Annotated in this window: 51 protein-coding genes and 2 pseudogenes (1 of these 53 running past the window's edge); 23 read left to right on the forward strand and 30 right to left on the reverse strand. The window is 58.5% G+C overall.

All coding sequences use genetic code 11. The features are described 5' to 3' along the window. Nucleotides 1–179: 179 nt before the first annotated feature. A complete protein-coding gene (locus tag ROO76_23280; GenBank protein ID MDT8071091.1) occupies nucleotides 180–1,619 on the reverse strand; it encodes a DUF4382 domain-containing protein in 1,440 nt (479 codons plus the stop codon). Between the two features lie 566 nt (nucleotides 1,620–2,185). On the opposite strand from ROO76_23280, the gene ROO76_23285 reads away from it, so the two are divergent. Beyond that, entirely contained in the window at nucleotides 2,186–3,499 is a 1,314-nt protein-coding gene (locus ROO76_23285; protein MDT8071092.1) for a citrate synthase, read from the forward strand. 576 nt (nucleotides 3,500–4,075) lie between these two features. Here the strand turns inward: ROO76_23285 and ROO76_23290 are convergent. From ROO76_23290 to rpe, 6 genes are all read right to left on the reverse strand, one after another. Further along, a complete protein-coding gene (locus ROO76_23290) occupies nucleotides 4,076–4,486 on the reverse strand; it encodes a PilZ domain-containing protein (GenBank protein ID MDT8071093.1) in 411 nt (136 codons plus the stop codon). A 259-nt stretch (nucleotides 4,487–4,745) separates the two neighbouring features. Then, nucleotides 4,746–5,501: a metallophosphoesterase family protein gene (locus ROO76_23295; protein ID MDT8071094.1), complete on the reverse strand. Its 756-nt coding sequence runs from the start codon at nucleotides 5,499–5,501 to the stop codon at nucleotides 4,746–4,748. A gap of 112 nt (nucleotides 5,502–5,613) precedes the next feature. Further along, complete coding sequence (locus ROO76_23300; GenBank protein MDT8071095.1) at nucleotides 5,614–6,411, reverse strand: DUF2071 domain-containing protein; 798 nt, start codon at nucleotides 6,409–6,411, stop codon at nucleotides 5,614–5,616. A 101-nt stretch (nucleotides 6,412–6,512) separates the two neighbouring features. Then, the gene (locus tag ROO76_23305) at nucleotides 6,513–7,343 is read right to left on the reverse strand and encodes a hypothetical protein (GenBank protein MDT8071096.1); all 831 of its coding nucleotides are present in this window, start codon (nucleotides 7,341–7,343) and stop codon (nucleotides 6,513–6,515) included. A 243-nt stretch (nucleotides 7,344–7,586) separates the two neighbouring features. Then, a complete protein-coding gene (locus tag ROO76_23310; protein ID MDT8071097.1) occupies nucleotides 7,587–8,984 on the reverse strand; it encodes an outer membrane protein assembly factor BamD in 1,398 nt (465 codons plus the stop codon). Nucleotides 8,985–9,046: 62 nt separating this feature from the next. After that, nucleotides 9,047–9,721, reverse strand: coding sequence for a ribulose-phosphate 3-epimerase (gene rpe, locus ROO76_23315; GenBank protein MDT8071098.1), 675 nt, complete (start codon nucleotides 9,719–9,721; stop codon nucleotides 9,047–9,049). 201 nt (nucleotides 9,722–9,922) lie between these two features. On the opposite strand from rpe, the gene ROO76_23320 reads away from it, so the two are divergent. Further along, a complete protein-coding gene (locus ROO76_23320; GenBank protein MDT8071099.1) occupies nucleotides 9,923–10,297 on the forward strand; it encodes a hypothetical protein in 375 nt (124 codons plus the stop codon). A 201-nt stretch (nucleotides 10,298–10,498) separates the two neighbouring features. Continuing rightward, nucleotides 10,499–11,290 carry an ATP-binding cassette domain-containing protein gene (locus tag ROO76_23325; GenBank protein ID MDT8071100.1) on the forward strand — a complete coding sequence of 264 codons (792 nt, stop codon included), beginning with the start codon at nucleotides 10,499–10,501 and terminating at the stop codon, nucleotides 11,288–11,290. Between the two features lie 29 nt (nucleotides 11,291–11,319). On the opposite strand, the gene ROO76_23330 is transcribed toward ROO76_23325, so the two are convergent. The 9 genes from ROO76_23330 to ROO76_23370 form a co-directional block, all read right to left on the reverse strand. Next, nucleotides 11,320–11,616: a MoaD/ThiS family protein gene (locus ROO76_23330; protein MDT8071101.1), complete on the reverse strand. Its 297-nt coding sequence runs from the start codon at nucleotides 11,614–11,616 to the stop codon at nucleotides 11,320–11,322. After that, nucleotides 11,613–12,791, reverse strand: a complete 1,179-nt coding sequence (locus ROO76_23335; protein ID MDT8071102.1) for an exo-alpha-sialidase — start codon at nucleotides 12,789–12,791, stop codon at nucleotides 11,613–11,615. The genes ROO76_23330 and ROO76_23335 overlap by 4 nt, the downstream gene beginning before the upstream one ends. A gap of 86 nt (nucleotides 12,792–12,877) precedes the next feature. Beyond that, complete coding sequence (locus ROO76_23340; GenBank protein ID MDT8071103.1) at nucleotides 12,878–13,279, reverse strand: VOC family protein; 402 nt, start codon at nucleotides 13,277–13,279, stop codon at nucleotides 12,878–12,880. 63 nt (nucleotides 13,280–13,342) lie between these two features. Further along, the gene (locus ROO76_23345) at nucleotides 13,343–13,843 is read right to left on the reverse strand and encodes a helix-turn-helix domain-containing protein (GenBank protein MDT8071104.1); all 501 of its coding nucleotides are present in this window, start codon (nucleotides 13,841–13,843) and stop codon (nucleotides 13,343–13,345) included. A 108-nt stretch (nucleotides 13,844–13,951) separates the two neighbouring features. Beyond that, on the reverse strand, nucleotides 13,952–15,256 hold the full coding sequence (locus tag ROO76_23350) for a folylpolyglutamate synthase/dihydrofolate synthase family protein (GenBank protein MDT8071105.1): 1,305 nt from the start codon (nucleotides 15,254–15,256) through the stop codon (nucleotides 13,952–13,954). Between the two features lie 186 nt (nucleotides 15,257–15,442). Next, complete coding sequence (locus ROO76_23355; GenBank protein ID MDT8071106.1) at nucleotides 15,443–16,003, reverse strand: rubrerythrin family protein; 561 nt, start codon at nucleotides 16,001–16,003, stop codon at nucleotides 15,443–15,445. Nucleotides 16,004–16,155: 152 nt separating this feature from the next. Then, complete coding sequence (gene accD, locus ROO76_23360) at nucleotides 16,156–17,001, reverse strand: acetyl-CoA carboxylase, carboxyltransferase subunit beta (GenBank protein ID MDT8071107.1); 846 nt, start codon at nucleotides 16,999–17,001, stop codon at nucleotides 16,156–16,158. A 61-nt stretch (nucleotides 17,002–17,062) separates the two neighbouring features. Beyond that, nucleotides 17,063–17,599, reverse strand: a complete 537-nt coding sequence (cobO, locus tag ROO76_23365) for a cob(I)yrinic acid a,c-diamide adenosyltransferase (protein MDT8071108.1) — start codon at nucleotides 17,597–17,599, stop codon at nucleotides 17,063–17,065. A gap of 122 nt (nucleotides 17,600–17,721) precedes the next feature. Beyond that, nucleotides 17,722–18,162, reverse strand: a complete 441-nt coding sequence (locus tag ROO76_23370; GenBank protein ID MDT8071109.1) for a 23S rRNA (pseudouridine(1915)-N(3))-methyltransferase RlmH — start codon at nucleotides 18,160–18,162, stop codon at nucleotides 17,722–17,724. A gap of 53 nt (nucleotides 18,163–18,215) precedes the next feature. Between ROO76_23370 and ROO76_23375 the strand changes: the two genes are divergently transcribed. Both ROO76_23375 and ROO76_23380 read left to right on the forward strand, forming a co-directional pair. Beyond that, nucleotides 18,216–18,674, forward strand: coding sequence for a hypothetical protein (locus ROO76_23375; GenBank protein ID MDT8071110.1), 459 nt, complete (start codon nucleotides 18,216–18,218; stop codon nucleotides 18,672–18,674). 15 nt (nucleotides 18,675–18,689) lie between these two features. Continuing rightward, complete coding sequence (locus tag ROO76_23380; GenBank protein ID MDT8071111.1) at nucleotides 18,690–19,172, forward strand: hypothetical protein; 483 nt, start codon at nucleotides 18,690–18,692, stop codon at nucleotides 19,170–19,172. A gap of 7 nt (nucleotides 19,173–19,179) precedes the next feature. On the opposite strand, the gene ROO76_23385 is transcribed toward ROO76_23380, so the two are convergent. Beyond that, the gene (locus ROO76_23385) at nucleotides 19,180–19,314 is read right to left on the reverse strand and encodes a hypothetical protein (protein MDT8071112.1); all 135 of its coding nucleotides are present in this window, start codon (nucleotides 19,312–19,314) and stop codon (nucleotides 19,180–19,182) included. 267 nt (nucleotides 19,315–19,581) lie between these two features. Here ROO76_23385 and ROO76_23390 point away from each other — a divergent pair, with 267 nt between their 5' ends. Together ROO76_23390 and clpB are read left to right on the forward strand one after the other, a co-directional pair. Continuing rightward, the gene (locus ROO76_23390) at nucleotides 19,582–20,055 is read left to right on the forward strand and encodes an Hsp20/alpha crystallin family protein (protein ID MDT8071113.1); all 474 of its coding nucleotides are present in this window, start codon (nucleotides 19,582–19,584) and stop codon (nucleotides 20,053–20,055) included. A 149-nt stretch (nucleotides 20,056–20,204) separates the two neighbouring features. Then, entirely contained in the window at nucleotides 20,205–22,829 is a 2,625-nt protein-coding gene (clpB, locus tag ROO76_23395; GenBank protein MDT8071114.1) for an ATP-dependent chaperone ClpB, read from the forward strand. A gap of 86 nt (nucleotides 22,830–22,915) precedes the next feature. Here clpB and ROO76_23400 read toward each other — a convergent pair whose 3' ends face one another. After that, nucleotides 22,916–23,734 carry a hypothetical protein gene (locus tag ROO76_23400; protein MDT8071115.1) on the reverse strand — a complete coding sequence of 273 codons (819 nt, stop codon included), beginning with the start codon at nucleotides 23,732–23,734 and terminating at the stop codon, nucleotides 22,916–22,918. Nucleotides 23,735–23,756: 22 nt separating this feature from the next. Between ROO76_23400 and ROO76_23405 the strand changes: the two are divergent. After that, nucleotides 23,757–23,924, forward strand: a pseudogene (locus ROO76_23405) (DUF6496 domain-containing protein). A gap of 73 nt (nucleotides 23,925–23,997) precedes the next feature. On the opposite strand, the gene ROO76_23410 reads toward ROO76_23405, so the two are convergent. From ROO76_23410 to selA, 7 genes are all read right to left on the reverse strand, one after another. Continuing rightward, nucleotides 23,998–25,716, reverse strand: a complete 1,719-nt coding sequence (locus tag ROO76_23410; protein ID MDT8071116.1) for an ATP-dependent DNA ligase — start codon at nucleotides 25,714–25,716, stop codon at nucleotides 23,998–24,000. Nucleotides 25,717–25,919: 203 nt separating this feature from the next. After that, nucleotides 25,920–27,959 (reverse strand): M13 family metallopeptidase, encoded by a 2,040-nt coding sequence (locus tag ROO76_23415; protein MDT8071117.1) that lies wholly within the window; start codon nucleotides 27,957–27,959, stop codon nucleotides 25,920–25,922. 170 nt (nucleotides 27,960–28,129) lie between these two features. Beyond that, nucleotides 28,130–29,203 carry an MlaD family protein gene (locus ROO76_23420; GenBank protein ID MDT8071118.1) on the reverse strand — a complete coding sequence of 358 codons (1,074 nt, stop codon included), beginning with the start codon at nucleotides 29,201–29,203 and terminating at the stop codon, nucleotides 28,130–28,132. A gap of 52 nt (nucleotides 29,204–29,255) precedes the next feature. Further along, nucleotides 29,256–31,685, reverse strand: a complete 2,430-nt coding sequence (locus ROO76_23425; protein ID MDT8071119.1) for a hypothetical protein — start codon at nucleotides 31,683–31,685, stop codon at nucleotides 29,256–29,258. A gap of 7 nt (nucleotides 31,686–31,692) precedes the next feature. Further along, nucleotides 31,693–32,070, reverse strand: a complete 378-nt coding sequence (locus ROO76_23430; GenBank protein ID MDT8071120.1) for a holo-[acyl-carrier-protein] synthase — start codon at nucleotides 32,068–32,070, stop codon at nucleotides 31,693–31,695. 28 nt (nucleotides 32,071–32,098) lie between these two features. Next, nucleotides 32,099–32,629 carry a DUF488 domain-containing protein gene (locus tag ROO76_23435; GenBank protein MDT8071121.1) on the reverse strand — a complete coding sequence of 177 codons (531 nt, stop codon included), beginning with the start codon at nucleotides 32,627–32,629 and terminating at the stop codon, nucleotides 32,099–32,101. Then, the gene (gene selA, locus ROO76_23440; protein ID MDT8071122.1) at nucleotides 32,629–34,116 is read right to left on the reverse strand and encodes an L-seryl-tRNA(Sec) selenium transferase; all 1,488 of its coding nucleotides are present in this window, start codon (nucleotides 34,114–34,116) and stop codon (nucleotides 32,629–32,631) included. Before selA ends, ROO76_23435 begins: the two co-directional genes overlap by 1 nt. An 89-nt stretch (nucleotides 34,117–34,205) precedes the next feature. Between selA and ROO76_23445 the strand changes: the two genes are divergently transcribed. Next, nucleotides 34,206–35,792: an FAD-dependent thymidylate synthase gene (locus tag ROO76_23445; GenBank protein MDT8071123.1), complete on the forward strand. Its 1,587-nt coding sequence runs from the start codon at nucleotides 34,206–34,208 to the stop codon at nucleotides 35,790–35,792. Nucleotides 35,793–36,034: 242 nt separating this feature from the next. Beyond that, nucleotides 36,035–37,132, forward strand: coding sequence for a recombinase RecA (gene recA, locus ROO76_23450; protein MDT8071124.1), 1,098 nt, complete (start codon nucleotides 36,035–36,037; stop codon nucleotides 37,130–37,132). 127 nt (nucleotides 37,133–37,259) lie between these two features. Here the strand turns inward: recA and ROO76_23455 are convergent, their stop codons facing one another. Then, a complete protein-coding gene (locus ROO76_23455; GenBank protein MDT8071125.1) occupies nucleotides 37,260–37,616 on the reverse strand; it encodes an STAS domain-containing protein in 357 nt (118 codons plus the stop codon). Nucleotides 37,617–37,946: 330 nt separating this feature from the next. Between ROO76_23455 and ROO76_23460 the strand changes: the two are divergent. The 12 genes and pseudogenes from ROO76_23460 (at nucleotide 37,947) to ROO76_23515 (ending at nucleotide 53,514) form a co-directional block, all read left to right on the forward strand. After that, nucleotides 37,947–39,260, forward strand: a pseudogene (locus ROO76_23460) (alpha-amylase family glycosyl hydrolase). Between the two features lie 154 nt (nucleotides 39,261–39,414). Further along, on the forward strand, nucleotides 39,415–39,582 hold the full coding sequence (locus ROO76_23465) for a hypothetical protein (protein MDT8071126.1): 168 nt from the start codon (nucleotides 39,415–39,417) through the stop codon (nucleotides 39,580–39,582). 259 nt (nucleotides 39,583–39,841) lie between these two features. Next, nucleotides 39,842–41,869, forward strand: a complete 2,028-nt coding sequence (locus tag ROO76_23470; GenBank protein MDT8071127.1) for a response regulator — start codon at nucleotides 39,842–39,844, stop codon at nucleotides 41,867–41,869. Between the two features lie 165 nt (nucleotides 41,870–42,034). After that, complete coding sequence (locus ROO76_23475) at nucleotides 42,035–44,809, forward strand: valine--tRNA ligase (protein ID MDT8071128.1); 2,775 nt, start codon at nucleotides 42,035–42,037, stop codon at nucleotides 44,807–44,809. A 94-nt stretch (nucleotides 44,810–44,903) separates the two neighbouring features. Further along, a complete protein-coding gene (gene nadC, locus ROO76_23480; GenBank protein MDT8071129.1) occupies nucleotides 44,904–45,782 on the forward strand; it encodes a carboxylating nicotinate-nucleotide diphosphorylase in 879 nt (292 codons plus the stop codon). Between the two features lie 108 nt (nucleotides 45,783–45,890). Next, a complete protein-coding gene (locus ROO76_23485; protein MDT8071130.1) occupies nucleotides 45,891–46,451 on the forward strand; it encodes a YceI family protein in 561 nt (186 codons plus the stop codon). Between the two features lie 55 nt (nucleotides 46,452–46,506). After that, on the forward strand, nucleotides 46,507–47,556 hold the full coding sequence (locus ROO76_23490; GenBank protein ID MDT8071131.1) for a biotin--[acetyl-CoA-carboxylase] ligase: 1,050 nt from the start codon (nucleotides 46,507–46,509) through the stop codon (nucleotides 47,554–47,556). A 5-nt stretch (nucleotides 47,557–47,561) separates the two neighbouring features. Beyond that, entirely contained in the window at nucleotides 47,562–48,389 is an 828-nt protein-coding gene (locus ROO76_23495) for a type III pantothenate kinase (protein ID MDT8071132.1), read from the forward strand. Nucleotides 48,390–48,579: 190 nt separating this feature from the next. Further along, entirely contained in the window at nucleotides 48,580–49,167 is a 588-nt protein-coding gene (locus tag ROO76_23500; GenBank protein MDT8071133.1) for a hypothetical protein, read from the forward strand. Nucleotides 49,168–49,173: 6 nt separating this feature from the next. Next, entirely contained in the window at nucleotides 49,174–50,490 is a 1,317-nt protein-coding gene (gene rlmD, locus ROO76_23505) for a 23S rRNA (uracil(1939)-C(5))-methyltransferase RlmD (GenBank protein ID MDT8071134.1), read from the forward strand. A 91-nt stretch (nucleotides 50,491–50,581) separates the two neighbouring features. Continuing rightward, entirely contained in the window at nucleotides 50,582–50,875 is a 294-nt protein-coding gene (locus tag ROO76_23510) for a YciI family protein (protein ID MDT8071135.1), read from the forward strand. Then, nucleotides 50,875–53,514 (forward strand): ComEC/Rec2 family competence protein, encoded by a 2,640-nt coding sequence (locus ROO76_23515; GenBank protein ID MDT8071136.1) that lies wholly within the window; start codon nucleotides 50,875–50,877, stop codon nucleotides 53,512–53,514. Before ROO76_23510 ends, ROO76_23515 begins: the two co-directional genes overlap by 1 nt. Here the strand turns inward: ROO76_23515 and ROO76_23520 are convergent. Further along, a complete protein-coding gene (locus ROO76_23520) occupies nucleotides 53,486–53,764 on the reverse strand; it encodes a DUF2007 domain-containing protein (GenBank protein MDT8071137.1) in 279 nt (92 codons plus the stop codon). The genes ROO76_23515 and ROO76_23520 overlap by 29 nt on opposite strands. A 254-nt stretch (nucleotides 53,765–54,018) precedes the next feature. On the opposite strand from ROO76_23520, the gene ROO76_23525 reads away from it, so the two are divergent. Next, entirely contained in the window at nucleotides 54,019–54,291 is a 273-nt protein-coding gene (locus tag ROO76_23525) for a hypothetical protein (protein ID MDT8071138.1), read from the forward strand. Nucleotides 54,292–54,470: 179 nt separating this feature from the next. On the opposite strand, the gene tdh is transcribed toward ROO76_23525, so the two are convergent. The 3 genes from tdh to ROO76_23540 form a co-directional block, all read right to left on the reverse strand. Continuing rightward, nucleotides 54,471–55,523, reverse strand: a complete 1,053-nt coding sequence (gene tdh / locus ROO76_23530) for an L-threonine 3-dehydrogenase (GenBank protein MDT8071139.1) — start codon at nucleotides 55,521–55,523, stop codon at nucleotides 54,471–54,473. A gap of 148 nt (nucleotides 55,524–55,671) precedes the next feature. Further along, nucleotides 55,672–57,339: an adenylate/guanylate cyclase domain-containing protein gene (locus tag ROO76_23535; protein ID MDT8071140.1), complete on the reverse strand. Its 1,668-nt coding sequence runs from the start codon at nucleotides 57,337–57,339 to the stop codon at nucleotides 55,672–55,674. Between the two features lie 58 nt (nucleotides 57,340–57,397). Then, on the reverse strand, nucleotides 57,398–57,671 hold the 3' portion of the coding sequence (locus ROO76_23540; GenBank protein MDT8071141.1) for a PEGA domain-containing protein. The gene runs 1,931 nt beyond the window's last position; the window shows 274 of its 2,205 coding nt (coding positions 1,932–2,205); the start codon falls outside the window, past its right edge — the gene reads right to left on this strand; the stop codon is at nucleotides 57,398–57,400.

Consider the following 57,671-nt stretch of genomic DNA (forward strand, 5'->3'; position numbering starts at 1 on the left):
GAGCGCTTCGGCTTCAAAATCGGAGAGCAAGAGCGAGAGCAAGTCGGAGTCGAAGGGCGAGAGCAAGAGCGAGGCGAAGAAGAGCGAAAGCAAGAAGGATTGACTGGACGGCTGAAGCCGCGCCCCTTCCAAGAAGAAGCCCGCCGTTGCCGGCGGGCTTTCGAGTTGCAGGAGTAAGGCTATTGCACCAGCTGGCAGGCGGTGAAGTCCATGCTGGATGCGGTTGAGGTCGTTCCCGGGGTGACCGTCAGGTCGCCGCCACCTTGGGCGGTGCTGACCAGTACCTCGGAAGGTGTGCAATCCAGAGTGCTGCCCGAGGATGGCACATAAGCCGTGCCGCCGACGATGTACTTGATCGGGGTGGTCGTTGTGTCCTGGGTGTAGCTGTTACTCTGGGCTGCGCCGATGTTGGGCCACATAGCCGGAACGGCCATGGTGTAGGTAGCGCAATCCTTGTTTGAGCCGCAACTGCCGGTCGCGGTGGTAACCGAAGCGGTCGAGGACGATTGCTGCGCCAGTGGGATGATAACCTTCACGCTCGAGCCGCTCAGGGTCACCTGCTCCATGGCAAAGAGCGTGATGTCGGCAGGAGTGGCAGCGCTACCCGTGGTCGTTGTCACGGAGCCGGTAATAGAAGCGTCGGTTGTATTGGTCCCGGTCTGAGCGACCATTGGTATCTTCCCGAGTGCCATGCCGCGCTGTACGCCCGTGGTAATCGTGGCTGCATAGGCAGTGCCATCAGGTCCGACCATCACGGCTACGACGTCATAGGTCCCGTCGGGGGGAACCGGGCACAGAACGAAGTTGCCGGTCGTCGGATCTACCGAAGCCTGCATGATGACGCGATCAATTCCGTTCGCATCTTTCTGTTCGAGCGCAACGATTCCGGTCGCGCCAGCGACTGGATTCAAGGAGGCGCTGTCGACCAGCGTTCCACTGACCGGTGCCGACGTAAGCGACATTTCGCCGGCGTGAAGCACAGGCTTCAGGCGGTAATGTCCGCTGGACTGCACGATCACAGACGCACACGCGTCAAAGTCGATGTTGAGGTCCTTGGTCTCGCCGGCGGCAATTGTGAATTTACCGCCTGTAAGTTGACCCGAAGGAATCTTGATGCCGGTCTGGGTTTCGCTGGAGAGATCGAGCGGATGCTGTGATCCGTCGGAGTGCAAGATAACGCAGTTTGCGACATTGCCGCCGCAGGGATTATTGGCGCCGGGGTTCGGAGCGGTATTGGAGAGAATGACGCGAATCTGCTGGTAGCTTCCGGCCTGGAGATCGGTATTAGATCCCAGCGTCGCGAGGAAGCACTCGTTGTTGGCAATTCCAAGAAGATCGACCTGCTGTGGCGCGTTCTTAAGGTTCGGTGTCAGATCGACCCATCCAGCATCATTCGGACCGGCAGACGCGCTCTGATGAATCTGGACGTCCTGAATGGTAACGAAGACGCTATCGAAGGGACCTTTAGGGCTGGCACAGGTGGGCGGGTCGCTCAAAGAAACGCTGACCTTGCCCATGGTCGAACCGCCTGAGCTTCCGCCGGTACTGCAGGCGACGAAGGCTCCGATAACTGCAAAAACAACAATAAGAAGCAGGACTGATACAGTCCGGGTGTTCATTCCATTCCTCCAAGGGAGAGCACATTGTTGCAATGCAAATGAGGAGCCATTCAGCAACTCTGGTTTTCCGGAGCGAGGGTATCGGAAATCGTGCCGTAAGTTACTGGAATGACTATGCCGATTGTCATGCGTGGAGAGACGTCATGCAAGTCCTGAAGGTGGGGTGATGATCCTTTGGTTATCGGCAGAAGTTCACAGGATTGGGAAATTGTTTCCCGTTAATTGGGTGGTAAATATTGAACCGTTGTGTAGCCGGTCACGGCCGTAAGTGATTCCCCTCACAGCATAAAGTTATGCCCGCGAACGACAATCGCCGCGTACATGCGTGCAGGTTGAGCCGCCCGACTCGTCTTTTCTCCAACTTCATATCCCGGGCGGTTGGTGCCTTTCGCCTGTTGTGGTGTTCTCGTGGTGCGATCCCGCGTAATCGCAATTGGTAAGGTTGCATTTATATTAAAGGGGCGGGCCGCACCTATCGGGGCATTGGATACAATCGTGTGTTTGGGTAAGCACGGAATCATTGGTCCCGACAGTACTCATATCGCCTCTCAACCAGGAGGATAGTAATGAAAGAAGGAACCCTGACGGTCGTCGATAACCGGACGAACGTCACGTACACGCTTCCCATCCAGGACAATACGATTCGGGCCATCGATCTGCGGCAGATCAAGACTGACGCGGACGATTTTGGCCTGATGACCTATGACCCCGCATTCATGAATACGGCATCTTGCCGCAGTGCGATCACTTATATCGACGGTGACAAGGGTATCCTTCGCTACCGCGGGTACAACATCGAGGAACTCGCGGAGAAGTGCTCCTTCCTGGAAGTCGCGTACCTGCTCATCTTCGGCGAACTGCCGGATGAGAAGCAGAAGCAGGACTGGACCTACAACATCACCCACCACACCATGATCCATGAGAACACGCGGGCCTTCATCGAGCGCTTCCGCTATAACGCGCACCCGATGAACATCCTGTGTTCGACGGTCGCCGCCCTTAGCATCGTTTATCCGGACTCGCGCGATATCTTCGATCCGGAGAAGCGGATGCTGAACATCATGCGACTGATCGCCAAGATGCCGACGCTGGCGGCAGCCAGCTACCGGCATAGCACCGGCTTCCCGTACGTTTATCCCGACAATGACCTGAGCTACACCGAGAACTTCATGAACATGCTGTGGAAGATGGTGGAGCCCAAGTACGTTGCGAACCCGGTGCTGGCGCGGGCACTCGATGTGCTGTTTATTCTGCATGCGGACCACGAGCAAAACGCGAGCGCGAACGTGATGCGCGCCGTAGGCAGCGCTCAGACGGATCCGTTCCTCTGCACGGCAGCAGCGGCAGCGGCGCTGGCAGGACCACTGCACGGCGGCGCCAATGAAGCCGTACTGAAGATGCTCCAGGTGATCGGGAAGAAAGAGAACATTCCCGGCTTCGTCGAGTCGGTTAAGGCAGGCCATGGCAAACTGATGGGCTTCGGGCACCGCGTCTATAAGAACTATGATCCGCGCGCGAGAATAATCAAGCAGGTTGCGAATGAAGTTTTGGGCGTCACCGGCACGACGGCGAAGCTTGAAATGGCGCTGGAACTGGAGCGGATCGCTCTCAGCGACGAGTACTTTATCAAGCGCAAACTGTATCCGAACGTCGACTTCTACTCCGGGTTGATTTACGAAGCGATGGGGTTCAGGCCGGAGATGTTCACGGTACTGTTCGCGATTCCTCGCACCGCCGGCTGGCTGGCGCAGTGGCTCGAATTGATCACGGATCCGGAACAGAAGATTTCGCGTCCGCGACAGATATTCGTTGGGCACACGCTACGCAAGATCGGCGAATCAATGACGAAAGAGAACAAAGAGACAGTAGGCGCGCGGTAATTTCGTGGAGGTAAGAAGGGCGGCCGGATGCGGCCGCCCTTCTTTTTGCGCAAAGTGAAAACTCCTCGCCGGACTAGGCGAGGAGTTGCAAGCTTATGGGTCCCAAACTTAAAAGCGGGCTCTCGCCCGCGCGTAACTACTTTTTCTTCTTGGCGGTCTTCTTAGCAGCTTTCTTCTTTGCCGGCATGGATGCCTCCTAGAACCTTCTCCCTCGAAGGTTAGATTTGGGTCCCTAAATCGAACCGTCATACAACTGGTTGCCTAATAACGGTTCCTATCGCAAGATTTTGTGGCGACTCGATGTTGCTGTCAATACTTTTTTTCATTTCGGTGAATGAGCAACTGGAGTCCTCTTCGTTCTCGCGCGCTCTTTCAATTTCTTCATGGATGAGTTTGCGCGCCGACTCGTGTCGTGCAAAGCCGCATTATCAGCGGTTCCACAAGAATTCCACTCACTCGCGAACTCTCGGACTGAGCACAACGCAGTGACCGTTGAACTTTAATTCTGTACGCAAAAAAAAAATGCAAAAAAAAGGAGCCGCCCTGCTCGGGCGGCTTTGCAAGGAGGAGTAATGCTCAAGAGTAGGTTGCTTCGATGCGGCACGCTTCCGTGAGCAAACTGTGAAGCTCGGCCTCATCTCGTACCGTGAACTCGAATCCATAGCGGTGAGAAACGGAATTCCGTACGATTGCGGGAATGATTGTTTCCTGCTCGCTGCCCAGGGAGCGAAATGCCAGACAAACTTCTTCGCCGACTTCTAATTCCCCCCAGATGATGGCCGCTGTTCCCTCGCGGCTCAGATTGCGGCAGTAACCCTGAAAACGAGATCCGCTCTTCGTGACCGCGGCTACCAGAGTTTCAACTTCGCTACGCTGGCTGCGGCGCCGCTCTCTTACATAGGTGGATGTGAGTTCCGGTAGGACTGTTTCGTCGGTGCTGTTCGAGAACTGCTGTCGAACCCGGGCCCTGATGCTCAGAAAATTCATACTTCGGGGTCTCCCTCGGTACGACCGATCTTCCTTTCCAACACGAAGAGCGCCGACTGTGAAAATCGGCGCCCGTGACAGCTTCGGGGGAAGGCTGTAGTTGTCGCGGTATTGATGCTAAAAGGTGGCGGCGAGTGTCGACAATAGCCCGAACTATGCAGCAGCTCTACATCGTTAGTTGCAGTCCTGTGTGACCTACATCACATGTTGAAGTTCACGCGGTGCGAACTCCAGGTTTCGTTACTCGGGGACTTTATCTTCATCTTCCCTCTCGCAACCGGGTAGCGAGTCGCTCGGGTAATCCGGCGCTGACAATTCGGTGCTGCGCGGATTCGACGTCGTAGGGAACGCGATGAAAGGTGATGGACGAGTCGTCAGAATCGTACATGGCGAATGCCGCCCGCCAATCGGTATCGCGCGGCTGACCCACGGAACCTGGGTTCACGAGGTAACGGGCCTGCGGCTGCAACTCCAGCCGAAACGTGGCAACGTCCTTGCGATCGGTATAGACCGGCCGGAGGACCTGTACGACGCCGTTGCGCAACGCCACTGCACCCTGCAGATGCGTGTGGCCGAAGAAGGTCAGGTCTTCGGGGCTACGCTCCAGTGAATTCCGTGCCACCCCTTCGCTAAGGATGTATTCGTCTTCATCCAGCGGCGAACCGTGCGAGAAGATCACGCCCGGTATGCCTTCGTCCTTGATTGGCCCGACAGGCAGTTGCGCCACCCAGCGACGATTCTCCACGGTCAACTCATTCCGCGTCCACATTGCCGCGTAGCCAGCGACGGGATTGAAATCATTCACATCGCTCAGGCCTGCGCACGCACGATCGTGGTTACCACGAACGAGAAGACCTCCGAGTTCGCGAGAATGCTCCACCACGTCATTGGGACTCGCGCCATATCCGACCACATCTCCAAGATTCGCAATACGATCGTACGCCGGGAAGGCTGCTTTGCAGGCTTCCAGCGCTTCGAGGTTCGCATGGATGTCACTGATTACGAGAACGCGCATGAGGGGTACGGCGTTGGATTATATGCGTTGGAACGGAAAGCGTCATCCATCGCGTTTACAACGAAACATTTGGTGCGCAATGTCCGCCTCGTCAGCGGACGTGGCTTCGTGATTACAGTAGCCTCTCCGGCGGCCACACCAGCACTTTCAACCTGCGGCAAACCTGCGCAAGATCCGGTTTTGCCGGTAACTCCAAGTCCAACGGCTCGCACATGGTGTTCACTTCAATTTCGCATTCCGCCATCTGCAGCGGCCAAGGCAGATGGTGGATTTCGGCGCAATACAACTTCTTCCGATTCCAGGCGTAAAGGCAATATCGCTCGGCCAGGAACTCGGGCAGGCTCCCTGGTTTAGCGCGGCGCGCCGGACCGACCGCCCAGTATCGCACTCGAAACTCCGGCATGCCGTCCTTTGCTTTCGGTCCGTGGATTCGCTTGGAACGGTACGTGATCTCGTCCTTGCCTTCGATCTTCATCGACGCATGCCAGTACGGCAGACGAAAGAAGATCCGGGCACCCCACACTGCCGAGAGATTTCCGACATCCAGCGAAAAGAAATACACGCCCGGCCGCTCGCGGCCGCCCTTGTCGCGATAGGTGACATAGGTCCGGACGTTGAGTTCAGGGAACTGTGAGAAGCCGGGTACGGAGGGAACACCCGGGGGCCGCATGTTGCTGAGCCAGAACGGCGTCACCGAGATCCAGGCGGCGCCATTGTACAGGTGAAGGGTCAATACTTCGGGAACGAGCTTCCGGACCACTTCAGGATCGACGGCGTAGTGCGCGAACAGGAGGTCGTTCCAGGTCTGCGTCATGAGCCAGTGTCCGCTCGGCGGCGGCCATGGCCGGTGCGCCGTCGCATACAGAATGCTGTCGGCGCCCAGAAAACGTGTCTGAACTTCGCTGTCCACGTCGGAAACTTAGCTTATCGCAAGTGTCGGGGGAACGTATGCGCACGAAGATGGCGTTCCGTTTTCATCGGAACGCCTTGGAAACCTGAACTCAAGACCGCTCAGTAGATGTCCTGCATCAGGGATTTCGCCACATCCTGCATCATTGCGCTACTGGGCACAGGGGCCGGCTTCAGCATATATGCCCTGTGGAACACGCTAACGATCGCGCGGCCAATAATCCGGGCTTTTGTCGTGGAGCGCATTGCCACCGGAACCGTGAAACCGTTGATATCCTCGAAATCCTGCACGAAGTCGATCTTCCGGATAAAGAAGGACGGGGACTTGCTCACGGTACCTTCGGCGCGCCGAAGGCTACCAGTGTAGGCATCCACGAAGATCTTGCCCTTGAAGAGGTTGGGGCTCTTGTGCCGAGGCTTGAGCTGGAACACATGCATCAGGCGCCCGTTCAAGCGTTCGGTACCCTTGTAGGCGAATTTATAGTTGTTATCGTTGATTGCGCTCGCCGCGGGGTTGCCCTTCTGCACGTGGTCCACTTCCGACTGCAGGAAGCGCGTGATCACGTTCGTCTTTACGAAGGCATCACCGGTGTATTTCACGCTCTGAAAGCTCAGCTGCCGTGGCCGTGCGCTGTAACTGCGCACCAATTCGTACGCGCCCTTTTGCGACGTGTCCGGCAATACTGCTTCCACCACCATCTGGTCTGAGTATTCGGCGAGCTTGGAATCCTGCTCGGCCGCACGCTGTTCGTACATCTGCAGCGCCAGCTCCGGCGCCATCAATGGCATAGGCGGACCGGGCAGATCGATATCGGCGGGCCGGTCGTTGGAGACGAATGCGTTTCCCATAAACGCGTAAGGCCCACTGGGAACTTGCGCAAACGCACTAATCGTCGAAACAAAAAAGGCCGTATATAGGAGTGCTTTAAACATTTTGCAGTAGTTATAGATAGGAAAACCTTACCGCCTGAATCCTACTGATCTTAATAATGTAACTGATTGTACATGGCCTGAGAAGTTACAAAAAAGAAACAACCGATGCGTCTCTGGTTACCCCCGTAATGGGTATTGACGCGAACTGCGGCAATTGACGGATGTTTGGGATCTTGGAGATAACAGGCGGATTCCTTAGAATTTCAAAGAATCCGCGCAAATCCGCAGCCAGTTTTCGGTCGTCTAGAATGGGATAAGCTTTCGCAAGCCCTTTTTCTTCTTTGGCTTGGAAGAACTCACCTGCTGATCGTCCTTGTTGTCGGAGCTCTTCGCGTCCGCCGACGTGGTGTTGTCGCCCTGCTTGGTCGCAGCCGACGACTTCGGGTTCGAATCGCTGCTCGACGCAGTTGAGCCCGTATCGGCCTGGTTTAGCTGCGCCGGCATCTCTTTAGGAACGTCGCTGCTGTCCGTTGCCGGTGTCCCACCAGAATCGGAGCGTGGTACCGGCTGGCTCTCCGGAATTTTGCCGCCCGAGGGGAGCGTCTCCGCCGAGACCTTTCCGGTGCCGCCACTCGAAGGTTCGGTTATGATCGCGTTGGCTTCCTTGATCAGCTCGGGAGCCGACGTCTCTTTCGGGTCTACGAGTACCGGCTCGCCTGTGGTTGCGGCAGGCGCAAAGTCCGGGCCCTTGTGGAACGTCAGCATGATGCGACTCATGCGGCCCATCTCACCTCGGCTTGCTTCCAGCTTCTTGTTCCAGTCAATGGCTTCCTGAGTTGGCGTAGGTACCGCCAGGTCCAGCGCTTTCAATCGTGCCTTGGCATCTTCGGCCCGCGGCATGATCGGGTATTTCGTAATGATCTTCGAATACGCTTCGCCGGCGCCATCCGTATACATCTTGATCAGCTGGGCCTTCTTTTGTTCTGTGAAGGCCTTGTTGGTCTGCAATGTCCGGATCCGATCCAACTCCTGCTCATATGACTGGCCGAGCATGAACAGCGCATCGTCCGCCTTGCTGTATAGCGGATAGGTATCCGTGAGCGTCTTAAGTCGCGCAATTGCCGCCGGCCACGACTGCCGCAGGTAGTAGAACCGTCCGATGCGGTATTCGCGTTCCGCGAGGATCTCCTGCACTCGCAGCAGACGCTTTTTCGCCGTCTCAGCCAGTTTGCTATCCGGATATTGCAGCAGCATCTGCCGGTACTCGTCCTCCGCGCGTTTTGCGTGCGTGTAATCGCGATCCGGCTTCTCGATCTGCCTGTAGTGGATGTCGCCGATTTTCATCTGCGCTTCCGCCGCTTCCGGCATGTTCGGGAAGAAGGTGATGAAGTCGCGGTATTCGTTTTCCGCCTGCGCCAGGGCGGCTGAGCCACCCTCGGCATACCACGAGTCACCGATTGCCAGTTTGGCTCGCGCAATGTATTCGGAGTCGGGGTAGGTGTTGATCAGGGTCTGCAGGCTCAGACGGGCGACGTCGTACTTTCGATGCTGCATCGCGTCCATAGCGCGATCGAACAACACCTTGTCCGGCTGCTTGGAATTTACATTTGCCAGCGGGTTCTTAACGTTCTTATTCCTGCATCCGACTACCGCCAGCAGACAGGAAGCCAGCAAGAAAGCAATGACGAATCGACGAAACATCCCTACCACCTCGAGGGTCTTACAAAGTCTGATTGTTCTGCACTGGCTTGGGCTGCTCCGTGTTAGACCTTTTGCAGAGTAGCCTCATGCGCGATCCTCAGGAGATCGCGCACATTCGTGCCGATATTGCCATGGCCGAAGACGGCGTTTCCGGCCACCAGCAACTCCGCGCCCGCGCGAACTACATCGGCGACGGTGTCATGCGCTACCCCGCCATCCACCTCAATCCTGTAGTGGTGGCCATTGGCGTTGCGCATTGTGACCAGCTTGCGAATCTTCTCCAGTGAGCGCGGAATGAATTTTTGTCCGCCAAAACCCGGGTTGACCGACATTACCAGAACATAATCGACGATCCCGAGTATATCCCCCAGCGTATGTACTGGCGTCGCCGGGTTGATCACCACACCCGCCTTCGCTCCGAGGGTCCGGATGTACTCAAGCGTGCGATGCAGATGGACACAGGCTTCCTGATGCACACTGACCCAGTTCGCTCCCGCATCGATAAAGGCTGGAATGAAGTCGTCCGGCCGCTCGATCATCAGGTGAACATCCAGGGGCACATCGACAACCTTGCGGACCGACTTCACCACCGGCGGTCCGATCGTCAGGTTGGGGACAAAATGCCCATCCATTACGTCGAGATGCAGCACGGTGGCCCCCGCCGAAACAGCCTCGCGGACCTGTTCGCCCAAGCGCGCAAAATCGGCGGAAAGGATGGACGGAGCCAGTTCGATCAAAACCGAGCCTCTCGCAATAGTGACTGTGGAAATTCTAGCATTGTAGCCGTCGCCGCACCCTTCAATATGGACTTAATCCCAGAAAGTGGGATTACTGTCCTCACCGGAGCTCAGGTTCAACAGCGCAGGTGGAAGATCGAGGTTGTGGCCGAGAGTCTTCTCACCTCTACAACTCCCCACCCACACCGGCATCCAACAGAGGTGCTTCGCTTTCGCCCAATCATTTTGTTGTTGCTGGCATTCGCGGTCCCCGCGGCGGCTACGCCGAAGCGTCCAGACCTGAAGGAAATGCTGGCGCAACCGCAGGCGAAACCCGATCCTTATATCCCGGCCCGCGCGGGCTGGGACGGTCCCGAGCAGAACCCAGAAACGACAGTTTATTTTCAAGAGCTTGCCGCGATCAACTCGCCGCAGGCCAATCGCGCAGCCCTGCTGGACCTTCTCGTTCCTGACTGGCGGACCGTAGTAGCTCTGATGGCGGCTATTTTTCTGCTCCGCTATTTTCGAAGGACAACTCCAGCGGCCTCTGTGGCTTCTCACAAACAGCCCCCGGGAGACGTTCCCCGCGCCGCATGAGCGAGTGCGACCGGCGGGCGCGAATTTACCGCGCGGAAGAGAGGTCTTCGCAATAGTCGGCGAGGGCCTTTTCCTTTTGCCGCTACTCAGGTACTCAGCTCCTCAGCAAATCACTTCTAGCCGGAAGCTTTCTTACCTGGCGCGGCTGAGAAACTGAGCAACCTCTTGAACGTCGCACCTCGCACCTAGTACCTTCTTTCCGTGCCTCTTCTCTCCATCCGCTCTCTGACGAAGATCTACCCTCATCGGCAGGATGCCTTCGGAACCGCACACGGTGGAGAGCTTCGTGCTGTCGATGATGTGGCCCTCGACATCGAGTCCGGCGAAACGCTGGGTCTGGTCGGGGAATCCGGTTCCGGCAAAAGCACGCTCGGCCGACTGATTCTGCGGCTGATCGAACCGACCTCGGGAAGCATCAGTTACGAGGGCCGCGACCTGCTCGCGATGCGAGGATCTGAACTCCGTCACGCCCGCCGTGAACTCCAGATCATCTTCCAGGACCCGTTCGGCTCGCTCGATCCGCGCTTCCGCGTTCTCGACGTCGTCACCGAGCCGCTCATTATTCACGAGAAACTTTCCGCCGAAGAACGGCGCCGCCGCGCGGCCGAACTGATGCGCGCCGTCGGCCTTGATGAATCCGCACTGGCGCGATACCCGCACGAATTCAGCGGAGGCCAGCGCCAGCGCATCGGCATCGCACGCGCAATCGCCTTGCGGCCGCGCTTCCTCGTCGCCGACGAACCCGTTTCCGCCCTCGACGTTTCCGTCGGCGCGCAGATCGTGAATCTCATGCAGCGCCTTCAGCGCGAGTTTGGGCTGACGTACCTGTTCATCTCGCACTCCATGCCCGTGGTGCGCTATCTCGCGAATCGGATCGCGGTGATGAAGCGCGGAAGACTGGTGGAGATCGGAACGACGGAGCAGATCACGACCGCGCCACAGGAGCAATACACGCGCTCGCTGCTCGCGGCTACGCCCGAACTCAGCGCTTAGCCAAGCCGCGTCCCTTAATTCTGTTGCGGTTATCCCCCGGCAATCGCACCAATGATGAAGAAGGGCTCCGCCCCCGAAGCGATGGCGTCGGGAAGCGGAGCATCTGGGGATTCATGCGAAATGTCTTCATTGCAGGCGAAGAAGCGCAGGAAGGCGCGGCGCTTCAGAGTGCCGTGATCGCGAATGGTTCCCGTCAGCACCGGATACTGCTTCTCTAGCGCGTCGAGAATGGTGCGCGTCGTCACCGGGCCTTCCAGCGCGAGCTGTACTTCGCCGCTGACCTTTGCCAGCGTCTTCAAGTGCGTAGGCAGGACAACGCGAATCATGGCAATGTCTGCGCCTCAACGGAAAGCACGGCCGGGAGATCGTGGACGATGGGGAACCAGGAGTCACCGGCATCGCGAGTGCCGTACACCTGACCACCCGTGGTGCCGAAGTACACGCCGCACTTGTCCAGTTTGTCGACTGACATGGCGTCACGCAGCACGTTGACGTAGCAATCCTTCTCCGGCAATCCCTTGCTCAACTCTTCCCATTCGTTGCCGCCGGAACGGCTGCGATAGACGCGCAGCTTGCCGTCGAGCGGGAAATGCTCTCCGTCGCTCTTGATGGGAACGACGTAGATCGTCTCGGGTTCGTGGGCGTGCACGTCAATCACGAAGCCGAAGTCAGTGGGAAGGTTGCCGCTGACTTCTTTCCAGTTATCGCCAGCATCGTCGCTGCGCATTACGTCCCAGTGCTTCTGCATGAAGAGCGTGTCAGGCCGCGAACCGTGCATGGCGATGTGGTGCACGCAGTGGCCGATCTCGGCGTTCGGATCGGGAATGAACTCCGAACGCAGGCCGCGGTTAATGGGCTTCCAACTCTTGCCGCCGTCATCCGTGCGAAAAGCACCCGCGGCCGAGATGGCTATGTACATTCGGTTCTGGTTCTTCGGATCGAGGATGATGGTGTGCAGGCACATGCCACCCGCGCCCGGCTGCCACTTCGGCCCGGTGCCATGGCCGCGTAGTCCGGCCAGTTCCTTCCAACTAGTGCCACCGTCGGTGGAACGGAAGATCGCAGCGTCCTCGATACCGGCGTAAACCGTATCCGGATCGCTCAACGATGGCTCAAGGTGCCAAACGCGCTTAAACTCCCACGGATGCTGCGTGCCGTCGTACCACTGATGCGTCGTCAGCGGTTTCCCTGTCTCGGCTGACGTGTCGTAAGCGAATTTATTACTCTGGCCCATCGGTTGCCCAAAGGGGCCCTTCTCAGGTTCGCCGCCCGGGACCTCCCAGGTTTTGCCGCCGTCGCTGGATCGCTGGATCAACTGTCCAAACCAGCCACTCGTCTGCGAGACGTAGATCCGGTTGGTATCCACGGGCGATCCCTTCATGTGGTATATCTCCCAGCCGGCGAAGTGCGGCCCGCTGATATCCCACTTTTCCCGTTTGCCATCCGAGGTCAGCACGAACGCGCCTTTGCGCGTCCCAACTAAAAGTCGTACCCCACTCATAGACGTTCTTCTCCTTACCCTATTGACGATTGGACTGTTCAAAAATCGACACTGCTATCGAACGCCCCACGCGTTCTAATGCAGTCTTACTCGCAGCTGACCATCCACGGTATGCCGAACCGGTCGACCAGCATACCAAAACGGCGCGCCCAGAATGTCTGCTGGATCGGCATCATGATCTTCGAGCCCTTACTGAGTGCTTCAAACTTGCTCTCGGCTTCGGCGGGTTCCTTGAAGCTGATTGAAACCGAGAATCCCGCAGGCTGGCTGAAATACGGCGGCGGAGCATCGGCGCCCATGAGAACGCCGTCAGCTACCTTCAGCGTCGTGTGCATCACTTTCTGGCGATACTCGGCAGGCACGCGATCCTGCATTGGACTTCCCTCATACCGAAATATCGACTGCAGCTCTCCGCCGAGGGTCTGCTCGTAGAACTTAAACGCCTCTTCGCAATTGCCATTGAAGCTGAGATAAGGAACGAATTGCATGGCTTACTCCTTGCAAATTTCACGTCATAAATAACGACGTTTTGAGGGGCCAAATCGAGCCAATCAAGATTGAGGTTTGGTATTCCTGGTCCTGCCGTCTGGCTGAAAGGGCGGCAGGAATGGAGTTGACTCCCGTTCCCGCCACCGCCGCCGAACTTCGGCGAGCACCTCCTCGCGATGGCTCGCCATGTGGTCGATCACTGCGCAAGGCGCGCCCGTATTCTCGTGACGCGCCCCCCACACCAGCAATTCCAGCATCACTGGAGCGAGATCAATGCCCTTCTCGGTCAAGCGGTAATTCACGCGGCGTCCGTCCGCCGGATCAGTCTCGTGGGAAATGATCCCAGCGTCTTCCAACCGGCACAGTCGATCCGCCAGAATGTTAGTCGCGATTCCCTCACCCGATTGCTGGAACTCTTTGAACGTCCGGTAACCACGAACCATCAGGTCGCGAATGATCAGCAATGACCACCGGTCCCCGAACCGCTCCAGGCCGATACTGACCGGACACCCGGAACGCGGTCTCGATTTCGGCTTTCCGGCCACGGCGGAGAACAATAGCAAATATTACTTGTTAAATGCAAGTGACTGGACCACGTAATTTTCGCGGTGCCCATATCTGCGCACCGCGGGCAGATGCGGGGCACGGGACTGGATCCAGGCAGAGGGCGATTAGGGGACTATCCCGAGCGATTCCATGGCTTCGCCGACGATGTAGATCGATCCGGTCACGACGATCACCGGCGCGGCGAGATGCTTACGTTGGGTGGCCGCCTCGCTGGCCTTTGCGATTGCGTCCTTGACGACCGGCACCTCGATGATCTCAGCGCCACTGCGCTCGCCGGCGGCGCGAATCTCGGCGGTGGTTGCGGACCGCGGATTGTGTTCCGTGTGGGTCGCCACAACCACATCGGCAGTCGGGAAAAGAATCCCGGCAATTTCGTCGATGGCCTTATCGCGCATGGCGCCAAAGACCAGATACAGAGGCCGGTCGAGGAAACGCTCGGAGAGTGCACCGCGCAGGGCCCACGCACCGGCGGGGTTGTGGGCGACGTCGAGAATGATTTCCGGCCGATTCCCCTGCCCGGGCACATATTGAAACCGGCCGGGCCAACGGGTCTGGCTGATGCCTTCGGCGATCTGCGCCGGAGTGATGGAGAAACCGAGCCCTGTCAGTTCTTCCGCGGCAGTGATGGCGAGCGCGAGATTGCGCAACTGGTGTCGCCCGACGAGCGCAGTGTCGATGAGGATCTCTTCTCCGAGCACGCTGAGCATGTAGCGCGTGCGACCGGGTTCCGAGGTGTCGAAAAGAGCCTGCGAGCCCGGAGACACCGGTGGCACGTTGCGCGTTGCGTTCACCGGGACCGCGCCGGTCTCGATCATTTTCTCGCCAAGAACCTGGTTCGCCTGCGGATGCTGCGGCAAAGTAATGGCCGGCTTCCCTGCCCGCATGATGCCCGCTTTTTCGGCAGCGATGGCGGCAATGGTGTCCCCGAGGAATTTCTGGTGATCGAGACCGACGTCAGTGACGACGGATAGCAACGGTTCGGTGATATTCGTCGCGTCCAACCGGCCGCCCATCCCGACCTCGAGCACCGCAATATCAACCTTGAGCCGCATGAAGCACTCGAAGGCAATCGCGGTGACTGTCTCAAAGAAGCTTGGATGCCAAGGCAACTTCTTTTCCGCGACGAGTCGGTCCGCTACATGGTGCACGTGGTCGTAGGTAGCGGCGAATAGTTCGTCGTCGATCGGTTCACCATTGATGCGGATGCGCTCATTGATCCGCACGAGATGCGGCGAGGTATAGAGTCCGACGTTATACCCCGCAGCGTGAAGGATGGATGCCAGCGTGGCAGCGGTTGAGCCCTTACCGTTGGTTCCCGCAATGAGGACCGATGGAACTGCGTGCTCCGGATGCCCCAGCGCCTCGGTGAGCACGCGCATGTGCGCGAGGTCGAACTTGTGCGACGGCATCTGGTGCAGCTCGTGGCCAAGTTCGAGAAGGCGTTCTACGGCTTGAGGGTAGGACAACATCGGTGGATAGGATTATGACAGCCTTTATCTCGATGCGACAATTCACCACGAAGACACGAAGGAAGTGGGGCGGTAAGAGCACTAGTCATTCATCCACTAGTTCTTTGTGCCTTTGTGGCTGGTAATCTACTCGATCTTCTCGAATTTTTCTCGCGGTGTGTTGCAGACCGGGCACCGCATCATGCCCTGGTCGTCGGTGGTGTAGCCGCAGACGATGCACACGTAGAAGACTGTTTTCGTGCGCTGCTTGTCCAGGTGCTTCAGGGCATCGGTGTACATGCGGGCATGCTCGGCTTCCGCCTCGAGCGCCCACTGGAAGGTCCGGATCGCAAGGGTGTTGGCTTGCGCTTCGGCTTCCTTGACGAAGCCCGGGTACATCACGTCGCGCTCGTACTCTTCACCGGCGATGGCGACTTTCAGGTTCTCGGCGGTGTTGCCGATGTGGACGGGTTCGATCTTGGCGACCGTCTTGCCACCCATCTTCTCGATCACGCGGAGATGATTCGCGGCGTGAATCTGCTCGGCGCGAGATGCCGCACGGAAGAGGCTCGCCACCCGCCCATAACCCTCCTCGTCAGCTTTCTTCGCAAATGCTGCATATTTGGCCGAGGCGTTGCTTTCACCCTGAAACGCAGTGATCAGGTTCTTGAGCGTGGTCTCACTGGAAATGGCGGTAGAGCTGGACATAGGAGTGCCTCCTACTTGCCGAGAATTGTAGGAAGGAGCCGCAGTAGCTGGATGTGATGACGGATGCGGGAGAATGTGATCGAAGTCGAAAGTGGGTACTGGGTACTGGGTGATGAAAGTGTCGTGCTGTTACCCAGTACCTAGTGCCGTTTCTATCTCGGGGCCATAAAAGCGAACGCCCGCGCCACGTAATCCTTCAGATCACGGCGGTGTACGACGGCATCCAGCATTCCGTGCTGGAGCAGGAATTCACTGCGCTGGAATCCTTCGGGCAGTTTCTGGCGGATGGTCTGCTCGATGACGCGGGGTCCGGCGAAACCGATGAGTGCCCCGGGTTCGGCGATATTCAGGTCACCCAGCATGGCGAAGGAAGCAGTCGTGCCGCCGGTCGTTGGATCAGTCAGGACGGAGATGTACGGAACACCTGCATCGTCCATGCGCGCCAGGGCCGCCGAGATTTTGGCCAGCGTCATCAGGCTGATAACGCCCTCCATCATGCGAGCGCCCCCCGACGCCGAGACGATGATCAGAGGAATGCGCTCCCGGGTGGCCTTTTCAACCGCGCGGGTAATGACCTCTCCAACCACAGCACCCATCGAACCACCGATGAACGGATATTCCATCGCTGTAATGATGGCAGGCTGGCCATTGATCTTCCCGCGCCCGGTAACAATGGCGTCTTTGAGGCCGGTAGCGGCCTGGGCGGCTTTCAGGCGTGAGGCGTAAGGTTTTAGATCCGTGAACTTCAGGGGGTCGGTCGAGGAGAGGTTGGTGTCTTCGGTGGTGTACTCTCCGTTATCGAACAGTTGTGCGAGGCGGGTGCGGGCGTCAACCCGGAAGTGCTTGTCGCACTTCGGGCAGACGTTAAAATTCTCTTCCAGGTCCTTCTTCCAGATGATCTGGCGGCACCCGTCGCATTTCACCCACAGGCCTTCGGTTTTAACCTTCTTCTCACCTGAGGTGTCTAACTCTTGGGATTGCCGCTTGAACCAGGTCATAAATGCAGTTCTCAGTTCTCAGTCCCTATACGGCTGGGGATCTGCGGAGGATGTAGCAGTATCAGTACTCAATGCCGCGTTGCGCAAGAATTCCCTTCTGGTACGCGTGCTTCACCTCGCGCATTTCGGTGACGGTGTCCGCCAAATCAACAATTGTCGGGTGCGCGTTGCGTCCCGTCAAGATAACGTGCACCATATCGGGCTTACGGCGCAAAACCTCGGCAACCCGCTCCGGGTCGAGCATCTTGTAGCTGATGGCATAGTTAATCTCGTCCAGGATCACCAGATCCCATTGGCCCGACAGGATCGCCTGCTCGGCCTCGGCCCAAGCTTCCTCAACCAGGCGGATGTCCTCGGGGTCAGTCTCAGCGCCGCCTACCTTCACAAAACCCCGGCCCATCTGCTTCATGACGAACTTATCGCCGAACGCCGCCACGGCATCGAGTTCGCCATAATGCCAGGAGCCCTTGAGGAATTGCAGCATCAGGACTCGCATGCCATTACCCACCGCGCGCAGAGCCGTCCCCATGGCAGCCGTGGTCTTTCCCTTCCCCGGACCCGTGTTAACGATGATCAAGCCTTTGCGAACGTCGTTCATAGGCGAACTAAGTATTGTAAATGGAATCGCGAGCAAATCGCGCGAATCGAGTCATCGTGCCGACGGGCCAATCGAAAAATGGCACAATGGCTCGATCGCCCGATCGCCCAATGGCAGGATTCCTAGTGTCCCCCGTGGTAGGGGTGTCCTGCCAGGATGGTGAACGCGCGGTACAACTGCTCGACCAGAACCACGCGAGCGAGTTCGTGCGGCAGGGTCATTTTCCCCAATGAAAGCAGGACATCGGCTTGCTTGCGACCGTTCTCGCTCCAGCCATCTGCCGGACCCACGGCGAAGATCAGGTCTTGCGAACCGCGGTCCCGATGATCGCGGACAAACTGAGCCAGTTCCTCCGACCTTAATTGTTTCCCTCGCGAATCCAGCAGAACCAGTACCGGCGCGGTCCGTCCCGGACGAGAGGTGAGCTTCGGGAGTGCAGTTTCGTCGGCCAGTTCCTTCCCTTCGACCGAAACGTAGCGTTGCAGGCGTTTCAGGTATTCGGCCGTCAGCGTGCCGATTGCTGCGTCCTTCGATTTCCCTATCCATGCCACCGTCAGTTTCAACTTACGCTCCGTCCCGAATGGCGTTATATTACGCGCGAGAAGGGGCCGAAACCATGAAATGGCTGGTAATGCTGGGGACGATCCTGGCGATCGTCATCGTGGCGATCGTTCGACGCATGATGATGGAAAAACAGTCGCCACCACCCCCGCCGGTCTGGGACTCACGCGAACGGATGCCGTTCGAGAGCTTTTATGAGCAGTTTTACAAAGATTCCGGCCTCTCCGAAGCCGTCGTCTTCAAACTTTTGGAATTCGTTTCCCTCTCCAGTGGCGTCGAGTACAAGCTGATCCGGCCCGAGGATTCCCTCGAAAGTTTCCCGAGAGGCTCCTTGAAGAAACATGTCCTCGAGTTCGCCGAGATCATGGTGAAGGCCACGCGCACCGCGCAGATTACCAATCAAGGCCAGTATTTCGACCCGAATATTCAGACCGTCGACGATTTCATTCGCAAGCTCGGCCCACTGGCAATGCGCGTCGAGGAACATCATCGCCAGCTTCATCAGACGCAATAACTTCGGAGAAAATACATGAAATGGCTGCTACTGGCGCTTTGCGCAGTGATCCTCTTTTGGCTTCTTCGCCGCCTCGGCCAGCAACAGTCGACGATCGTTCTTTCGGCGAACGCGCCACTTAAAACCGCGGCTTCGGGCACCATCGATCCGACGTTCGCCGGCAGGATCCCGATGTCCTTTGACGAGTTCTACAACCGTTACTACGCCGGAGCTAACATCGACCGCGACTTTGTCTCCCAAGTATTGCAATTCGTTTCCAAGGCCGGCGGAGTTCCCGCGGAGTTGCTCCGGCCCGAGGATCGCCTCGACTCACTTCCCAGACACACGGTCTCGCTTCAGTTCGCAAAAAAAATGTTGGAAACGGCGATGCAGCGGCAGGCGGCCGCACAGGGAATTCAAGTCCCGGAATTCCAACTTGAAACGCTCGACGACGTCATTCTGCAACTGGAACCGCATCAGCTCGAAGCCTTCAAGACGCATGGGTTTGGCGGTTCGTAGCCCCAATCTACAGCAGTGCAAAGGCGGCTTCCGCCGATTCTCGCTGCGACTGCACCACAACCGGGAAGAGAACTATCAGGGCCGCAATCAGCAGGCCCATCAGCAAATAACGCAGTGCTCCGCGGGGAAGATGAGGATGCATAACGACCTCCGCGCATCCGGATGGACACCTATATTGTAGCGCCGGGCATCAAGCCAACATAAGGAACAAGTCCACACTACCCATCCGACCCGCTCCAATTTAGGAATTTGGGCGTCAATCTGAAGCTGCAGATCAAGTCTAAGCTATTGTTAATAAAAGTAATAATTGTGCTTGACAGTACTACACTCATATTTTATGCTCCTATTGTACTGAATGCAGCATCTCATCTTGTGAGGCTTTAGAAATACCCTCTATTGGAGGTTAGTTATGACGATGATTACCCGTTGGGAACCGTTCCGCGAAATGGCCACCCTGCAGGACCGGATGAACCGGTTGTTCAACGATCAGTTCGGTGCAATCACCCATGACGAGGCGCTAACCGGCGCATTCGTTCCCCCGGTTGATGTGTACGAGGACGAGAACAGCATCCAGGTACGTCTGGAAGTGCCGGGAATCGACGAGAAGGATATTGACATTCGCCTTGAGAACAACCTGCTGACGGTTGGCGGCGAGCGCAAGTTCGAAAAGGACGAGAAGGAAGAGAACTTCCACCGCGTGGAGCGCCGCTATGGCAGCTTCACCCGTTCGTTCACGCTCCCGGCGACAGTCAACCCCGAGGATGTTCAGGCCGATTACGATAAAGGCGTCCTGAAGATCAGGCTGGCCAAGCGAGCCGAAGCGAAGCCGAAGCAAATCAAGGTGAACGTCAACGCCGGCAAGACTCTGGAAGCGAAGAAATAACAGCTAGCGAAACATCCATTTACGGAATCGAAATAGGGGAGACGGATGATTCGGGTCTCCCTGAATTTTTGGTCCAAGATTCAAGACACAAGATGAAATCTCAGTTCTCTTGCACATTGAATCCTGCATCTTGCACCTAGGAGTTCTACATGCCCATTCGTTGGGACAAATTAACGGTTAAAGCGCAGGAGGCTGTCCAGCGCGCAGGCGAAATCGCGTCCGAGCACGCCAATCCCGAGCTGATGCCGGTGCACGTGCTCGTTGCGCTTGTGGAAGATCTCGAAGGCATTGTCGCGCCACTGCTGGAGAAGATCGGCATTCAGCCGCAGGCATTGCAGTCGGTCGCCATGCGCGAGATTGAACGCCTGCCCAAGCTGTCGAATGCCGCGGCGCAGCCAGCCATGTCGGACCAGACCTCACGCCTGTTGGACAGCGCCTTCAAGGTCGCGTCCAATTTCAAGGACGAGTACGTCTCGACCGAGCATTTGCTGCTTGGCATCGCCGCCTTGAAGAACGATGCTGCGCAAACGATTCTCGCCGGCATGGGCGCCGACTCTGATGCGATCCTCAAGGCGCTCACCGCCATTCGCGGGAACCAGACTGTCACCGACCAGAATCCGGAAGCGAAGTACCAGGCCCTGCAGCGCTACGCGCGCGACCTTACGGAACTGGCGCGTCGCAGCAAACTCGATCCTGTCATCGGTCGCGACGACGAAGTCCGTCGCGTCATGCAGGTTTTGTCGCGCCGTACGAAGAACAACCCCGTGCTGATCGGCGAGCCGGGTGTCGGTAAAACCGCCATTGTCGAAGGTCTCGCGCAGCGCATCGTCTCCGGCGACGTCCCGGAGCAGCTCAAAAACAAGCGACTGATCTCGCTCGACCTGGGCGCAATGCTCGCAGGCGCAAAGTACCGCGGCGAATTCGAAGACCGCCTCAAGGCCGTCCTCAAGGAGATTGAAGAATCCGAAGGACAGATCATCCTGTTCATCGACGAACTGCATACGCTGGTAGGCGCTGGAGCCGCCGAAGGCGCCATCGACGCCAGCAACATGCTGAAGCCGGCGCTCGCGCGCGGTGAACTGCGTGCTATCGGCGCCACCACGCTGAACGAATATCGCAAGTACATCGAGAAAGACGCGGCCCTCGAACGCCGTTTCCAGATCGTCTACGTCGGCGAGCCCAGTGTGGAGGATACGATCGCGATTCTCCGCGGCCTGAAAGAGAAGTACGAGGTCCATCACGGTGTCCGCATCAAGGACTCGGCAATCGTGGCAGCCGCTACACTGTCGCACCGCTACATCAGCGACCGATTTCTTCCCGACAAGGCGATCGACCTGGTCGATGAAGCCGCCGCATCGCTGCGCATCCAGATCGACTCAATGCCGACCGAAATCGACGAACTCGAACGCCGCGCGACGCAGCTCGAGATCGAGCGCCAGGCGCTGAAAAAAGAGGACGATCCGAACTCGAAGGAACGTTTGGCTATTGTCGACAGGGAACTGGCCGGCATTCGCGAGCGCTCCAACGCTCTCAAAGCGCGTTGGAAGCAGGAGAAGGAATCCATCTCCCGCGTTCGCGAGTTGAAAGAGAAGATCGAGCAGCTCAAGCTCGAGGCGCAGAAAGCGGCCCGCCAGGGTGAGTACGAGCGAGCCTCTCGGATTGAGTACGACGAGTTGCGCAAGACGCAGGCTGAGCTTGACAAGCTCAGTGCTCAAGCCGACACCAAGCAGGCGCGCATGTTGAAAGAGGAGGTCGACGAAGAAGACATCGCGCGAATCATCTCCAAGTGGACCGGCATCCCGGTCTCGAAGATGCTCGAAGGCGAGGTCAAAAAGCTCATCGAGATGGAATCGCGCCTGCGCCAGCGCGTGGTTGGGCAGGACACCGCGATCGAACGCGTGTCCAACGCGATTCGCCGCTCGCGTGCGGGTCTCAGTGATCCGCGCCGCCCGATCGGCTCCTTCATTTTCCTCGGACCCACCGGAGTCGGAAAAACCGAGCTGGCGCGCGCGCTTGCCGAGTTCCTGTTCGACGACGAGCACGCCATGGTACGCATTGACATGTCCGAGTACATGGAGAAACACGCCGTATCTAGGTTGATCGGCGCGCCTCCGGGATACGTTGGCTACGAAGAAGGTGGGCAGTTGACCGAGGCGGTGCGCCGTCGCCCGTATTCCGTCGTGCTCTTCGACGAGATCGAGAAGGCCCATCCCGACGTCTTCAACGTCTTCCTGCAGATCATGGATGACGGCCGTTTGACCGACGGCAAGGGCCGGACCGTCGACTTCAAGAACACGGTCATCATCATGACGTCGAACATCGGATCGGCGTACCTGCAAGCGGACGCACTGCGCACACCCGAAGGTTTCGAGCAGGCTCGCACGCAAGTCATGGAGGCGCTCCAGGCGCACTTCAAACCGGAGTTCCTGAACCGTGTGGACGACATCGTGCTCTTCAACCCACTCGGAATGGAGCAGCTCTCGAAGATTGTCGAGTTGCGGCTGGAAGACCTGCGCCGCTTGCTTGCGGATCGCAAGATTTCCATCGAGTTGACCGACGCGGCCAAGCGCCTGCTCTTCACGCAGGGATACGACATGAACTATGGAGCGCGTCCGCTGAAGCGGGCAATACAGCGGCTCATCCAGGACCCGCTGGCGCTGAAGATCCTCGACGGGGAAGTGCTGCACGGCGATCACGTGGTGGTCGATGCAGGGAAGTCCGGCACGATGGAGTTCCGCGTCGAGCGACACGAAGTCGCCGAAGTGAAGAAGTAACCCTGGCCCCGGACTGGGCCAATGGCGTCGATGTCAGCCCATCCTGGCCTCTGCCAGGGTGGGCCACTTTATTGGAATCGCGGGCCTCACGAGGATCGCCCCGGCTGAAACGCTTCGCGCGTCGGTTGCGACCATAAATAGCGTAGCGCCATCACCCGCCACACAATCTGGAGCCCCTCCCGAGCAATCGCATACAGTCGTGAATCGGCGACCGCCGAGGAAATTGCGGGTGTCACCTGCAGCAGTTCCCACAACAGCAACAACGACGCCAATCGCAGAGCCCACTTCTCCAGTCGCCACAGGCCGAGGGCGCAGCCGGCATAAAGCGCGGCGTAAATGGCGAAGATCCACGGCCCCATGATTTCGAGTCCGCCGCCGATGAGCCACGCTCCGCTCGACATGGCCACGCGCCCCGATCCAAGGAGGAGTCCATAACCGGCGGCGACCGTAGCGTACGCGAGAAGAACCAGAGCAATCGCCGCGATACCCGCAGGCCGACCGTCTACACGCTTTTCAATTTCGCCGAACATGAAAAGTCCGCTCTTTTGATCCGCGATTTTCCCATCAGGGGATACTTCATTCGATGTTCCACGTTCTTGTTCGATACAACCTCCTGCATCTGGAACGCAACCCGCATGCGCACTCTGTCGTCTGATGTGTAGGAGGCTAGACACTATGGCTACTCGCAGATCCACATCGAGGTCGCGCGGTAAAAGTTCGTCGTCTTCACGCTCGTCCTCTTCGCGTTCGCGATCGAGTCGTAGCTCGAAATCGCGCCGCAGCACAAGTTCCGGCCGACGCAGCAAGTCGCATCGCGAAACAAAGTCGGCAACCGCTCGTCCCAGTTCTTCGCGGTCGCGTCGCAGTTCCTCGCGAAGCGGCAGTTCGAGCCGCGGACGCCGCAACTCGGGGAGAAAGTATGGGCGTAAGGCTCAGCAGAAGGTCGGGGAGGAGATGCACGAGTTCAAACGTGGCAAGCTTCGCTCGGGCCGAAGCGGCAAAAAGGTGAAGAGCCGCAAGCAGGCCATCGCGATCGGCCTCAGCGAAGCCCGGCGCGAAGGTGACAAGGTTCCGCCACGTAAGCGCGCGGCCTAAGCAACGTTTGTCAGTTCACGCCACGGCTGCGGTCGTGGCGTTTGCATTTGACCATTAATTTGTTTGCAGGAACTCAGCTTGCTGCGGATCCCCGACGTTTCTGGCGCTCGAAGATTTCGCGCACGCGATCAATGGTATCGATTTCGTCAGCAGACTTGTCATCCCGAAGGCGGACTATGCGTGGGAAGCGAAGCGCATAACCGCTGTCGTGACGGTCGGATTCCATCACGGCATTGAACGCCACTTCGAGAACAATCTTCGGCTCCACCTCGCGCACCCATCCGTGATCGGTAAGGGTGTGAGCGAGGAACCACTGGGTCATTTTGGCGATCTCGACGTCGGTGAGTCCCGTGTAAGCCTTGCCGACGTTGCGGAGACGATGTCCGTCGCGCACTGCGAAGGTGTAGTCGCTGAGAACCTTGGCGCGCTTCCCATGACCGTACTCGACGGCCGTAACAATGACGTCGAGAGTGGCGAGTTCCCGCTTGAGCTTGAGCCACGAGCGTCCGCGCCGGCCGGGGAGATACGGCGAGTTCAGGTCCTTGATCATCAGCCCTTCGTTGCCACGGGCCTGGGCTTGTTCAAAGAGGCGGTCGAGTTCTGCAGGAGAATTTGCTTCCCATGCCGGCGCCCGCAGGACACGAGGAGAGTCGTGCGGGTTCTCTTCCGCGAAAAGCGGGCTCTGACGATCGCCGGCGTGCTCGCCAGTTGCGGGGACGAGTGGCGTTGCGAAGAGCAAGTTCAGGCGTTCGTTGCGTACGCGTAGAGTTTCGTCGATGATGAGTTCTCCACCGAGATGCAGGACGTCGAAGACAACGTAGGCGACAGGGATATCGCGCAGGAGCGTACGACTGACGCGTTTGCGTCCCAGGCGTTTTTGCAGTGACGAGAACGGGAGAGCGCGGCCGCCGGGTTCGTCGAAGTCCCAGGCTAGAATTTCGCCATCGAGAACGGCACTTCGGGGAAGTGCCGCGAGCCATGGAACGAGTTCCGGGAACGACTCGGTGATATCGTCACGCGTCCGCGAGAAGATTCGGACGCGCTGATCGACGGTGTGTGCCTGGGCGCGAATACCATCGTACTTGTCTTCGACACGTGCGTGCTCGAAATACTCGAAAGCCTCTGCGGAGTCTGCGGCGGGGCTGGCGAGCATGAAGCCGATGGGGTGAAAGAGGCGCAGGCGTGCTTCGGACAGGCGGTTCTCAATTGCAAGGCGCGTAGTTTCCGCAAGATCGCCGAGCAGCATGTTAGCGCGCTGCACTTGCTCAATGGAGCGCCCCCACGCCTTCGCAACGGCTTCTTCAACGAGGCTCTCCTTGAGTCCGATGCGCATATCGCCGGTGATGAGCTTGACGAAGTACTTGGCGCCGAGCGGACTGAGACGAGAGAGTATCTCCTGAAGTTCAGCCATCCGGGCCACCGTGTCGCGAGCAGACGCAAGGTTGTCAAAAACGGCTTCCAGATCGGCGATCGAGAGTTCGCTTAACTTTGGGGCGATGCCCCGGAGGACATCTGCTGCGGCTGATCCGAGATCGCCGTAACGGCGGTAGGTCGCGGAGAGTTCGCGCTCGCTCTTGCCGGTGATGGCCGCAATAGCGCGCCAGAGTTGCGCACCCCCAAGTTGCAGCGTGCGCTCCTCCCAGACGGGGAAGACCTGGCCAGCGAGAAATTGTGCCGCGCGGGGAGCGGTCGTGGGACCAAGCGAACGGAGATAGTCCGCGACGATGCGCGTCTTCTCCGTCTTCTTCGTGGTGGCGGCTGCGGCCTCGCAGGTTGCGGCGAAGGTGTCCATAAAGCTGCTCAGCTACTCAGCTGCTCAGCCAAGCGAAACCCTATTCTCGGCTGAGAAGCTTAACAGAAGCACTGGTTTGATGCCGGGGAAGACCAAGAGAAGCGGGGAGCATCGTGCCTAGAGGGATCCTTCGCTGCGTTCAGGACGAGAAAAATGGGAGGCCGGGTAGGCCTCCCATAAAAACAGCAACTCGTTGAGTTCTCTTACCAGACGCGGCAGGGCTTCCCCGAGACCATGGGGTCGCCGGCCTTACAGCTGAAGGCCTTCTCGAACTCCGGAGAGTTCTGGACGACGCCGTTCACGCGGTACTTGCCGGGTGAGTGTGGATCGACGATGGCCAACTGGCGTGCGATCTGGTCGGTCTGGTTCTGGCACCAGATCTGGGCGTAGCCGATGAAGAATCGCTGCGCGGGCGTGTAGCCGTCGATCGGAATATTCATCTTGTCGCCCATGATTTCCTGCAGAGCCAGGTAGGCCAGGTGCAGTCCGCCGTTATCCGCGGTGTTTTCGCCCAGCGTTAGCTTGCCGTTGAGCTTTACTTCGCCCTTGTCGTCCTTCACGGCCACGAAGTTGCTGTACTCATCGGCGATGCACTGCGAACGCTCGTCATAGGCCTTGGCGTCTGCAGCGGTCCACCAATCAGTGAGATTGCCCTGGGCGTCGAACTTGCGGCCCTGATCGTCGAAACCGTGAGTCAGTTCGTGGCCGATCACGACGCCGATGCCGCCAAGGTTCACGGCGTCATCAGTCAATTTGCTGAAGAAGGGAGGCTGCAGAATACCAGCCGGGAAGTTGATGTTGTTCTGGCTGGGACTGTAGTAGGCGTTAACGGTCGGAGGCGTCATGCCCCATTCGGTGCGATCGACCGGCTTGTTGAGCTTGTTGTGATTGCGGTCGATTTCAAACTTGCTTGCACGGCGAATGTTTCCGAGAAGATCGGTTCGCGTGACGTTAACGCTGCTGTAGTCCTTCCAGTGATCGGGATAGCCTATCTTGTTCATCACGGCCTGGAGTTTCTCGAGAGCTTTTTTCTTCGTCTCAGGGCCCATCCAGTCGATGTTGTGAATGTCGTTGTTCATCTGGTGCTCGATGGCGTTCACCATCTTCAGAGTGCGTGCCTTGCCCTCGGGACCAAAGGTCTGATCGACGTAGATGCGACCGAGTGCTTCGCCGAGGCTGCGATCGGTGAGGCGAGTGCAGCGCTTCCAGCGGACTTCTGGTTCCTTCGCGCCGCTCATGTACCGGCCACCAAATTCGAAGCTCTCGTCGAAGAATGGCTTGGAGAGCCAGGACGCGGAGGCGTTGAGAACCTTCCAGCGCAGATAGGTCTTCCAGTCGTTCAGTGGGATGCTGGTTATGAGCGGGTTTACGGCCTTGAAGAACTCGGGGTTGCTGATGTTGACGCGATCGAATTTTGCGACACCAGTGGCCGGGAAGTACTCGGCGAAGTCGAAGTTCGGTGCGGTACTCAACAATTCAGAGACGGGAACGATGTGATCGCTGTTCTTGGGGTCGCGACGCATCACGCGATCCATGGCAGCCTTGGCGAGCTGGGTCTCTATATCCATCACCGTCTTTGAATCTTTGGATGCCTGATCGGCGCTTTCGCCGAGCAGTTCGAACATCTTCTGAACGTGCGCCAGATACTTTTCGCGGGTCTCGACCGACTTCGGATCTTCTTTGAGGTAGTAGTCGCGATCGGGAAGCGTCAGCCCGCCCTGGTCGACATCGGCGAGGTGCTTGGTCGCGTTGTGCTGATCGACGCCGACACCGAACCGGAATAGCGCCGAAACAGATTGGTTTTGCAGGCTGGCGATCGTCAGCATGAGTTGCTTGGTGTTGGAGATTTTCGCGACCTCGTCCAACTGGGGCTGGATGGGCTTGGCACCGAGTTCGTCCGCTCGCTTCTCATCCATGCAGGCGGCGTAGAAGTCGCCGACCTTGCTTTCAATGGCATCATGCTTTCCGGGAGCGGCCGCCTTTTCTAGAATGCCGTGCAAGACGCTCTGGTTGTACTCGTCGAGTTCGTTGAAACGGCCCCAACGGGACTTATCCGCGGGAATAGGATTGGCTTTGCGCCATCCGCCACAGGCGAACTGGTAGAAATCCTGACAGGGATTGACGCTGGTATCAAATGCCGACTTGTCGAAGCTGACCGGAGCCTTCGGGGTTTCATTCGCGGTCTGCGCGAAAAGCACGGTCGATAAAAGCAGAACTGCTGGAAGAACAAACCAAGAGCGCATAGTTTCCTCTAAAAGCTGACTTGGATTTTGCGTGCAATGCGGACTCCACATCGGGACAGCCGACCAGCCCGGCGTAAAGGTTGGAGACCTGTGTAGACGTACTCGCGGGGAAAAGGTTAGCAGCTTCGGAAAAGAACGCGCAATAATTTAGGGGCGGTCGGGAGCACAAATCAGAACACGCGCAGGCGAATGGTGAGGTATTTCTTAGGATTCTCTCGAATGGCCTTGATCAGGTTGCGGGACTCAAGCAACATCTGGTCGGCGTTGTTGTAGAGTGAGGGATTCTTGAGGAGTGCGCCTGCGCTACCTTCGCCGGCATTCAGACGCGCGACGATGTTGTTGAGATTCGTAATGGTCGTATCCAGCTTCCTGGCGAACTCTTCGTCGTGCGCAAACTTACCGAGAGCACCCTTGCCTTCGTTGATGTTGGTCATCAGTTCGTTGGCTTTTGCGAGGGTCTGGTTTGCGTTGTTGTAAAGCGTTGGATCCTTCACCAGTTTGCCGAGCGTGCCCTGGCCCGAGTTAATGCTATCCATCGTGCTGTTCAACCTATCGATTGAGCTGTTCAGCTTCGTGTACATCGTCTCGTCTTTGAGGAGCTTACCAATGGTGCCCTTGCCGTTGTTGATATCAGCGAGGATAACCTGCACCTGGCGAACGGCGTCGTTGAGGTTCGCGTAGAGCTGCTTGTCGTAGATCAGCTTGCCAACGGAACCTTGCCCGCTTTCCACGGCGCTCATGATGCGATCGGCGCGCTTCAGGAGAGTATCTACATTCTGGAGAGTTCCCTGGCTGGCGCGCACGACATCCTGAAGGTCGGGCACAGCCTCCGCCTGCAACACCGCTCCGTTCTTGACTTCGCCACCAGCGGCAGCACGACTGTCGATGTCGACGAAAGTTTCACCGAGGACACCTGCGGTGCTGAGTTCCACGCGAGAATCGGCGCGCAGGAAGCTCTGGTACTTGGTGTTCACGCTCATCTGGATCTGGACTGGCGTCGGCGATTTCTCGGGAACGACCTGGATACCGGCCACGTTCCCAATATCAACGCCCTGCAACCGGACGGGAGCTCCTTTCCGCAACCCGTTGGCATTGTCCACATAGGAGTAGATGGTGATCTTGGGGCTGAATAGTCCGGTAGTGCCGGTCATGAGGAAGATAAGAATACCCAGCACAATGGACGCAACAATCACGGTCAAGCCGACCTTTAGCTGCGACCATCTAAGTTCTTTTTCGCTCGGCACCTTCCCCCCGCTGCAAGCACCGAATCATAACAGATGCTTAGCCGACAGTCACTTAGCTGCCCCGGCGGGCCAGCGGTGCAGCACGGAATGCCCGGCTGAGGAGTCCCGCCAGCGCATAGCAAACCGCTGCCAAGATCAACGTGGCATGAAGGCCCCACTGAATGGCAATGAACATCGCGAGGACAGAGCCGAGCACACTGGATGAAGCATTCAGCGCCCATGCCCATTCGACGCGGCTGCCGTCAGCGGCAGAACCCAGTTCCGCGTCGGAGATGCCTTTCGCCTCGGGCGCCATAGCGCGGAGGCCAGTTGGAAACGGCATTCCCATAAGGAATCCCAAGGGAATAAGCAATGCGCCGCTGATGAACAATTTGAGTGCGAATGGGAATCCAATGGCGCCGTGGAAAATAGTCGGGAGCAGAGCCACGTAACCGAGAGCCAGTGCGGCAATCACCAGTGCGACCCACCACACACGATACGGGTTGGGAACCCAGCGGCGCGAAACCAGGCTGCCGATTCCAGACGACAGCAGCATCAGGAAGACTACGACCGTGAGCGCATACACTGGGTGGCCGAGGAACAGGACGAAGCGCTGGATCAGCGTGATCTCGACAAGGATGTAGCCGAGCCCGATGGCGATGAAGTAGAGCAGGCGCCATGGGCTCTCGCCTTTGGCCGGCGCGTGCAGCGCGAGCGGGAGCAATAGGAAAGCAAGGACGGCGACTACCGAGAGCGCGAGAAGAATCAGCAGAACGAGGACGCCAAGGTTGACTTTCCAGTCGATCCCCTTCTGCAGTGGAGAATGTGTGAAGAGTTGTTTCAGCTTGAGAGTGAAAAAGAAGAAGGGCGCGTCATCTGTCACCGGGCTCACGTTGTACTGGTATTTCTGCGCGAACCCGACCGGATCGCGGCTCACAATCATGGCCGTAAAAGGATTCCAGCGCAGGTGAGGATCAACCGGATTAACACCGGCCGGACGCGACCGATCGGAGGGCGAGTAGATGAGGTGCAGGTTCTTGTTGTTCTGGATGTGCACGAACACGCGGCGTTCTTCCTCCTGCGTGAATGCGGATTTCTTAGCCAGCACCAACACTGGCCGTCCGTCCTCGTTCAATTCACCATCGCTGACGATGATGAAGTGCTTCGTGATGTCCCGAACCCCGAGATCCTGCAGGACGGCCATGGCGTTGGCGACCACGCGCAGCGCTTCGCGTGGGCTCTTGAACTCCCAGCGCGTGATGGCAATCATTCCGTCCGGTTTGAGATGGTCAAAGTACTCTCGGAACGCTTCTTCCGTGTAGAGATTGTTCTCGCTGAGGGCGAAGGCGCCGGCGGCGGTCGAGGCCCAGGTATCGACTAGCGTCATCTGGATGACGTCAAACTTGTCGTGGCTCTGGCGAATGAAAGTCCGGCCATCGCTGACGTGGATGTGCACCTGCGGCCGGGTGTAAAGGTTGTACGAATAGGCCGCGAAGCGATCCCGCATGATGTTGTTGGCGATGGCAGGATTGATTTCAGCGCCGACAACCTTCTGGCTGCCGTTGGTGAGGGCACGCAAGATGTCCTCGCCGCCCCCCGGACCGATAATGGCGAAGTCCCCCGTGGGCCGCACGACGTTGACTACGCCGGGAACAGCGGCCATCAGACCCGGTTTCCACCTCTCAACGTTGGCGGGATCCGGATGCGGGATGTAGGTAGTCGCGTCGGCGTCAATGACGATAACCGGAGAGCCGCCCTGGTTATCGACCTCGACGCGCGAGATGGCGTTCCACTTGGAATATTCGACGTACTTCGGATCGCGGTACATGCCCTTGGCGTAAATGATGTCGAAGAGACGACCGTGAAGGTTGATCGCAGTGAGCGCGACAAAAATGGCAGCGAGAGCAAGGCCGGCATTACGCAGGCGCGGAGTGTCGCTCCAGAGCGAGGCGGCGACGGCCAGAGCCCAGGCGGAGCAGAGAATCGCATTCGGACCGCCGAGCCAGTTCAGGGCCGGAACAGTAAACAGGCACGCCAGAGCTCCGCCAGTCAGGTCGGCACCGTAGAGGCGTGGGATCGAAGACGACATCCTCGCGAAAATGACCGAAAGCAGCACACCACAGCAGAAGAACGGACACGCCGAGGCCAGATAGACAATCGTCAGCCGAAAGAAATTGCCCGTTGAAATGTCGAGACTGACGCTGCTGTGCAGCACGATTTCGAGAACGACCAAAGTCAGCAACGAACCGGCAAGACAGCAGACGGCGGCAATGTGGCGGCTCTCGAAGCGCGTGAGCCATGCGCGACGCACGAAGGCGAAGACTCCGCCGGCGCCGAGACCAAGCAGAGCGATCGAGATCGCGAGAAATGCGAAATGGTAGAAGAGCACGACGGAGAACAGACGCGTCAGTGATAGTTCAAGAAGAAGAGCGGAGAAGCTTACGAGCGCGACTCCGGCCAGCAGGCGTACGCTTCCTTGTCGCAGCGTGGATTGTTGATTCATGTGGGACCTAATTCTCGAGAATGACTTGTGCGATGGCGATCTGCTCCGTGTGCGAAAGGGAGACGGATGCGGACTTCATACCGAGCCGTTTTGCAAACTCCGCGGCCTTGCCGTGAAAATCCATCGTGGGCTTGCCCGAAGGCAGACGAACAACCTCGACATCTTGCCACGTTACCCCGCGCTTCCAGCCCGTGCCTATGGCTTTCAAGGCCGCTTCCTTGGCAGCAAAGCGCGCGGCGAAGCGTTCGTACTTGTTAGCCTTGGACTCGCAGTAACGGATCTCAGCAGGGGTAAAGACGCGGTTGAGAAAGCGCGCGCCGTAACGCTCGATGGCGGCCTGCACGCGCGGAACTTCGGCGATGTCTACTCCCATGCCGACGATCATCGACGGTAAGACTAAATGACGAAGGGCCTCAGAACAACTGTCCTGCATTGTAGAGAAGCTTGCCGTCGACGACATGCGCTTCCTTCATGAGCGTGTGGCGGCGCGTCGGGCCAGTGGCGTCGATGTGCTCGACCGTGTCGCCGTGGGCGGTGTAGTAATCGGAAACCATCATGCGATGGCAGTGGAACCACACGCGCTCGGCACACATAATGGCGGTAGGCTGGCCCTCGGCGAGTTGACGAACCTCGGCAGCAGCGGCCTGGAACTGCGGCGTGAGCATGTAGTCGGCGTAGTTGCGGAAGGAGTCGTTGCGCAGGGCCGTGTTGGGGGAGTTCTCCAACTGCTTCTTTCGGTGTCCGCCGAGGTCTTTCTTCCAAACGTACTCGATGCCGGCTTTCGGCAACTCCTGTTCGAGGTTCTCGCGATTGAAATGCGGATGGCGGCGCGACATGGGGAACGCGCGGATATCGACGAGAGTCTTGATGCCGTGCGCCTGGAGAGCTTCGATGAGCTCGGCGAGAGAGCGGGTGGAGTGTCCGATGGTGTAGATGGTGGCCACTAACGGGAGATGCGCTCAAGCGCCGATGCGACGGTATTCTCCTGCTCGGGAAATACGGTGCGCAAGTCGATGAGGACGCGTCCTTCTTCCACGCGGGCGATGATGGGCGGCTGGTTGGCGCGAAGAGCATCGTTCAATTGGGCGGCACTGCTGCCGGTGCAAGTGAGGGCGAGCAGGGTTGTCGGGAGCTTGGAGCCGGGGGCAGCGCCCCCACCAATGACGGATTCGCCGGAGATCAGTTCGACCTGAAGCTTCGGCTGTAAACGCAGGCGGTCGTACATGGCTCCGGCGCGGACGGTAATGTCCTCGCGCGATTGGCGCATCATGCGGAGCGCGGGAATGGCGTCGAGATTCTGCTTGACGTAGGCAACGAGGGTGGCTTCGAGCGCGGCGTAGATGAGTTTGTCGACGCGCAGGGCGCGGAACATGGGGTTGGAGCGGATGCGCGCGATCGTCTCGGGAGTGCCGGTGAGGATGCCGGATTGAGGGCCGCCGAGCATCTTGTCGCCGCTGTAGGTAACGACGTCGACGCCGTCGCGCAGGCTTTCATAGACGGTGGGCTCGCCGGCGATGCCGACCGCCCGCATATCCATGAGGGCGCCGCTGCCGAGGTCTTCCATGACGGGCAGGTTGTGCTTGCGGCCGAGCGCGACCAGTTCTTCGAGCGTGGGCTCCTCGGCGAAGCCGACGATCTGGAAATTGGAGCGGTGGACTTTGAGGAGCAGACGGGTGTGGTCGGTAATGGCGCGCTCGTAGTCGGCGATGCGGGTGCGGTTCGTTGTTCCGACTTCGCGCAGGGTAGCCTGCGACTTCGCCATGACGTCGGGGATGCGGAAGGATCCGCCAATCTCGACCAGTTCGCCGCGCGAGACGATGACTTCTCCCCCCTCGGCAAGCGTGTTGAGGCCGAGCATGACGGCGGCGGCGTTGTTGTTGACGACGATGGTCGAGAGCGGCCGATCGACATGTGCGGCGAAGAGTCGCTCGAAAAGCTTGCCAGTGTGCGCGTCCCGCTTCCCGCGCTCGCCCTGCTCGAGATCGAACTCGAGGTTGGAGTAGGTGGTCGAGACTTCGCGGGCATGGTCGAGAGCGGTGGGCGTCAAAGGCGCACGGCCGAGGTTCGTGTGCAGGATGACGCCCGTGGCGTTGATTACCGGACGCAAGGAGTAGGCCAACGCGGAGTGAAGTTGGCGCTCGACGGCGTCGGCGAGACCGGCAAGCGCGTAATCGAGCGCGTGGGCATCCAGGTGGCTGGCGGCGATTTCCGAGCGGATGTGGTCGAGCACTTCGCGCGCTGCCTGCGTAGTCGCCGAGCGGCCCTCCCGCTCAACAAGGCTCGCGAGAGATTCCCAGCGGAGAAGCTCGTCTACGGACGGGAGCTTGCGGAAGAGGTCGGCTTTGGACGCGGATGGCACCGGGAAATGATACATCTGAGGACGGAATTGGGTTGAAGTCTGTGTTGGTCGAGCCCAGAAACAGACCCACATCTGCTAACTGCGGCAGATGTGGGGCACGGAAAATTCCGTTTCTTCTATCCTTTCCTTTCCACAGCCTATGGCAGTACGATTCGTATCCCATGTCTTCCGCGAATTCCACTCTGCCTCCGCCCGCTGTTTCTGAAAACGCCAGCATTGGAACGGATGTTTTCGTCGTGCACGGGGTCGACCCCGAGGTGCAGGCGTATGCCATGGCGAAGTACTCGCGTTCGTCGTTGTCGATGAAGGAGTCTCTGCGCGAGCTGAACGAGCAGAAGGCCGAGAAGTTCCTCAACACGTTCTACTTCCAGTATGGCCACCGTTCGATCGCCGACCTGGCGCACATTGCGATGGCCATCGAGAGGCTTTCGCTGCTGGCCGCGACGATCGTGGTGGACGAGCAGCGCTGGGATGGGCAGGAACGCTCGACGCGGTACCAGGATTTCAAGAAGAGCGGGTACCACGTGCCGAAGTTCGGTGACGATGCGGCGCTGGTAAGGCGATACAGAGAGACGATTGAGTTCCTGTTTTCGGAGTACCGGGAATTTTCCGAGCTGATGTTTCAGCATCTGGTATCGCGCACGCCAAAGCCAGAAGACATGAAGCAGGAGTCGTACGAGCGGACGCTGCGGGCGCGGGCGTTCGATATTACGCGTTACATGCTGCCGCTGGCGACGAATACGTCACTGGGCCAGATCGTGAACGCGCGCACGCTGGAGACGCAGGTGGCGCGGTTGCTGTCGCACACGCACGCCGAGGTTCGTGAACTGGGCGCCAAGATGAAAGAAGCGGCACGGGCGCCGAGCTACAACGTTAACCAGGAGGCGTTTCGGACGCTGGTGGAGGCAATTCGCGCGAAGGATGAGTCGCTGGGGATGCTGGCGGAGTCGCAATTGATGCGGGAAGTAAAGGCTTCGCCTACGCTTGTGAAGTACGCGGAGGCGAACCAGTACGAGATCGCGACGCGGAAGGAACTGCGACAGGCGGCGCAGGAGTTGATGGGCGGGGTGGAGATAGAGGCTGCGCCCTCGGTTGACCTGCTCGAAGATGATCCCCTGGTGGTCGAGATCGCGACGACGCTGCTGTACGAGCACTCGCACTATCCCTACCGGCAGATTCGGCGGGTGGTGGAGGGACTGACCGAGGCTCGGCGGGCGGAAATCATCGATCTCGGAATGCGGCATCGCGGGAAGCATGACGAGTTGCTGCGCGATTTCGCGGCGGGGCAGAAATTCCGCTTCGACATCCTGATGGATATAGGCGGGTATAGGGATATGCATCGGCACCGGCGTTGCGTGCAGATTGGGCAGGCGTACTGCTTCGCGCATGGCTTTGATACGCCGCAGGAGATTGCGGATGCCGGGCACGGGGCGAGGTATGCGGCGACAATGCGCCGGGCGAGCGATGTCGCTCATGAGCTGGCGTTGGCGTTGCAGGGACGCGAAGGCACGGAGATCGAAGACACGCAGTACCTCATTCCGCTCGCATACCGGAAACGCACTCTGTTTAAGATGGATTTTGCCGAGGTGGTTTACATCAGCGAATTGCGGACGACGCCGGCGGGGCACTGGTCCTACAGGAAAGTCGCCTGGGAGATGTACGAGGCGGCGGCGAAGCGGTATCCAGGGTTGGCGAAATACTTCCGGGTACATGACATTCACGCGCCTGTGGACTTGCTACAGAGATAGGCAAACCACTAAGGGCACGAACACGAACGATCAACATAGATTCGCTTTTTATTCGCCTAACCAAAGAATCAATGTATACTGAGCGAAGCCGATCACTCCCGAAGTGGGAAATTGAGGACGAATTCCCTTGCGCCGCATTGCAGCGGGGTGTTTCGCTTAATGAGACGGTTGAGAAAAGATCCACATCTGCCAAAAGCGGCAGATATGGGGTATCCGATTGGCAATATTAAGGAGCAGGACTCATGGCGGACGAGCGTTCTCGCGCGATAGATCTCGCACTCTCACAGATTGAAAAGCAGTTCGGCAAGGGCTCCATCATGCGCCTGGGGAACAAAGAAGCCATTGTTCCCATTTCAGTCATCTCGACGGGCGCGATTTCGTTCGACGCGGCGCTGGGCGTCGGCGGCGTACCGCGCGGGCGCGTGGTTGAGATTTTCGGGCCGGAGTCGTCGGGCAAGACGACCATCGCCCTGCAAGTGATCGCCGAGGCGCAGAAGGCGGGCGGCATGGCGGCCTTCATCGACGCCGAGCATGCGCTTGATCCGGGATACGCGAAGAAGCTGGGCGTCGATGTTGACAACCTGTTGGTATCGCAGCCGGACTATGGCGAGCAAGCACTGGAAATCACCGAGGCGCTGGTGCGCTCGGGTGCGATTGATGTTCTGGTTGTCGACTCCGTGGCAGCATTAGTGCCAAAAGCGGAACTTGACGGCGAGATGGGAGACAGCCACGTCGGTTTGCAGGCGCGATTGATGTCGCAAGCACTGCGCAAGTTGACAGGCACGGTTTCGAAATCACGCACCTGCCTCATCTTCATCAACCAGATTCGCGAAAAAATTGGCGTAATGTTCGGTAACCCGGAGACAACGACCGGTGGACGCGCTCTGAAGTTCTACTCGTCGGTGCGCATTGATATCCGCCGCATTGCAGCAATTAAGGATGGCGATAACGTGATTGGCTCGCGTACGAAGGTGAAGGTCGTGAAGAACAAGACGGCCGCGCCCTTCCGCGAAGCCGAGTTTGACATCCTTTATGGAGAAGGAATTTCGCGCGAGGGCGACCTGATCGATCTCGCGGTAGAGCACAACATCATCGAGAAGTCGGGCTCGTGGTTCAGCTATAAGAGCGAGCGCATCGGCCAAGGTCGTGAGAACGCGCGCCAGTTCCTGAAGGACAATCGCGATATCTACGCCAAGATTGAGGCCGAGTTGAAGAAAGAGCTTGGGCTCACGAAACAGGAGCCCGCGCCTGCACCGGCAGCACCGGAGCAGAAGGCGGCAGCGACGGCGACGGTTGGGAAAGCGCCGGAGCGTGGGCCGGTGCCAGTGGGAAGAAAATGACGAATGTCGAATTTCGGAATGACGAATGAAAAACCTCACTCCGAGTTCCGACTGGCGATTTAACCGCTGATGGAAGAAGATAGAAGGCCGCGCTAAGCGCGGCCTTTGTGATTGCCGAAACCTCTCACTATGCGGCGCAGGCGTTCAGCGCTGCGGCCACCGCTTCATCCTCGGTGTTGTAGAACCTCAGGAACGGAGAGAGCCGGGTTACGTCGAGCAACTGGCGAACCTCTTTATTCACACCAAAGCAGCGGAGCGTTGTGTGGTGATCGAGGGCATCGCGTATGCAGCCGGCAATCGCGCCGAGCGCGGCAGCATCCATCTTCTCCAGGCACGCGAGATCGAGCACTACATTCCGGTGCTTTTCGAGTAATTCTTCCACGGCTTCGCAGAATAAATACTTCGAGAACATGTCCGTGAGACGGCCTTTGCAAGCCAGCACGGCGCTCTCGCCATGAGTCCGAATTTCCAACGACAGTTCCACGATCGACCTCATATCTTCTAATACGTTGCTATTGTTCAAGACGTTCCATCCAATTGAATGTTAGCCTACAAAATTTTGATGACAGCAATATGAAAAACCTTGCTGACGCCACCATGCAGAATCAGCGGGTTACAACCGTTTCATGTGTTCTATACGTACTATTAGACGAAAAGGGCGCAGGAATTATTCGGTCAATTTACAATTCTTGAGCATTCCTATTTTCATTCTTGAGGCCGCCGCATGAAGAAGCACCACTTCAGCGCGTTTGCTCTCCTCCTGCTCACTCTCATTTCTGTCGGTCGTGCGCAAAACACAGTTGATGTGTCGAAGATGACGGCTCGTCCCACGGTGGACTGGGCGCGGGATGGCGTGATCTACGAGATCTACCCGCGCGCGTTCTCAGCAGCCGGCGGCCTGAACGGTGTAACGGCACGGCTCGACGATTTGAAGAAGCTCGGCGTGAACATTCTCTGGCTGATGCCGATCAATCCGATCGGCGTGAAGAACAAGAAGGGCTCGATCGGAAGTCCATATGCCGTTCGCGACTACTATGCGATCAACCCTGCATACGGTACCAAGGCGGATTTGAAACGCTTGGTTCACGAGGCACACGCGCGCGGGATGAAGGTGATCCTCGATGAGGTGCTGAATCACACTGCTTGGGACAACAAGCTGATCACGGAACATCCCGAGTTCTACAAGCACGATGCGAATGGAAAGATCATGTACCCGGAAGACTGGACGGATGTAGCGTGGCTCGATTATTCGAATCCGAAGCTGCGAACGTACATGATCAAGATGCTCACGTACTGGATGAAAGAATTCGATCTCGATGGATTCCGGTTCGACGTGGCGCACAAGCCGCCGACAGATTTCTGGGAGCAGGCGCGTGTGGCCTTGGAGAAGGTGAAGCCGGATGTTTTCTGGCTCGAAGAGGGTGACCGTCCGGATGAAGAACTGAAGGCGATGGACGCGGATTACTCCTGGGATCTGCACAACGCGCTTTCGGCGGTGTGGCAGGGCAAGAAGCCGGCGACAGCGATTCGCGAGTCGTGGCAGAAGCAGCACGACACCTAGCCAAAAGGTGCGCTGCACATGCGTTTCAGCGACAACCACGACGAATGGAGAGCAATCGCCCGATTTGGAGAGCCGGGAGCACTGGCGGCGCAGGCGCTGATGTTTACGCTCGACGGAATTCCGCTGGTCTACAACGGAATGGAAGTTGGCGACGCGACGGAATCGGGTGCGCCGGCCTTGTTCGAGAACCTGAAGATCTTCTGGCCAATCGCGGAACGGCGTCCTGAGTTTCCGCGCTTTTATCGCGGGATGATCGCCTTGCGGAAGTCGAGCGAGGCGTTGCGGCGAGGCGACGTCGAGTGGGTTTCAAATACGAACGACGTTTGCATCATCAGCTTCGAGCGTCACACGACAACGGAAGACGCGCTGGTCGTGATCAACTCCTGCAATCGGCCGGAGAAGGCTCATCTGGATGCCGCAGTGAACGGATTCACTGAGGTCACCCCAAACATCACGGGCGCCAACCCGGCGCCGACGGGTGATGCAGCTACCGCGGATGTCACCCTCGCGGCGTGGGGGTTCCATGTCTACCAACGGACGCCAAACGCGCAGGTCGAAATTCACTGAAGGATCGAGTTCCTCATCGGTGGGTTGGGGTAGTTCTGGTTGACGAGTTCCTGTGCCGAGCAGGTAAGTACCTGAAACCACCTAGGTGTGATTACAATCCGCAACTCTGGATGCTAAAGTCCGTGCTCGCGCCCCGCACAGGAGAGAGGCCTTTATGAAGAAGCTGTTCACCTTTTTGTTCGCGGTCGTAATGGCATTGGCAATGTCCATGCCTGTTATGGCGCTGAACAAAGCCCACGACAAAGACGCCCATAAGACGGCGAAGCACCACAAGCATCGCCACAAGAAGTCAGAAAAGAAGGAAGACAAGGATCGGCACTAAACCGCCGGCCCGGCGGAGCATATCCCGGAATGCCCTCGCGCGAGCGGGGGCATTCTGCTGCTTGCGTCGCCGACCCTGGGCGCGCCTTTCTTTGATAGCGATCGCCAAATCAGTCGATTCGGCGATTCCCGTTTCTATTTTGGTACACAGAAGTACATGGCGGGAAGTTGTACCGAAGTGGTGCCAGCAGGCGGGTTCAGATTGACCCAAGACATTGAAAGCAGTACTGTTGGACCCGAATTGCCAGAAGAGGGCACCCGTGTCACTCAAAGTACTACTCGCTGACGACAGCATGACCGCCCAGAACATGGGCAAGAAGATTCTCTCCGAATCGGGCTACGACGTCACTACGGTGAGCAATGGCGCCGCAGCCGTGAAGAAGATTGCCGAGGTCAAACCAGACGTCGTGATTCTCGACATCTACATGCCTGGATACACGGGACTCGAAGTATGCGAACGCGTACGCGCCAACATGGACACCGCGAACCTGCCGGTGCTGCTGACTGTCGGCAAGATGGAGCCGTATCGTGCGGAAGATGGCGCGAAGGTTCGTGCGGATGGCGTGATTGTGAAACCGTTCGAAGCGACCGACCTGCTTGCGGTGGTAAAGAAAATGGCGGAAAAAGCGACTCCAGCCGCCCGCCACCTCGTACCCGAACCGGAGCCTGAACCGGTGGAGGAAATCGGGCAGCCCGAGCCAACTATGCCGGCAGCAGTTGACGTTCCATCGGAGATGGCGTCCGCGCCGGCACTGACGATGGAAGAGTTCAACCCCGTACCTGAGTCCAGGCCGACGATTGAGTGGACAGCTGCTCCAGGATTGCCGGTGGAACACGCGGCTGAGCCGGAGCCGTACATGGCCGAGATTCCGTGGACTTTTGATCAGGCGGCAGTCCCATCCGGGCCGCTGGAGGAGCCCGCAACCGTTCAGGAAGCCGCGCGTGCCAGCGACGTCGAGTTCACCTCCGCGCCACAGGCAGGAGATGTGGAAGTTCAGCAAGTAGAGGGTCTGGAAGCTGGCCTGGAAGCGCCGCCCACCGGGGAAATTCAGATCACGACGGATCCGGCGCTGACGAGTGCGCAGGAGATGACCGACTTCGTTACTTCGTTTGGAGAGACAAATGCGGCCGCGAGCGAAGAGGTGATTGCCGAGCCGCCGACGATCGAAGCTCCGGCGGAGAGTGCCTGGGATGGTTGGGCCCACGCGGAACCCGTTCAGAAGCCTACGGTTGAGGCCACCCCGGGTACGACCGAACCGACGATCGAGGCGTCGCCGGCCGAAGAAAATCATGTCGCGGAAGAACCGGTACCCCAAGCGAAGCCGATGATCGACGATTTCGAAGCCAAGGTCGCGGCAGCCATGGCGGGATTCGGAGTGGAGCCAGAGATCGAGCACCAGGTCGAACCAACGGGTGAGCACCATGAGCCGGCGTCAGCGGAAGGGCGAGCGAATTTCGGTGTGGACGATTTCGAGGCGCGTGTAGTGGCGGCCATGTCGGGATTCGCGACGGAACCAATGACTGCAGCTGTCGAAGAGACCCACACCCAGCCGGAGATCGAAGCTGTCGCCGACGATTTCGAGACGCGAGTAGCAGCGGCGATGTCGGGATTTGCGACCGAGCCAGTTGAGGAAGAGCCGGCGGTGGAAGCCCACGTCGAGCCCACGGCGGAAGCACACGTTGAGCCGGCGGTGGAAGAGTCACACGCTGAAGCAGCACCGGCACAAGTGGTTCACGACGACTTCGATGCGCGACTGGCACAGGCACTTTCGGCGTTTGATACCCCGCCCGCTTTGCACGACGAACTTTCGGCGGCTGAAGGAACGGAGCCGCCAGTCGAAATGCATGCCGAAGCCCCTTCAGTTCAGCTGAACGAGACCACGGTGCTAACGCACGAGGCGGTACTCTCACTGGAAGAAGAGATGAAGCAGGCGCTCGAGCAATACGCGGTGCAGGCTGAGCAGGAAACTGTGACACAGCCGGCCTCTGAGACCGTCGCTCAATCGGCGCCTACGGAATCGGAACCCGAGGTTGCACCAGTTGAGATTCCCGTTACGGAGCCGGAACCCCTCGGCGAGTTTGATCCAGCCCATGTCGCAGAGCCTGCTCCCCCCAAGCTTCCGGAAGTTGCGGTAGCAGCTTTTGCAGCCGCCGCGGCAACATCGACAGTACATGCGGAATCGTCCGCACCGGGTCCCGAGAAGTTTGCCGATGCTGTCCAGCGCGCGATCGAACGGCTGAAGCCGCAGCTGATCGCCGAGATCGTGAAGGAGTTGAAGGGAGAGTAGCTCAAGGTAATCACAAGCACCATGTTGAAGCCGCCTTTCGGGGCGGCTTCTTTATTGACGATTGACGAATGTCGGATTGACGAATAAACAGGGTGCCGGCAGTTTCCTTTCTTCTGCGGGTTCGATTAACATCAAGAATTACCCTAAGTTAGCTGAACGGATCCGATGCCTCACGAACTTCCCAAAGCCTATGAGCCGGGCGCGATTGAAGCGCGCTGGGCCGAGTACTGGGTGAAGGAAAGACTCTTCGCCGCCGACACTTCCGCCGACCGCCCGGTTTTCACTCTGCTGTTGCCGCCACCGAATGTGACCGGGCGACTGCACATGGGCCATATGTTGAACCAGACGGAGATGGACATCGTGGTGCGCTGGCACCGCATGCGCGGCTTCACCACGCTTTGGCTGCCAGGGACGGATCATGCAGGAATCGCCACCCAGATGATGGTGGAGCGCCAGTTAGCGAGCGAAGGAAAAACCCGACTCCAACTGGGACGCGAGGCCTTCCTCGCCCGAGTTTGGGAGTGGAAGCGCCAGTACGGCGGCGCTATTACGGAGCAGATGCGGCGGCTCGGCGCGTCGGTGGATTGGGATCGCGAGTTCTTCACGATGAGCGAGCAGCTTTCCCGTGCGGTGAAGGAAGCATTCATTCACCTGTACGAGGAAGGGCTGATCTATCGCGGCAAGTACATCGTCAATTGGTGCCCGCGATGCTCGACGGCGATCTCTGATCTCGAGGTAGTGCACGAGGAAACGCAGGGTAAGCTCTACGAGATTCGATACCCGGTGATCGGAAGCGATGAATACATCGTGGTCGCTACGACGCGGCCAGAGACGATGCTGGGTGATACGGCCGTGGCGGTGAACCCCGCAGATGAACGCTACAAGCATCTGCACGGGAAGAAAGTTCGTCTGCCGCTGATGGATCGCGAGATTCCGATCATTCTGGATGAGTTGGCGAATCCGGAGTTTGGAACCGGCGCGGTGAAGGTCACCCCGGCGCACGATCCGAACGATTTCCAGGCGGGATTGCGCCACCTCCTACCGCAGATTTCCGTCATGGACGAGCATGCGCGCATGAATGAGGAGGCTGGGATGTACGCCGGGCTCGATCGTTTCGAGGCGCGCGAAAAGGTTTTGCACGATCTGCGCGAGCAGGGATACCTGGTCGGGATCAAGGACCACGTACTTGCGATCGGGCATTGCCAGCGCTGCAAGACCATTGTCGAGCCACGGCTGTCGACGCAGTGGTTCGTCGCCGTCAACAAGGAACCGAAGAGCGGCGGTTGGTCTATCGCGAAGATGGCGCAGGAGGTTGTCACGCGCGGGTACATCCGGTTCTCGCCGGATATGTACAAGACCATCTATTTGAACTGGATGGAGAACCTGCACGACTGGTGCATCTCGCGCCAGTTGTGGTGGGGACACCGGATTCCAGCTTGGCACTGCCCAGCATGCAAATCGATCGTTGTCAGCTCAAAGCCGCTGGATAAGTGTCCGAAATGCGGAAATCCGACCATTGAGCAGGACCCAGATGTACTGGATACGTGGTTCTCGTCGGGGCTGCTCCCGGCAACCCCGCTAGGCTGGCCGGATGAGACCAACGACCTGAGACGGTTCTATCCGACGTCGCTGCTCATCACCGGGTTCGACATCCTGTTCTTCTGGGTGGCGCGCATGGTGATGATGAATACCTATTTCATGTGGCGCGACCGGAACGATACAGGCGAGGCCCTGAAGAACGCCGTGCCTTTCCGCGAGGTCTACATACACTCGCTTGTGCGCGATGCCGAGCGCCAGAAGATGTCGAAGACCAAGGGTAACGTTCTCGACCCGATTGATGTGGTGGAGAAGTACGGCACGGACGCTACGCGCTTCACCCTGGCGGCAATGGCAGCACCCGGGACAGATATCGCTTTCAGCGAGAGCCGTACGGAAGGCTACCGTGCATTCGCCAACAAGATCTGGAACGCGGCACGACTGGTCTTCATGAATGTCGACAAGCTATCGGAATCGGGGATTCCGGTTCTGATGCTGTTCGCCGAAAAGAGCCGCACGGCTGCGAATAAGCCAGGACTGGCGTCATTTGAAGCGGCGACTCTGGAAGACCGGTGGATCCTGTCGCGTTTCAATCATGTTGCGGGCGAGATCAATGACGCACTGAAGGAGTATCGATTCCACGAGGCTGCGAATTCGATCTACAGCTTCTTCTGGGGCGAGTTCTGCGATTGGTACCTGGAGCTAATAAAGCCTCGGCTGGCGGCGGCTGGAAACGAAGCCGAGCGGAATTCCGCGCGAACGGCAGCGCTGAACCTGGTAACGATTTTCGAAGGCGCCCTGCGCCTGCTGTCGCCATTCATGCCGTTCCTCACCGAGGAATTGTGGCACGCGGTGTACGATGGCAGGCCGCCGAAGAAATCGATCTCTCTCTCCACCTATCCGCAGGCACAACCCAAACAGATCGACACGCAGGCAGAAACCGAAATGGCGATCCTGCAGGACCTGATCGTCAGCGTGAGGAACCTGCGCGCGGAATTGAAGATCGAGCCGAAGCAGAAGCTGGAAATCGAGGTCTTCGCGGATGCCGAGGTGAAGGGCCTGATTGAGCGGAATAGCGGCGCGCTGGAGCGGTTGGCCAGCGTAGAGAACGTCAACTTCGTAGGCGAGTCGCTGGCGAAGAAGACGCAGTCACGCCACACGACACGGTTCGACGTCCGGGTTGTGTACGAGCAGAAGATCGATGTAGCGGCCGAGCGTGCGAGGCTGAACAAAGAAATCGAGAAGTACGAGAAGGGAATCGCCAACGCAGAACGGCAGCTCGGAAACGAGGGTTTCCTTGCGAAGGCTCCAGAGAAAGTGGTTGAAGGTCTTCGCAAGAATACGGCGGAGTTGAATGTGTTGCTGGAGAAAGCCCGGGAGTCGTTGAACCAGTTGGAACAGTAAAGGCCCACATCTGCTAAAAACGGCAGATGTGGGACACGATCAAGTTCGTGGTCGTTAACTGAAAACCGAGAACCGAGAACTGAGAACCGCTTTTATGGACTGGATGAGTCGCCGCATTACGGCCATTCTGGAGAACGCGTTGACGGAGGATCGCGCGACGCGCGACGCCACTAGCTACGCCTGTATTGATCCCAACCAGCAGGCAGTCGGGACGATTCTCGCCAAGCAGGATTGCGTACTGTCCGGCATCGGCTGCGTGCAACGCATCCTGCAGGTCTTTGCGGCACTGGATGGTACCGTCCGCTCGCATCCGGAAGTGGTGACACACCAGGAGATTTTCGATGGTGTTCGGCTTCGACCAGGGCTCACGGTGGCCGTGGTTCGCCATAATGCGCGCGTAATGCTCAGTTGCGAGCGCGTAATTCTGAACATTCTGCAGCGTATGAGCGGGGTTGCTACGTTGACCCGCCAGTACGTGGAGGCAGTTGCAGGAACGAAGTGCACGATTCTGGATACGCGGAAGACGGTTCCCGGCCTGCGGGTTCTCGACAAATATGCTGTCCGTTGCGGTGGCGCGAAAAATCACCGGCTCGATCTTTCCGATGGCGTGCTCATCAAGAACAATCACATTCACCTTTGCGGCGGGATCAAGAATGCCCTGCAAAGGGCCATCCAGAATCGACGTGGCGAGCAGGTCATCGAGGTCGAGGTGCGTTCCACGGCCGAACTCGAAGAGGCTTTACAAAATGGCGCGGAAGCTATCCTGCTGGACAATATGACTCCGGAGCAGGTACGGGCCTGCGTGGAACGCGTTCAAACCCACTCGCGCCGGGTGCCGTTGGAGGCCTCCGGCGGCATGAACCTGGAGACGGTGCGCGCCTACGCCGAGACGGGCGTCGATTACATCTCCATCGGGGCGCTCACCCACTCAGCAAAGGCTGTCGATATGAGCATGAGGATCATCCCCGCATAGTCGGTTGCGCAAAGGCTTACCAAATCTTTACAATCCAGCACCTGTTGCTCCGCGACTTCAGGGTGGGTCGCGCGTCTCTTCCGCATCTCCGACCGAAAGGGAGTAACTATGCGTCGAATACTCTTTGGTTTCATTATCGCATTCATCGCGATTCCGGTACTCGCGCAGGATTTCCGAATCGATCCCAACCACTCTTCCGCGAACTTCGCCGTGAAGCACCTGCTGGTATCCACCGTGCGGGGCCGATTCGCCGGCGGAGTCACGGGAATAATCCACCTGGACCCGCAGGACGTCACAAAGTCGAGTGTGACCGCCGACATCAAGACAGATACCGTCGACACGGATAACGCGACGCGCGATAAGGACCTGCACAGCGAACGGTTCTTCGATGTCCAGAAGTATCCTGACATCAAGTTCCAAAGCACTAGCATCGAGCACCGCGGCGATGACTACGTCGCAATCGGGAACCTGACGATCAAGGACGTAACGAAGCAGGTAGAATTGCCGTTTACCCTGGCCCAGGCTGAGGTGAAGGGTAAGAAGAAGCTCGGAGTGGTAGCAAACCTGGAGATCAACCGAATGGATTACCACATCGACTACGACCCGACCGGCACAACGGTTAGCAAGGACGTGAAGATAGAGCTCGACCTTGAGGCTACGGAACAGTAGTGCGAGTTTTGCTTGTCGCGACCCTCTCCGGGCTCGATAATTCTCTCCAGCCCTCATGAATCCTCGCAACCAGGCCGGTCCGGATCACTGCCGGACAGAGTTGGACCCCGGAGCGCGCACCGACGCGCGGCTCGGGCACATCGTCCGCCTGCTCGCTGACAATTCCATGCTGGTTGTGAGCGGCACCAAGATCGCCGACGAGATCGGAACGAGCCGCTCGGAAGTGTGGAGACTCGTGCAACAGTTGCGTGAGCTGGGGGTGGAAATCGCGGGGCACCCGGCGACCGGATATCGGCTGGAAGCTGTGCCGGACCTACTTCTTCCCGACATCCTGGATCCGCTCCTGCGCGGAACGATGTTCGCCGGGCGCTTGCATCATTTTTTCCGCGTTGGATCGACCAATGTCGTTGGGATGGCTGCCGCCGCGCAGGGTGAAGCCGAAGGTGCGGTCTTCCTGGCTGAAGAGCAGACAGCGGGGCGCGGTCGCGGAGGGCATACGTGGGAGTCGCAGGCCACGGTTGGGGTGTATGCCTCGATCATATTGCGTCCCCTATTGGCACCTGCAGACGTGCTTCTGCTCTCGCTCATGGCGGGTGTGGCGGCGAGCAATGCGATTGAGAGTGTGACCTCAATCCGCCCCGATCTTCGCTGGCCCAACGACGTGATGCTCAACCACCGTAAGTTCTGTGGAATCCTGACCGAGTTGAATGCCGAGGTCAGCCGGGTACGCTACGCGGTCGTGGGGATCGGCATCAACGTGAACCAGGAGACATTTCCGGCGGATTTGCAGGCCATTGCCACTTCTTTGCGCGTGGAGACCGGTCGCGAGTGGTCGCGCGTCGATGTCGCGACGGCTCTGTTAAAATCGCTGGACCGCGAATATCGTGCGCTGCTCGATAATCCGAGGGGCGCGCGCGAGTCGATCCACAAGCGTTTTGAAGAACGCTCGTCCTATGCGCGGCGCCGCGAAGTGCACGTCGATGAAGACGGCGGTTATGACGGCATCACCGAAGGTCTGGACGAGCGCGGATTCCTCAGGGTGCGCACCGAGCAGGGTCTGCGAACGGTGATCTCCGGCGGGGTCCGGGCGCGGCGCAACGGATAACCTCCATGCTGCTGGTTCTCGATGTAGGCAATAGCAACACCGTGCTCGGCGTGTACGCGACCGACGAAAACGGGCTCGCCGGGCAAACTGATCTCCAGGCCGACTGGCGCATCACCTCCACCCGAACGCAGACTGTTGACGAATACGGAGTCCTCTTCCGTAACCTGTTCGCGATGAAGTCCATCGATCCGGCGGCCATCCGCGGCATCATCATTTCGTCAGTTGTGCCGCCGATGGACACCACGCTTCGAACCGTGTGCGAGCGCTACTTTGGCGTGAAACCCATGTTCATTGAGCCGGGCGTCAAAACCGGCATGCCGGTGCACTATGACAATCCGGCCGAAGTCGGCGCAGACCGCATCGTGAACAGCGTGGCGGCATTTGAGAAATACGGTGGGCCGTGTATCGTGGTGGATTTTGGTACGGCGACAACGTTTGACGCGGTGTCGGCAAAGGGCGAGTACCTCGGCGGCGTCATCGCGCCGGGAATCGGCATCTCCGCCGAGGCGCTGTTCATGCGCACGGCGAGACTGCCGCGCGTTGATATTCGCAAGACTTCAAAAGTCATCGGGACGAATACCGTCGGCAGCATGCAGTCGGGGCTGTATCACGGCTATGTCGGGCTGGTGGACGGCATCCTGGAACGAATGCTGGAAGAACTTGGCAAAGCCAAAGTTGTCGCGACAGGTGGGTTGGCATCGCTGATCGGCAAAGGGTCAAAGTACATCAGCGAGATTGACGAGATGCTCACGCTAGACGGGCTGCGGATCATCTGGGATCGCAACGTGGCCCATGGAAAAAAGGGACACAACAGCGCCAGTCACCGCGAATAACAGAGAGAAACCACGAAGGCACGAAGGGATGATTTCTTCAGGGCTTCGTGCCTTATCATCGTCCATGTAAATTTCTGAGGTAGTCTGGGGTGTGGCCGAACCTTATTTCAACTACTTTACCGAAATCGAAGAGCACTTCTGTCGAAGGCGCGGCACTCTTCTGACGGTCTCTACACTTGATTGGTCTTTGATGGAGATCTGGAAGGATGCCGGAATTCCGGTAGAGGCGGTGCTGCGCGGAATCGACGCGACGTTTGATAAGTACGATCGGCGGCCAGTGAAGACGCGCAAAATCAATGGACTCGGGTATTGCTCGCAGGAGGTGCTGGCTGCCGCAGAGGATATGAAAGAAGCTGCTGTCGGCACGGAGCGCGCTCCGGAGAAGCAGGAAGCGCTGCAGACATCGGAGATTGCCGCGTATCTGCGGACCAATGCCGGCCTGTTCAGTAAGGCGACGGTGCCGGAGGGCGCCACGCCGCTCATTCGCGAGCAGGTGCAAACACTCGGGCAATTGGCAGTGGCTTCGGAAAACGGCCCGCTGAACCTGGAAGAGTTGGAGTGTCGGTTGACGGTAATGGAAGAGAAACTCTTTGCGGCGCTGCTGGCGGGAACGCCTGATGATGCACTGGTTGATATTCGGGCGCAGGCCGACCGAGAGATGGCACCGTATCGTTCGAAGATGAGCGCTGCACAGATCGATCAGTTGCTGAAACAGTATGTGAACAAGAAGCTGCTGGAGCGATACAAGCTGCCGCGACTGAGCTTGTTCTACTTGTAGGTTTCCGTGGAACTCAAGATCGAAAAGTGGATATACGGCGGCGATGGACTCGCCCGCATGGCTCCTGACGAGACCGGGCGGGGCAAGGCGGTCTTCGTGCCATTTGTCGTGCCGGGAGAGACGGTCCAGGCCGAGATCACGGAAGAACGTTCGGGATTTGCGCGCGCGAAGCTGACCGAGATGAACAAGGCGTCAGCGGGGCGCGTGGAACCGCAGTGCCCCTATTTTTACCGGTGTGGTGGCTGCCAGTATCAGCACGCCGATTATGCGCGCCAGTTGGAATGGAAGCGCGACATCCTGGTTGAGACGCTGCAGCGCACGGCGAAGATCAAGCTAGAACATGTGGAGATTCACTCGGCCGAACCTTATCAGTACCGCAACCGCACACGGCTCAAGACGCGTAACGAACCGGGATTCGCTATTGGTTATCACCGGCTGGGTACGAACGAGCTTCTCCCTGTTTCCGATTGCCCCATCAGCTCTCCACTGATCCGAAGGGCGATCGCCGCAACCTGGAAAGTTGGTGACACTCACAACTCCGGCGGGCTACGCGAGATACAGTTTTTCGCCAATCACGCAGATTCGAAGCTGCTCGTCGAGTTCTACACCGATCGCGACACCAGCCCTCAGGTTCTGCAGGCTTTTGGAGACGCGCTTCGAGCAGAACTGCCGGCCATCCTCGGTATCGTCATTTTCCCTTCGACGGCGTTGATAGAAGACGAGGATCGCGTTCTCTCGGCCAGTTCAAAGCGAGCAGCTACAGGAGTGGCTTTCGGAGAGAGCTCGCTGCAGTACGTCACCGCAGGCGGCAGCTTTCGCGTCAGTGCGGGATCGTTTTTCCAGACCAATCGATTCCTGATTGACGAACTGGTGAAGACTGCCCTCGGCGATTCGCGAGGTGCGACGGCACTGGATTTGTACGCTGGAACCGGACTGTTTTCCGTGCCTGTGGCGAGGAGATTCGATCGCGTAATCGCGGTCGAGGCATCACCATTCTCGTTTGCAGATCTCGTGAATAACGTTTCCGCGAACGTTAAACCAGTGCAGGCGACGACGGAAAAGTACCTGGAAAATACTGGGCGAAGGTCCGGGCTCCACCTCGTGCTGGTCGATCCGCCGCGTTCCGGAATGGGAGAGCACACGGCACAAATGCTGGGCCGGACGGGGGTTCCGCACATAACATATGTATCGTGCGATCCGGCGACACTGGCACGCGATCTCCGTGTGCTGAGCGGCGCTGGATATCGCATTGAGTCCGCACACTTGGTTGACCTGTTTCCGCAGACGTTTCATATGGAAACGGTTGTCCAGTTGGTGCGGTGAGTCAAAAGTCTGAAGTCGAAAGTTGAAAGAAATGCGTTGGCGACTCACACGGAATCAGCTTTAGACTTTCGACTGCTTTCGGGAGTTTCCTATGTACGCTCTTGCCATCATTAGCTACCGGCGGCCGCTGGAAGAGATTGCCGCGGTCACCGAGAGTCATCGCGCATATGTTCGTCAACTGAAGCAGCACGGCATCCTGCTTGCGTCGGGCCCATTTGATCCGCGATTCGGTGGTGCGCTCCTGCTGCGCGTGAAAGATGACGATGTGATTGGCGGGCTGGATCGCGTTCGCGATGACGATCCCTTCGTGAAGGAAAACCTGGTGCAGTACGAACTACTCCCCTGGAATGTGATGGGCGGCCGCGAAGGTCTCGACAAGCTCTGATGGCGGACGGGCCCCAAAACCTGTCCTCGGTCCGCAGTTTCGGCCACATGGGAACCGCTCCCATGCTGATGGCTTGTTGTGCCTTTTCCGCCGGAATTTTGTGGGCGCGCTTTGAATTTTGTCCGCCTCTCTGGATTCTTACTGCAATCATTCTGTGCGCTGTGGCTGGGTGCGTCACGCTGTATCGACGTGCGTGGCGAGCTGCGACTCTAGCTGTCGCGTCAACCTTTGCCATGGCGGGCGCGCTCACGTGGGAGGCTGTCAGCGCTCAACCGACGCAGATGCATCTTCGCGATTGTGCGACCCGTGAGGATGTTGAACTCACCGGTGTCGTACAGAGCGATGGAATCATTGCGCCGGGAATGTACGGCGCCATGAAGGAGACGATCGATCTCGCGGTCGAATCCGTCACGGCTGAACAGGCCGCCGAAGTGGTTAGTGGTGGAGCGCGACTTTCGCTCTATACAAAATCGACCCCCAAGCATGATGAAGACGACGAAGAACAGGAGATGCCCACCGTCTCTCCCATCCTGCGCAGTGGCGAGCGGGTTCGCCTGCGAGCGAAGCTTGGCGTCCCTGAGAACTATCGCAATCCCGGAGCGTTCGACTACAGGCATTACCTGGAGCGCCAGGGAATCTTCGTAACCGGCGGCGGCAAGCTTGAGAATGTCGAGATACTGAACGAGGACGTCAACCCTCGCTGGGAGCGTTGGCGAGCCACGACGCGCAGGGCGATCCTGGGCAGGATTCATGCGATCTGGCCAGCGGATCGCGCCGCGATACTCGACGCCATGCTGATCGGCGATGCCTCGAGTATCGGGCGCGACGTTCGCAACGATTTCCAGCGCAGCGGCACATATCACATCCTCGTGGTGTCCGGGTTCAACGTGGGCATTCTCGCGTTCGTCGTGTTCTGGATTTTGCGGCGGCTCCCAATGGGAGAGGTCGCGGCGACCATCATTACCCTGGTCCTCGCTGGTGCGTACACATACCTGACGAACGTTGGCGCGCCGGTCATTCGAGCGACCGTGATGCTGGCGATTTATCTCATTACCCGGCTGCTCTATCGCGACCGTGCAGCACTGAATGCCGTCTCTACGGCCGCGCTGGGACTGCTCGTTTACGACCCCGAATCACTCTTCGATCCGAGCTTCCAATTGACGTTTCTCTCAGTGGTGGCGATTGCCGGGATCGTGCTGCCGATCGTCGAGATCACTTCCGGCCCCTACCATCGGGCACTCGCGCAGTTGCCGGTCGTTGGGTTCGACTCTTCGCTAGCGGCGCGACAGGCGCAGTTCCGCCTGGATCTTCGGCTTATCGCTGGTCGTATCGGAAGGTTGATCGGCCGAAGGTTCGCCTATCGGCTGGTGAGCGGGGCGGCCGGACTGGTATTCGGCGTATTTGAAACGCTGCTGGTCTCGGGCGTAATGCAGTTCGCGCTGGCGCTGCCGATGGCATGGTACTTTCATCGCGCGACGCTGACCGCGCTGGCCGCCAACGCACTCGTCGTGCCGGTAACGGGGCTCATGCTGCCGATCGCCATTGGGACAATCTGCCTGCGCCTGATCTCCGCAAAAATGGCTCTTCCACTGAAACTCGTGACCGACTGGATGATCGCGTTTATCAGCGGGACCGTCCGTCTGTTCGGCAGCATGAGGGTGAGCGATGTCCGAATCGCAACCCCGGGTGTGGTCGCGGCAGTTATTGCTGCGGTTGGGCTCGGCGTGGCGATTTGGTTGCTGCGCCGCGGGAACTCATGGTTTCGTTGGGCCGGATTGGCCACCCTGATCGTCACCTCCGCGTGGCTCTTCACGGACAAATCGTCTGCACGGCCCGCACCCGGAGATTTGCAAATTGTTTCGATTGATGTCGGGCAAGGGGACTCGTTCCTGATCGTCTCGCCGGACGGACACACTTTGTTGATCGACTCCGGAGGAACCCTCAACGGCGAGCACGCGAGCTTCGACGTTGGCGAAGACGTGGTTTCGCCCTTGCTATGGAACCTCGGCATCGGCCACCTGGACGCCGTTGCCGTCAGCCATGCGCATGCCGACCACGTGGGCGGGATGAGTGCCGTGATCCACAACTTTCGCCCACGAGAGCTGTGGCTGGCGCCGGGGGCGCCGGTGCACGAACGCCAGCGCCTGATCGAGAGCGCAGCGCGGGAGAAGGTGACGGTCATCGAACGCACCATGGGACAGGAGTTCGACTTCGGGGGCGCCCGGGTCGAGGTGCTTGCCCCACCCAAAATCATCGATCTTGGGCCGAAGGCCATTGACAACAACTCACTGGCACTTCGAATCAGCTACCAGGGGCATTCGGCGCTTTTCATCGGAGATATGGCAAAAGGAGGTGAGGACCGCCTCTACGCTGAGAACCCCCACTCGGATCTTCTCAAAATAGCGCACCACGGCAGCGCGAATGCTACCTCGGAAGAATTCCTCGCCGCAGTACATCCAAGTTTCGCGATGATCTCGGTGGGTCGTCATAATTCATTCAAGCATCCCCGCCCGCAGACGCTGGCGAAGCTGGCTGCCGCACACGTGCGCACGTATCGTACGGACCTGTTTGGGGCGACGCGGTTCGACTTGGATGGTAGAGGGATTCGGGTTACGTCGTTGGCTCTGAATCCTCGGTAAGATCTTCTTCCGCGGGAACGTCGGTGCGATAGGCTTCCATGATCTGCCGGGCTTCTTCGGCCTGTTCCTCGCGAACCTGCACAATGATTCCGCCCACGCCGGGGAGGACATCCTGCGGAGCATCCAGGTAGGAGATGAGGGATTCGATCCCTTCCGACTCGAGCAGTCCTCGGACGACCAGTGCTTCGGACTCTTGTTCCGTGTCGAATACCTTCACGAGTCGCTCGTTTGGTTGCGGAATAGCGGCCATGGTTCCCTCCCAAATGGTTGGATGGTGTCGCGAGTCCCCGCGTCGGACCTAAGTGAAAGGCCCGGCCTCAAGAGAATCATAGTCCTATGTCCCTTCGGATGGCACTCCGGGGCCCAAAATCGTGCTAGGATGCGCAAATTCGGGCAGGGTGCTGCCGCAACGAGAGGACCCTTTGGCTCATCCAACTATGTAGTCAAGATTCCGTAGAGCCAGCTTCCCGGTGGGAGCTGGCGTTTTTGCCGTTTGGGGGTGTCATGGGATTGTCGGAACAGGTTCCCGAGGGGAGGATGAATGAGGCCGAACTGGAGCAGGAGGCAAAGAACATTCGCCGTCTGCAAATCATGGTGGGCATGGTAATTTCCGTGATCTACCAGGACCCGAGTCTTACCATCGAGCAGGCATCCGAGATGGTGACCAACGCCAGGACTGCGGCGCTTTCCATGTTCCCCGACAAAGAGCTTGCCTGGAATATTCTTTATCGCCCGCGGTTGTACCGGGCTATCGAGGAGAGATTCCGGGTGCAGTAATTTAACCCAGTAATGACGAGAGACGAATTTCGAAATGACGAATGAAAGGCTTTATCGAATTGACGAGTGTCTCATTTGCGATGAAAGGCAATAGCCGCACGTTCTTGTCGTCAATGAGGACCTTTCCGTAAGTCGCTGAAACAGGAGAGAACAGAACAGGGGTGGGTTCGCTAAGTTCGCTACTTCACCCCATTCGGATAAAGCAGGATCTTGCTCGCAGTCCCTGCGTTGAGCATTTCCATGCCCCTGCCGAAGTCCGACATCGCGAGCCGGTCGGTGATCACCGGATGCAGGTCGAGCATCCCGGCCTTGAGCAGCGCCGTCATCTGGTACCAGGTCTGGTACATGCGACGCCCGTTGATGCCGAGCACCGTCGCTCCCTTGAAGATGATGTCGTTGGCAAAATTGAGTTCCACCGGACGCGATGGAATCCCGAGCAGCGACACGCGACCGCCTAGTCGAAGGATCTCGAACCCCAGCCGAATCGCATCTTTGTGTCCTGCCATCTCCAGCAGCACGTCGACGCCGATTCCTTCCGTCGCGTCCATGATCATCGACTTCACATCCTGCGTCGTCGGATCGAGGACTAGATCAGCCTTCATCTTCTCGGCAACGCGACGTCGATTCTCATTCACCTCGATCGCGAACACCTTCGTCGCGCCGCAAGCCTTCGCCACCGCGATGGCAAACAACCCGATCGGTCCGCATCCAGTGATAGCCACCGTCTTCGCCGCTATATCGCCGGAGAGCACCGTGTGCACGGCGTTGCCCAGCGGATCGAGGATGGACGCGTACTCCGTCGGGATCGCCGGATCGAGCTTCCAGATGTTGGATTCAGGAATCGTAACGTACTCGGCGAACGCGCCGTTTGCGTCGACGCCGATGATCTTCACGTGCTGGCAGATATGAGCTTCGCCAGTGCGGCACTGGTAGCACTTGCCGCAGTTGACGTGCATTTCGGCTGAGACGAAGTCGCCTTCCTTTACCGTCGTGACTTCATCACCAACGGCAGCCACTTCACCGCAGAACTCGTGTCCCGGAATGAGCGGCGGATGAATGCGTGACTGCGCCCACTGATCCCAGTTGTAAATGTGCACGTCAGTGCCGCAAACGGAAGCAACTTTGACCCTCACGAGGACTTCGTTCGGACCGAACTTGGGAATTTTGACAGTGCGTATTTCGGCGCCCGCCTTCGGTTCGGGCTTAACGACGGCGAGCATTGTGTCTGCCATGAAGTGGCCGCTTTCTCGCCTCGCCGCAGGGCGGGCGGAAGTAAGAAGCTAAATTCTAGCATTCTGAGCGGTAAGGACTGGGCCAGCGGACAGCCACTCAGGGCCGCGTGGCACGCTTCTTGAGGTGGTCTGTTTAGCTCCTGGCCTGCTACTTCTTGGCCGCCGCCTGCTCTCCCAGCACGCTGAATACCGGTAACGGCCGGCTCTTGCCTTTGACCTGAAGCGGATCGAGCGGTTTGAGTTGGAACAGGCCGTTGACTTCGGCGACGGTGGATTCGGAGATGAGAATTTGTCCGGCCGGAGCATTTGCGCAAAGGCGCGAGCTGACGTTCACGGCGTCGCCAACCACTGTGTAGTCAATCCGTTTCGGTGAGCCAATATTGCCAGCCGTGACCACGCCCGTGGTGACGCCGATACCGACGCGGAGGTCGGGCCAGCCGCGCGTGGTGCCTTCGTGGTTGAGTTCGCTCATCAGGTGCTGGATGCCGAGCGCTGCCCGGACGGCATTCGCGGCATCGTTGCCCTTGGAAACCGGTGCCCCGAACAGAGCCATCAAGCCATCGCCCAAGTATTTGTCAAGCGTCCCGCCGTGCTCGAAGATGACCTCCGTTGCGCGGGTAAAGTACTCGTTCAGCATCTCGACTATCTTCTCCGGCGGCAGGGACTCCGACAAAGTCGTAAATCCGCGGATGTCGGCGAAGAGAATACTGACTTTCGCGTTGGTGCCGCCGAGGCGGACTTCTTCGGGATTAGCGGAGACGAGTTCGACAACTTCCGGCGCGAGAAAGCGTTCCAAGGCTGAGCGCTCGATGGCTTGGCGCGCCAGCTTGTCGTGCGTGATCGCGCCATCAATGGCCACCGCAGCCTGCGAGGCGATGACGGCGAAGATGTTTAGTTCTTCCTGGGTGAAGGCCGCGGCCTTTTCCAGGTTGTCGACGTAGAGAATTCCCGCCAGCCGCTGCTGTGCAACCAACGGCGCGACCATTGCCGAGCGCAGGCCGCTGACCTTCATGCTCTCACTGCCGGAGAAGCGCTCGTCCTCGGTGAGGTCCGTGATGAGGATAGGCTCGCGCTCGGAGCGCACGCGCTCCATGACGGCCCGGCTGAGAATGATGCGCGGCTGCTCGACTCGCGATGAGATCGGCTGGTTGCGATACCAGACGTCGGTCTGGTGCGACACTTGCCCCTTGTCGTCGAAAAGCATCATGAAGCCGCGCTCGACGCCCTCGATGCGGAACGCCAATTGAGACACTTCGGCGACGATTTCATCGATCGACAGCTTCGAGTGCAGCGCCTTGCCGGCGTCATAGAGCACGCTGAGCAGGTAGTTCTCGCGCTCCAGCTTGCGTAATTGCTTGCGAAGTTCGGTTGTGTCGTCGAGACGAACGCCGGTGGTGTTGCGGCCGAGGCCGAGCGGCTGGATGGTCGATTGTCCGCCGGGAAGCACCTGCGCGCGGCGTCCCTGGAGCATCTCGTTGAGCGTAGATGGAATCTCGGCCTTTGCGACGTGCAGCGAAGCGTCCTCAATGGACTCGAAGCGGATCTCGTAATCGCCGATGGAGATGTTGTCTTCATTGCGGAGCAGAGTTTCGCCGCTGATGCGCTCCCCGTTAATCAGCACGCCATTCGTGGAACCACGGTCCGCGATAAGGACGTCCCCGGTCGATGCGACCTTCACGACCGCGTGGAAGCGGGAGACGCGGCTGTTGTTGAGAACGAGGTCGTTGGCGTTGCCACGGCCGAGGGTGACGACCGGCTTGGTCAACTCGAGGATGCCGCGCTTGCCTTCCGGGGACGAAATAATGAGCCGCGCCATGGTTCGGGATTCGTAGCTTTCGATTTACCCACATCTCGTTGTGGGGCACGGCGAGTGTTTACTTGTGCACCAGCACTTCGGCGATTCCTGTCTGCTTGCCTTTTTCCACCTTAACTTCGCGCTCGACCGTTTGATAGCCGTCGAGTTCGAGCTGCACCTTATATTTGCCAGCCTTCGTCTCGATTGTCGCCGGAGTGACGCTCGACGATGCCTCTCCGTTCAGAATGATCTTTGCACCTGCAGGCGTAGTCTTGATGCTGAGTTTTCCCCGCTCATTGTTTCCGCCTTTGAAAAACCGGCCAATCTTCGCGAACGGATTCGACTCCTTGGCC

The organism is Terriglobia bacterium, from assembly GCA_032252755.1.
Lineage (GTDB): Bacteria > Acidobacteriota > Terriglobia > Terriglobales > Acidobacteriaceae > JAVUPY01.

Excerpts from the sequence above, each read along its gene's own strand:
- ROO76_23280 (MDT8071091.1), bottom strand. The coding sequence starts at position 1,619 with ATGAACACCCGGACTGTATCAGTCCTGCTTCTTATTGTTGTTTTTGCA.
- ROO76_23285 (MDT8071092.1), top strand. The coding sequence starts at position 2,186 with ATGAAAGAAGGAACCCTGACGGTCGTCGATAACCGGACGAACGTCACG.
- ROO76_23290 (MDT8071093.1), bottom strand. The coding sequence starts at position 4,486 with ATGAATTTTCTGAGCATCAGGGCCCGGGTTCGACAGCAGTTCTCGAAC.
- ROO76_23295 (MDT8071094.1), bottom strand. The coding sequence starts at position 5,501 with ATGCGCGTTCTCGTAATCAGTGACATCCATGCGAACCTCGAAGCGCTG.
- ROO76_23305 (MDT8071096.1), bottom strand. The coding sequence starts at position 7,343 with ATGTTTAAAGCACTCCTATATACGGCCTTTTTTGTTTCGACGATTAGT.
- ROO76_23310 (MDT8071097.1), bottom strand. The coding sequence starts at position 8,984 with ATGTTTCGTCGATTCGTCATTGCTTTCTTGCTGGCTTCCTGTCTGCTG.
- ROO76_23330 (MDT8071101.1), bottom strand. The coding sequence starts at position 11,616 with ATGATTCGCGTTGTCCTGCCTACGCACTTGAAGACGCTGGCAAAGGTC.
- ROO76_23335 (MDT8071102.1), bottom strand. The coding sequence starts at position 12,791 with ATGAGTGGGGTACGACTTTTAGTTGGGACGCGCAAAGGCGCGTTCGTG.
- ROO76_23340 (MDT8071103.1), bottom strand. The coding sequence starts at position 13,279 with ATGCAATTCGTTCCTTATCTCAGCTTCAATGGCAATTGCGAAGAGGCG.
- ROO76_23350 (MDT8071105.1), bottom strand. The coding sequence starts at position 15,256 with ATGCCGTCGCACAAGTTCGACCTCGCGCACATGCGCGTGCTCACCGAG.
- ROO76_23355 (MDT8071106.1), bottom strand. The coding sequence starts at position 16,003 with ATGTCCAGCTCTACCGCCATTTCCAGTGAGACCACGCTCAAGAACCTG.
- accD (MDT8071107.1), bottom strand. The coding sequence starts at position 17,001 with ATGACCTGGTTCAAGCGGCAATCCCAAGAGTTAGACACCTCAGGTGAG.
- cobO (MDT8071108.1), bottom strand. The coding sequence starts at position 17,599 with ATGAACGACGTTCGCAAAGGCTTGATCATCGTTAACACGGGTCCGGGG.
- ROO76_23375 (MDT8071110.1), top strand. The coding sequence starts at position 18,216 with ATGAAATGGCTGGTAATGCTGGGGACGATCCTGGCGATCGTCATCGTG.
- ROO76_23380 (MDT8071111.1), top strand. The coding sequence starts at position 18,690 with ATGAAATGGCTGCTACTGGCGCTTTGCGCAGTGATCCTCTTTTGGCTT.
- ROO76_23385 (MDT8071112.1), bottom strand. The coding sequence starts at position 19,314 with ATGCATCCTCATCTTCCCCGCGGAGCACTGCGTTATTTGCTGATGGGC.
- ROO76_23390 (MDT8071113.1), top strand. The coding sequence starts at position 19,582 with ATGACGATGATTACCCGTTGGGAACCGTTCCGCGAAATGGCCACCCTG.
- clpB (MDT8071114.1), top strand. The coding sequence starts at position 20,205 with ATGCCCATTCGTTGGGACAAATTAACGGTTAAAGCGCAGGAGGCTGTC.
- ROO76_23410 (MDT8071116.1), bottom strand. The coding sequence starts at position 25,716 with ATGGACACCTTCGCCGCAACCTGCGAGGCCGCAGCCGCCACCACGAAG.
- ROO76_23415 (MDT8071117.1), bottom strand. The coding sequence starts at position 27,959 with ATGCGCTCTTGGTTTGTTCTTCCAGCAGTTCTGCTTTTATCGACCGTG.
- ROO76_23425 (MDT8071119.1), bottom strand. The coding sequence starts at position 31,685 with ATGAATCAACAATCCACGCTGCGACAAGGAAGCGTACGCCTGCTGGCC.
- ROO76_23430 (MDT8071120.1), bottom strand. The coding sequence starts at position 32,070 with ATGATCGTCGGCATGGGAGTAGACATCGCCGAAGTTCCGCGCGTGCAG.
- selA (MDT8071122.1), bottom strand. The coding sequence starts at position 34,116 with ATGTGGGTCTGTTTCTGGGCTCGACCAACACAGACTTCAACCCAATTC.
- ROO76_23445 (MDT8071123.1), top strand. The coding sequence starts at position 34,206 with ATGTCTTCCGCGAATTCCACTCTGCCTCCGCCCGCTGTTTCTGAAAAC.
- recA (MDT8071124.1), top strand. The coding sequence starts at position 36,035 with ATGGCGGACGAGCGTTCTCGCGCGATAGATCTCGCACTCTCACAGATT.
- ROO76_23465 (MDT8071126.1), top strand. The coding sequence starts at position 39,415 with ATGAAGAAGCTGTTCACCTTTTTGTTCGCGGTCGTAATGGCATTGGCA.
- ROO76_23475 (MDT8071128.1), top strand. The coding sequence starts at position 42,035 with ATGCCTCACGAACTTCCCAAAGCCTATGAGCCGGGCGCGATTGAAGCG.
- nadC (MDT8071129.1), top strand. The coding sequence starts at position 44,904 with ATGGACTGGATGAGTCGCCGCATTACGGCCATTCTGGAGAACGCGTTG.
- ROO76_23485 (MDT8071130.1), top strand. The coding sequence starts at position 45,891 with ATGCGTCGAATACTCTTTGGTTTCATTATCGCATTCATCGCGATTCCG.
- ROO76_23490 (MDT8071131.1), top strand. The coding sequence starts at position 46,507 with ATGAATCCTCGCAACCAGGCCGGTCCGGATCACTGCCGGACAGAGTTG.
- ROO76_23495 (MDT8071132.1), top strand. The coding sequence starts at position 47,562 with ATGCTGCTGGTTCTCGATGTAGGCAATAGCAACACCGTGCTCGGCGTG.
- ROO76_23500 (MDT8071133.1), top strand. The coding sequence starts at position 48,580 with ATGGAGATCTGGAAGGATGCCGGAATTCCGGTAGAGGCGGTGCTGCGC.
- ROO76_23510 (MDT8071135.1), top strand. The coding sequence starts at position 50,582 with ATGTACGCTCTTGCCATCATTAGCTACCGGCGGCCGCTGGAAGAGATT.
- ROO76_23515 (MDT8071136.1), top strand. The coding sequence starts at position 50,875 with ATGGCGGACGGGCCCCAAAACCTGTCCTCGGTCCGCAGTTTCGGCCAC.
- ROO76_23520 (MDT8071137.1), bottom strand. The coding sequence starts at position 53,764 with ATGGCCGCTATTCCGCAACCAAACGAGCGACTCGTGAAGGTATTCGAC.
- ROO76_23525 (MDT8071138.1), top strand. The coding sequence starts at position 54,019 with ATGGGATTGTCGGAACAGGTTCCCGAGGGGAGGATGAATGAGGCCGAA.
- tdh (MDT8071139.1), bottom strand. The coding sequence starts at position 55,523 with ATGGCAGACACAATGCTCGCCGTCGTTAAGCCCGAACCGAAGGCGGGC.
- ROO76_23535 (MDT8071140.1), bottom strand. The coding sequence starts at position 57,339 with ATGGCGCGGCTCATTATTTCGTCCCCGGAAGGCAAGCGCGGCATCCTC.